The sequence below is a fragment of the Streptomyces sp. NPDC055749 genome, assembly GCF_053617235.1.
In genome coordinates this window covers 1-52,268 of the sequence record NZ_JBSHFH010000056.1, presented here as the reverse complement: position 1 = coordinate 52,268, position 52,268 = coordinate 1, and the positions used below count along the sequence as shown (strand labels likewise).

Genomic DNA, 52,268 nt, shown 5'->3' with positions numbered 1-52,268 from the left:
TTGTTGGACGCCGCGGTGGCGACCGGGTCCTGGGCCATGCCGTCGAAGCTGCCCGCACCGTCCTTCGGGACCGACGCACAGCCCGGACCGAACGGGCCCGAAGCCTGCGCGGCGCCGTCCGCACTGTCCTCCGCCGGGGTCTCCTTCTCGGCCGAGGGGGTCGACGCCTTGTCCTTGCTGCTGTCGCTCTCGCTGTCGCCCATGCCGCAGGCGGTCAGAGCCAGGGGCAGCGTGGCGGTGGCGACGACAAGGGCAAAGGTGCGACGCGAGCGGGTGCTGAACATGAAGAGATCTCCTCGAATGGAATACGGGCGCCGTCGAGCGGCGCTTCTCACGGACTGCATTCGTCACCGAGGCCGATACGGATTGGTCGCGGATCGATCGAGTTTCGGCGGGGCACAAAAACGGCGTGCGAACCCATCCGCGAGGCCGGTTGATACGAATCAACCGAAAGAGCGGGAACCACCGGAGAGCCACTGACGGTGGGCCCTCGCTCACCCGTATCGCTGGAAAGGCCGGGCATGGGCACCCATCACACCGAGCTCCACCCCGCCGGCTCCGGCCGCGGGAGCGGACGCATGAGCGACGAACACGTGCATGTCCTCACCGGCGCCTACGCCTTGAACGCCGTGACGGACGACGAGCGCGAGATGGTCGAGCGCCATGTGCGGGACTGCACGGCATGTGCCCAGGAGGTACGGGAGTTGACGGCGACCGTGGCCCGCCTGGGCGTGGCCGTCGCCGCCGTGCCCCCTCCCGAGATGAAGCACCGGGTCATCACCTGGATCCAGGTGGTGCGCCAGCTGCCCCCGCAGGTCGCGGCAGTTGAGGGCGTACGGGGGCGGTCCGCCTTCCGCGCCCGGCATCTGCCCCGGCTGGTGCTGGCCGCGTGCGTGGCGGCTGCCACGGCGTTCGGGGCGACGGCGGCCTGGCAGTCGCAGGAGGCGGAGAGGGCCGGGCAGCGCACACAGCAGGCCAGGCAGGAGAGCGCGGACATGACGCGCGTACTGGCGGCGTCGGACGCCAGGACCGTCACCGGCAGCGTCAAGGGAGGTGCGCGCGCCACGGTGGTTCTCTCCCGCGGCGAGCGAACGGCCGTCTTCCTGGCCTCCGGGCTGCCGGATCTGCCCGAGGGCAAGACGTACCAGCTGTGGTTCGACGACGGCGGCGGCGCGATGATCCCCGCCGGTCTCATCGGACACGACGGTGCTGTGGTGATGCAGGGAGACGCGGCCGGGGCCACCGGCGTGGGTGTCACGGTGGAACCCGCCGGCGGCTCGGCCCGGCCCACCACCACGGCCCTGGCGCTGATGACGCTCCCCGCCTGAGCGCTCGATCGCGTGGGCGGCGACCGCGGAGACAGGGCCGGGTGCGCTCGGTTGGACTAACCGCGTAACCGCGTGTCGCCATCTTTTGTGCACAGCCGGTGATCGAATCTCACCCCCTGTCACCTGTGGTTTTACGGTTCGGGGACCGCCGGGCCCGGCCGGTGGGCCAGGAAAACCGGCTCCGGTGCGGCCTTCCGCATGGTTGTCTGCGCTTGCGCATCCACTGAGTGGTGATGCGCACGACCGGCGAGGACCGCACGTCCTCGTCAAAGCCGCCCGGACACATTCCGATGTCCCGCTCGCTGGGTCGACCGATCGCCACCCCCCATGTGATGAACCCACCCTTTTTCCGTACCCGAGCGGGGCATGCCGGGCGGGTACGCAGCCGAGAGGACCAGCCTTGACATCCCGTTCCGCCACGTCCCGTAAGCGCCGCGCACTCGACCAGTCGCTCGCCGCCCTGGGGGCCGGAGCTCTCGCCACCGGCCTGACCGTACTGACACTCGCCCCCGGAACGAGTGCCGCGTCAAGTCACCGCGAAGCCCCACTCATCGCGGGCGATCCGCGGGCGGACAACACGGACGTGTACGCGTTCACCAGCCCCGACCGCAAGGACACGGTGACGCTGGTCGCCAACTGGATTCCCTTCGAGGAGCCGAACGGCGGTCCGAACTTCTACCCCTTCGCGGACGACGCCCGCTACCACATCAAGATCGACAACACGGGTGACGGGCGCGCCGATGTCACCTACACGTGGTACTTCAAGAACAAGATCCGCGACGCCGCCGACCAGTTCCTCTACAACACGGGACAGGTCACCTCGCTCACCGACCCGGATCTGAATTTCCGTCAGGTCTACGACCTGACTGTCACCGACTCGAACGGGAAGACCCGCACACTGCTGCGGGACGCCCCTGTCGCACCGTCGCGCACCGGTCAGGCGTCCATGCCGAACTACGGTGCTCTGCGCGCCCAGGCCGTACGCGACACCCCTCGCGGGACCAAGGCCTTCGCCGGACAGGCGGAGGACCCGTTCTTCGCCGACCTGCGGGTCTTCGACCTTCTCTACGGCGGGGACCTGAGCAAGCGCGGCCAGGACACCCTGGCGGGCTACAACGTCAACTCCGTGGCGCTCCAGGTCCCCAAGAAGCTCCTGGCCCTGCGCGGCAACCCCTCGCGCAATCCGGTCGTCGGCGTGTGGTCGACGACCGAGCGCCGCGGCGCCGACGTCACCGACAGCCGGGGGAAGACGAACTCCGGCTGGCGCCAGGTCTCCCGCCTCGGCAACCCCCTGGTCAATGAAGTCGTCGTGCCCCTGAAGTTCAAGGACGCCTTCAACTCGATCTCGCCGGACCAGGACCGCACCGTACAGCCGGTCGTCGACAAGGTGTACGACCCGATCCTGCCCAAGCTGATCCAGAAGGTGTACGGGATTCCGGCGCCGGCGACCCCCCGCGACGACCTCGCGGAGATCTACCTCACGGGCATCTGCAAGGCGTGCGGGCCCATCAAGGCAGACCTCAACGCCCACCGGCTCAACAAGGACGCACCCCTGCGGAACATCGTGCCGGCCGAGGAGCTGCGCCTGAACATGGCTGTACCGCCCACCGCCAAGCCGCAGCGGCTCGGCGTCCTCGCGGGTGACCTGGCGGGCTTCCCCAATGGCCGTCGCCTTGCGGACGACGTCATCGACATCTCCCTCCAGGCGGTCGAGGGCGCCGCGCAGACCGGGGTGCTCGTGCCCGCACTCGCCGCAGGCGACAAGGTCAACACCAACGAGGTGTCCTTCGGCGGCAAGTTCCCGTACCTCGCACTGCCGCACACCAAGAACGTCAACCGCGGCCCGCAGGGCAGCGGCGTACAGAAGTCGTCGCTGAACACCTCCCACGCCTCCATGCTCGGAGGAGCGGGAGCTCTCCTGCTCGGCCTGGGCGGGTACAGGCTGCGCCGCCGCCGCGCCACCGCCTGAGAATCTCGCCCGAACACACTTCAGGCCGCGCGCCTGACGCCGGGCGGGCCCAGCCCGCCCGGCGCCCGATCCGGCTGCCGCGCCGAGGAGGCACTGTGCCGCCCCCACCCACGCCCGCCGCGAACCGCTCCCCGCGCCCCGGCCGCCGCAGACGGCTGCGCAACACACTCGTCGTACTCGCCCTGGGAGCGGCCCTGTTCATCCTGGGAGCGGTAGGTGTTCTACCGCAGGACATGCAGGCCACCGACGGCGCCCCCGCCGGACCGGCCCGTGCCGATGGCGCGGTCCGCGAGCAGTCCGTCGAGGGACTCGCAGCACGACTGCGGCGGCTGCCCGGCGATCCGGCCGGCTGGGCCGCGCTCGGCACGGCCTACGTGCAGCAGGCCGGCGCGACCGCTGATGCCGGTCTGTACGCGCGAGCGGAGACCGCCCTGCGCAAGTCCCTCGAACTCCAGCCGGCCGACAACTTCCAGGCCGCAACCGGCATGGGAGCTCTCGCCGCGGCCCGCCACGACTTCACCACCGCCCTCGACTGGGCCACGAAGGCGACGAAAGCCAACCCGAGCAGCCCCGAGGCGCACGCCGTACTGGCCGACGCCTATACCCAACTGGGGCGGTACGAGGAGTCCTACCGTGCCGTCCAGCGCATGACCGACCTGCGGCCGGACGCGGCCTCGCTCGCCCGCGCCTCCTACACCTGGGAGCTTCGCGGCGACACCCGCCGCGCACGAGAGCTCATGGCCAGGTCGCTCCGGGCAGCCGCGGCGACACCGGACAAGTCCTTCGCCCGCACACACCTCTCCCTGCTGGCCCTGGAGTCGGGTGATCCCACCACGGCACTCCGGGAAGCGGAGTCGGGGCTCCGCGCCGCGCCCGGGGACCCGGCGCTTCTGGAGGCACGCGCCCGGGCGCACGCCGCGCTCGGCAACACCCGGCGCGCCGTCGACGACTACACCGCCGCCGTCGCCGCCGCGCCCCTTCCGCACCACCTCCTGGGTCTCGGCGAACTCCAGCAGTCCCTCGGCCGCGAGCAAGAGGCCGAAGAACAGTACGAGTTGCTGCGCGCCCAGGAGAGGATCGACGTGCAGGGCGGGGGTACGCCGGACGTGGACGTGATCCTCTTCGAGGCCGACCACGGCGATCCGGCGAAGGCTGCCGCGATGGGCGCGCGCCTGCTGCGCGGCAGGCCCTTCATCGCCGTCCACGACGCCTACGCCTGGGCCCTGCACCGCGCCGGACGTGACGCCGAAGCACTCGAACAGGCCGACCTGTCCCTGGCGCTGGGCACGCGCAGCGCCCTGTTCCACTACCACCGCGCGAGGATTCACCAAGCGCTCGGCGACACGGGCGCCGCCCGCCGGGACCTCGATCGCGCGCTGACCATCGACCCGCACTTCCATCCGCTGCATGCCCCCGACGCGCAGACCACGCTTCGCAGAATCGACGGCACCCGATGAACCAGTACCTCCGCCGCGCCGTGCCCGGAGCCGCGGCGACCTTGCTCCTCTGCGCGGCCGCGGTCGCCTCGGCACCCGCCGCCGCCGCCCATCCCCTGGGCAACTTCACCGTCAACCACTCCACCGGGCTGACGCTCCACCCCGGTCGCGTCGACGCCGTCGTGGTCGTGGACCGGGCCGAGATCGCCGCAGCCCAGGAGCGCACGCTCGTGGACCGGGACCACGACGGCACCGTCAGTAAGGGCGAGGCCGGGGCGTACGCGCGCGGCAGCTGCGCGACGCTCGCCGGTCAACTGCGCGTGACCGCGGAAGGCAGTCCGCTCTCCTGGAAGCACTCCGGCAGCACTCTGACGTACCACCCGGGCGAAGCCGGGCTGAAGACCAGCAGGCTGCAGTGCGGGCTGACCGCCGAGGCCGATCTGCGGCGCCCGACGGACATCGAGGTCAGGACGGCCTACGACAGCAGGCGAGTCGGCTGGCGCGAGGTGACCGCCCGAGCCGTGGGCATCGCCCTCACCGGCTCCGACGTGCCCACCAGCTCGACCACCGACCAGCTGCGCCGCTACCCCGATGACCCCCTGTCCGCCCCGCTGGACCAGCGGACGGCCTCCCTGCGTGTGGAGGCGGGCCCCGGCAGCGCGGCCTCGGCCGTACGGGACGCACTGCCCCGGTCCGGCCCGGTCGGCGAGGCGCTCGCGAAGGTCTCCGGCACCTTCGGATCGCTGGTCGGCACGCGTGAACTGACCGTTCCGATCGGTCTGTTGGCTCTCCTGCTCGCCGCGGTACTGGGCGCTTCCCACGCGGCGCTGCCCGGCCACGGCAAGACGATCATGGCCGCCTATCTGGCCGGACGCAGAGGTACCCCGAGGGACGCGGTGACCGTCGGCGCCACCGTCACCGTCACCCACACGGCAGGCGTCCTGGCCCTCGGCCTCATCCTGCCCCTGGCCACCCACCTGGCCGGGGAAACGGTCCTGACCTGGCTCGGCATGGCCAGCGGTCTCCTCGTCACGGCCATCGGCCTGTGGCTCCTGCGCTCCGCGCTGCTCAACCGGCCCGCTCATGGCCACCACCACGGCCATACGCATCATCACGGCCACGGGCACGGCCACCACGGGCATGACCACGATCATCACGACCACGACCATCATCACGGCGACGGCACCCGGCTTCCCGGACAGGACGGGCACGAGCAGGAAGGCGAGGGCTCCGTGGCCCTGCTGACCAAGGGGCACGATCACCCGCACTCCCCGCCGGAGCAGGGGCCATCGGCCGGCTCCCCCCAGCGGGCGACGCGTGGCGGCCTGATCGGCATGGGGATCGCCGGGGGACTGGTGCCAAGCCCTTCGGCGCTCGTCGTCCTGCTGGGAGCGGTCGCTCTGGGCCGCACCGCTTTCGGGGTGCTCCTCGTGATCGCGTACGGCCTCGGCATGGCAGGCACCCTCACCCTCGCCGGACTGATCCTCGTGCGCCTGCGGGACCGCATCGAGGCCGGCGCGCGTGCGGGGGCGATCACCCGGTGGGGACCGCTGAGGCGACTCGCACGTCTCGGCCCGGTCGCCACCTCGTCGCTCGTCCTGGTCGTCGGCGTCGGACTCACCGTCCGTGCCGCCGTCGCACCGTGGTGAGGACGTAAGCCCTTCGGGTGCGGTGTGTGCGCCATACGGCGCCGGGGGCAGGTCCCCGCCACCGATCCCTGGTGCAGTCCGAGGTGGACACCCGTGCCGATCGGTACGGGAGGAGAGACGGGAAGACGATGGGTACAGAGCACATCGACACCAGGCTGCTGAGGGAGCTGACCGAGCAGTCGCAGGACCTGAACAGCGACGCGCTACGGGTCACGAACGAGGCGCTGGCGGACTTCGCGGAGGCGGCGGAGCCGTCGGGGCGCCGCTGGTGGCGGCGCAGGAGCGCTGTGCTGGGAGCGGCGGGAGCGGCGACCCTGCTGGGCGCAGGCCGCGCCGCCGCCGCGACGAGCAACGACATCATGGCGCTGCAGACCGCCGCGTCGCTGGAGAACCTGGCGGTGAGCGTCTACCGGACGGCCGCCGGGCTGCCGTTCATCAAGAACGGCAACAAGACCGTGGTGGCGTTCATCAGCAAGACCACCCAACAGCACACCGCGCACGGCAAGGCGTTCAACGCGGCCGCGACGAAGGCCGGCGGCAAGGCCCAGAACGATCCGGACCCGAAGTACGCGGCCATCGTCAAGGAGCAGCTTCCGTCGCTCAAGACCCCGGCGGACGTGGTCGAACTGGCCATCACCCTGGAGGACGTCGCCGCACAGACGTACACCAAGAACATCGGACAGGTGCAGGACACGAACCTCCGGCGGCTGTTCGCGTCCGTCGCACCCGTGGAGGCCCAGCACCGGGCCACGCTGCTGGCCGTCCAGGCACTGCTGGCAGCGGACATGCCCGAACTGATCGCGATTCCCACGGATGTCGCCAAGCTCCCCGCCGCCGCGGGCAGCGTCGGCTTCCCGGACGCCTTCTACCCCACCGAGAAAGCATCGCCGGTCAGCGAAGGGGCCGTGAAATGAGCAGGGGCAAGGGCGGCTGGGAGCTGCCGATCAGCGAGGGTGAACTGTCCAGGCTGACAAGGGAGATGGACGAGGCCCACCGGGCGACGCTCCCCGTGATGGCCGCGTCGGCACGCGAGTTCGGCGAGGAGCTGTCCGACCTCGAGGACGCCGCGCCGGACCCCGGGCAGGTGCAGCGGGTCCACCTGGCACGGCGCCGTTTCCTGGCCGGGGCCGGTGCGTCGGCTGCGCTCCTCGCGCTGGCCGCGTGCGGTGGCAAGTCGGAGCTCAACGCGGCGGGGCCCAGCGCCAGCCCGTCGAAGTCGCCTTCGCCTTCCGGGTCCGGCGCGTACACCGGAGACCTGAAGGTCGTGGCTCTGGCGGCAGCTCTGGAGAACCAGGCCGTCGCTGCCTACGCGGCGGCGCTCAAGGCGGCCAAGGCGGGCACGCTCGGCACCGTACCGCCGGTGTTCGCCACGTTCGGCCAGACCGCGATGGAGCAGCACCAGGATCACGCCGACGCCTGGAACGCGATCCTGACCTCGGCGGGAAAACCCAAGATCACCGGAACGCCGCTGTCCAACCACGACGACGTCACCCGGGCACTGGGTCAGGTCAAGGACGTCCCCGGGGTGGCGAAGCTGGCCCTGCAACTGGAGGACCAGGCGACCGAGACGTATGTCTTCGCGACCTTCAACGTGAAGAGCGCGGGCGGGATCACCACCGCCGCGACCATCGCCCCGGTCGAAGCCATGCACTCGGCGATCCTGCATTTCGTGCTGGGCCAGTACCCGGTCCCGGACGACTTCATCAGTACGGACAAGGCGGTCAGCACCGATCTCCTGACCGTCTGAAGCCCGGCCCGGGTGCGGCTCGCCCCGCACCCGGGCCCGCACTTCCTCCGGCTCAGCTCATCGAGGGCATCTCGCCCTCGGTGGTGGTGACGTCGATGACCGAGAACGACGCTCCCTGCGGGTCGGACAGTGCCGCGAACCGCCCGAACGGGCTGCTCATCGGTCCGAACCGCAGCACCGCGCCGCGCTCCGTCGCCTTCGCGACCGCCGCGTCGCAGTCCGAGACGGTGAAGTACACGTTGACGTACGACGGCACCTCGGGCGGGAACTCGTCCGTCATCCTCATCCGGCCGAGGGCGGCGTCCTCGCCCACGTTGTAGACGGCGAAGTCGATCGCGTCGTCGTCCATCTTCTTCACGCTGTACGGGAAGAGCCGGGGGAAGAAGGTGTCCGACTTCTCCGGCTCCCGGGTGAAGACCTCGGCCCAGCAGTACGCACCGGGCACGGCCTGTGCCTCGAAGCCCTTGTGCGTGCCCGGCTGCCAGACGCCGAACACCGCCCCGCTCGGCTCGGCGGCCAGTGCCATCGTGCCGAAGTCGCCGACCTGCATCGGCTCCAGCAGGACCTGGCCGCCGCTGTCGCGGACCTTGCCCGCGGCGGCGGAGGCGTCCGACGTCGCGAGGTACAGACACCACGCGGCAGGGCTGTCCTGGCCGGGCATGGGCGGCGACACGGCGGCCACCGCCTTCCCGTCCGCGTACGCCTGTGTGTAGTTACCGAACTCGGGCGACGCCTCGCCGTAGGTCCAGCCCAGCACGTCGCCGTAGAAGCTCTTGGCCGCTTCGACGTCGGGGAACATGGCGTCCGCCCAGATCGGCGTGCCCTCAGGTGTTTCGGCCATGACACTGCTCTCTCTTCGCTCGATGATGCGTCCGGCGTGATGTGCCCGGCTTGATGTGTCCGGTTTTTCACGCTAACCAACCATTCATCACCGTGCGCGTCGGAGCGTTCAGCGACCCAGCGATCGCTTCATGATCTTTCCCAGTTCGTTGCGCGGGAGGGCATCCAGGTAGCGGACCGTACGCGGGCGCTTGTGCGGGGCCAGCAGGCCCGCGACATGGCCGGCCAGCTCGTCCGCCGAAGGCGGTGAACCGGGCTCGGCCGGCACCACCCAGGCGACGATCCGCTCACCGAGATCCGCGTCGGGCTCGCCGGTGACGGCGGCCTCGCGGACACCCGGGTGCTCCAGCAGGGCGTTCTCGATCTCGCCCGCGCCGATCTTGTAACCGCCGCTCTTGATCAGGTCGGTCGCCTTGCGGCCGACGATCCGTACGTACCCGTCGGCGTCGGCCGTGGCCATGTCTCCCGTACGGAACCAGCCGTCCTCGGTGAGGGCGGCGGCCGTCGCGTCCGGCCGGTTCAGATAGCCGGTGAAGAGGTTCGGGCCGCGCACCTGGATCTCGCCGATGGCTGCGGGGTCGTCGAGCACCGTGCCGTCCTCCTCGACCAGACGGAGCCCTACACCGCGCAGGGGCGGCCCGACGGTCCCGGGGCGGGGCTCGCCGTCGGCGCGTACACCCGTGTTCATCAGGGTCTCCGTCATCCCGTACCGCTCGATGACCCGGCGGCCGGTCGCCGCCGCGATCCGCTCGTGGTCGTGGACCGGCAGCGCCGCCGAGCCGGAGACCAGCAGCCGGGCGCCCGCGAGCGCCTTCGTGAGCGCGGGGGAGCCAGCCGGGTCACCGAGGGCCTCGGCCAGCCGGTGGTACATCGTCGGCACGCCGAAGAGCATCGTGCCCCCGGACAGCAGTTCCCCCGCCACGCCCTCGACCGAGAAGCGGCCGAGATGGCGCACCGAACCGCCCCGGCGCAGCGGCCCCAGCACGCCGAGGATCAGCCCGTGCACGTGGAACAGCGGCAGGGCATGTACGAGTACGTCGTCGCAGGTCCACTGCCAGGCGTCCTCCAGCGCGTCCAGCGAGGCGGCGATCGCGCGGCGGGGCAGGACCGCGCCCTTGGGCGGGCCCGTGGTGCCGGAGGTGTAGACGATCAGCGCGGGAGCCTCGGGGGAGGGCTCGGGGAAGACGGCGCCGGGGGAGGCGGCAGCCGTCGTACCGGTGTCCAGACGCCTCAGCCCGGCAAGCGCCGCCGGGAGTACGTCGGCCGCCCCGGCGAGCACCGCCGAAGGCGCGCTGTCGGCGAGGATGTGCGCCAGTTCGCGCTCGCCCGTGCTCGGGTTGAGCGGAACGGCAGGCACCCCGGCCCGCAGCGCCGCCACCACGGCGACGACGGTCCCGGCGGTCGGTGTGGCCCAGACGGCGACCCGTCCGGCGCCCGCGATGCGGGCCGCGAGCGCGTCAGCGGCGGCGGCCAACTGTGCGTACGTCAGGGAATGTTCGCCGAACCGGACGGCTTCCCGGGAAGCCGTGGGGCCGGACAGGTCCGCGAGTGCGGGCAGGAGAGGCGTCACCCCACGAGCGTAGCGAGGGTGTCAGCCGTCCCGTTGGATCGTCCGCATCCGCCCGTAGGCGTACACGCACCCGGCCAGTGCCAGATCGGACAGCAGCATGAAGCCGATCGAGTACGAGTCCTTGGCGCTGAAGATCGCGCCCATCACCAGGGGTGGTACGAAGCCGCCGAGACCGCCCATCGCACCGACGATGCCCGTCACACTGCCCACCTTGGGCTGCGGTGTCACCTGCGAGACCAGGGCGAAGACGCTGCCGCTCGCGGTGCCGAGACCGGCCGCCATGCAGAGCAGCGCGACGGTGCCGCCCGGCACCAGCGGCGGGTCGAATGCCTGGACGATCGCCATCAGCGCGGCGACCAGCAGGGCCACCGAGGTGACCATCGCCGGGTGGACGCGGTCCGACAGCCAGCCGCCGATCGGCCGGAAGACGACCGTGACCAGGGCGAACCCGGCCGCACGCGTGCCCGCGTCGGTCGGCGAGAGGTCGTACCAGGTCTTGAGGTACGTCGGCAGGTACACCCCGAAGGCGACGATGCCGCCGAACCCGATCGCGTACAGCGCCGAGAGCTCCCAGGTGACCCGCAGCTTCCCGGCCTCTCCCAGGCGGTGGGCCAGGGTGTCGGTCGGGACCTTCCGGCCGGGGCGGTCGTTGATCAGTACGGCGGCGAGGATGGCGTAGACGACAAGTGCGCCGCCGACCACGAGGAAGGGCAGGTCGTCGCCGTGTTTCGCCATACGTGGGGTGAAGTAGCCGGACAGTGCGACCCCGCCCATGCCCATGCCGAACACCCCCAGGGCGAAGCCCCGCTTGGCGGGCGGGAACCAGGAGTTGACCAGCGGGACCCCGATGGCGAACGTGGTGCCGCCGAGCCCCAGCAGAAAGCCGACCGCGAGCATCGCGCCGTAGGAGTCCCTCGCCGGGATCAGCAGCAGCACGGGGATGACGGTCAGCGCCGAGATCAGCGGGAACATCAGCCGGGCGCCGTACTTGTCGGTGAGCGCGCCCACCGGGATACGGCCCAGCGAGCCGACGAGCACCGGCACGGCGACCAGGAAGGACTGCTGGAAGGAGCTGAGCCCCAGTCTGTCCTTGTAGTCGCCCGACATCGGGGCGATGAGATTCCAGGCCCAGAAGGTCAGCGCGAAGCCGACGGTGGCCATCACGAGGTTGCGGTAGGGGGCGACGGATGCCTCCGCTGCTGGCGTGGGGGGCTGCTCGACGACGGTATGCACGGCACCAGTCAAGGGCGCGGGGGCGTCATGGGCCTGCCGGGATGCTCCATGCGGGGCATGATCAGAACGACAGGCCCCAGCCGCCCGCGGACCGGTGTCCGGGCTCCGCGCAGTCGCTTTGCCCCACTTGCTGCGACAATCGCAGTATGGACAGGCTCGACAGAGAAATCCTCTCCGTCCTCCAGGAGGATGCGCGGATCTCGTACCGAGACCTGGGCGTACGCGTCGGACTCAGCGCCAACGCCGCGGGCGACCGGGTACGCCGTATGCGCCGCGACGGGGTCATCCGAGGTTTCACCGTCATCGTCGACCCGGCCGCCGACACCCGTTCGGGCCTGGTCGTCTTCATCGATGTGTCCCTGCGCCTCGACACGACGAACGAGGAGTTCGAACGCTCGGTGCTCATGCTGCCCGGGATCACGGAGGTGGTGCACGTGACGGGCGGCCACGACTACCTCGTCCGGGCGACCGCGGCCGACCCGGGCGCCCTGGACACCCTGCTGCGCCGGCTGAAACGGGAGGCGGGCGTCGCCCACTCCAACACCCGCATCGCCCTCAGAGCGGCGCCTTCCAGATGACGGTCGGCGAGCGCGTACCGTCCGCCTCGCGACCGTCGTCGGCGACCACGAGCCGCACCGCCGCGCCACCGGCGGGCTGACGGACCGTCGCGTCCACCTCCACCTCGATGGCGGAGACCCCGGCCCGCCGGTGCGCCGCGGCCAGGGCGCCGCGCAGTACGGCGAGGAGATCCGTGCCCGCGGGCTCCCCGACGAGCGTGTCGACGGCCCCCATGAAGTGCACCGACGGCTGGAAGCCGAGCACGGCAGCCGCGCCTCCCGTCTCGCGCAGGACCCGGCCACGGAAGGTGGTGGGTGACTCGGCGGGCGGCTGCTGGAGGGCGAAGATCGCGGTCCTGACCTCCTGGATGGTGGAGTCCAGCTCGTCCACGGCCCTGCCGAGCAGTTCGTCGGTCTCCGGGGCGGTGGCCCGGCGGCGCGTCGACTCCAGCATCATCTCCGTCGCGAACAGCCGCTGGACGACCAGATCGTGCAGATCGCGGGCGATCCGGTCGCGGTCCTCGTAGACCGCGATCTGCTCCCTGTTGTGCTGGGCGTCCGCCAGGACCAGGGCCAGCGCGGCGTGCGAGGCGAACTGCGAGGCGAGCGTCCGCTCCACCGCCGAATACGGGTGCGCGCCATGTCCGCGGGGCAGGGCGAGGGTGCCGATGAGCCGGCCCCCGCTCTGCAGCGGCAGCATCATGCTGGGGCCGAACCGGGACCGTACCGGCGTCGTCATGCGGGGATCGGTCGCCGAGTCGTCGATGAAGACGGGTTCGCCGCCCAGGAGCTGGACCAGGACGGGGGAGCCGGGCTCGATCACCGTACCGACGATGCCGGCCGGGTCCTCGGGCGTGGAGGCCGTGACGATCTCCATCCCGCCCTCCGGGGTCGGCTGGAGAATCACCCCGGCCGAGGCCCCGGCCAGCACCCTCGCCTGCTCGGCGACGGTCATCAGGGCGTCCGGCGCGTCGGTGCGGGTCAGCAGCGCCGTGGTGACGGCGGCGGCGCCCGCGATCCAGCGCTCCCGCTGGCGGGCCGTCTCGTACAGCCGGGCGTTGCCGAGCGCGATGCCCGCCTGGGCGGCGAGAACCCTCAGCAGCCCCGTGTCCGTCCCGTCGAAGCCGCCGGAGCGCTTGTCGGCGAGATAGAGATTGCCGAACACCTCGTCGTTCACCCGGATCGGGACCCCGAGGAAGGAGTGGATCGGAGGATGGCCCGGCGGCACCCCGCAGGCGCGCGGATCAGTGCTCAGGTCGTCGCAGGCCAGCGGCTGCGGGTCGTCGACGAGCAGACCGATGACGCCGTGGTGGCCGTCCGGGAGCCGGCCGATGCGCCGCCGTTCCGCTTCGGTGAGGCCGGTCGTGTACAGCTCGGTGATGCGGTCGCGCCCGGGGTCCAGGACGCCGAGCGCCCCGTACCGCGCATCGGTCAGGGCGGTGGCGGTGTCCACGATCTGCTGGAGCGTGGCGTGCTGGTCGAGATCGGACCCGACGCCGAGCACCGCCTCCAGGAGTTCGGGCAGCCGGGGAGCCGCGGCCCGCCGCACACCGGCGCCCGCCGCCTCCTCGCCCTGCCCGGAGTTCCGCTTCGTGACCTGCTCCGTGTCCTGCTCGGTGTCCCGCCTCGCGTCCTGTGCCGTGCATTCCCGGGGCATGCGATCCCCTCCGGAGCCGCCGGCTGTCAGCCGGCGAGCGGGTCGAGGACCATCGGCTGGATCTTGCCGTCCAGCATCGCACCGAGACCGAGCACGGAGCACACGTCGGGCCGCTCGGCGATGTGCACGGGCATGCCCGTCGCGTCGCGCAGCATCTGGTCGAGGCCGGGCAGCAGCGCGCTGCCGCCGACCATCATGATGCCGCGGTCCGCGAGGTCGGCGACCAGATCGGGCGGGCAGTCGCGCAGCACCTTGCCGAGCCCGTCCAGCACCGCGGTGAGCGGGGTGTGGATGGCCTGCCGGACGGCGGCGGTGTCGACCTGCACCGAGCGGGCCAGACCGGTGGCCACGTCGCGGCCGTGGATCTCGGTCACGGCGGGGCCCTTGGCCGTCAGGCCGTTGCCGCTGAGCGCCAGTTGCAGGGGGCGCACCGACTGGCTCGGGAGCATCAGCTCGTGCTGCTGGCGCAGGTGCTGGATGATCGCGTGGTCGATGGCGTTGCCGCCGACCGGAATCCGTACGGCGGTCACGATCGACCCGAGCGAGAGCACCGCGATCTGGGTGGTGGCCGCCCCGCACACCATGATCATGGTGGCGGTCGGCTGCTCCACGGGGAGGCCGCAGCCGACGGCCGCCGCGATCAGGGTGTCCACCAGTTCGACCCGCCGGGCACCGAGCCCGACCAGGGTCTCGACGGCGGCGCGCTGGGCGAGCGGATCACTGTCGTGCGGGGTGCAGGCGGCGGCACGCAGCCGGGGCTTGCGGCGCAACTGGCGGCGGAGCTTCTCGCCGAGCAGATGACGCAGCATGCGCTGGGCCATCTCGATGTCGACGACGGTTCCGCCGGAGACCGGGCGGGCCACCCGGATGTACGCGGGCGTCCGGCCGGTCATCTGTTCGGCGAGCGCGCCGACGGCGATGAGGGAGCCGGTACGGGTGTTCACGGCGGCGACACTCGGCTCGTCGACGACGAGCCCCAGCCCCTTGACGTACACACGGGTCCTCGCGGCCCCGAGATCGACGGCGATGTGGCAACGGCGCAACTGCTCAAGACTGACGGTCACGGCAGGTTCTCCCGAGAACGCTGGGACGGGGCACCGGCGGCAGCCGGTTCTCCTTGCATCGTTGCCCCCGGGGCGGCGTCGCGCGCGCTGGGATGAGCCGTAGGGGGGTACGGAGCTGACGGGGTGCCAGGTCAGCCGGGCAGCAGCCGCTGGAACAGCCCCCAGGTGAACTCCGCGACGTGACGCCGTCCGCTGCCCGGATCGGTGATCGCCAGCGCCCACCGGGTCGGCGCGCTGCCCTCCATCGGCCTGGCCGGGGCGAAGGCCCTGGCCACCTCGTCCACGGTGCACGACCAGGGCCGCAGATCCTCGACGGTGCTCAGCTCGGGGCCGGCCTCTCCCGGGGCGCGGACCAGCCACTCGTTCCATACGGCTCCGCCCGGCGCCGCCATCACCTCGAACCGCAGAGCGGGCCAGAGCGGCACAGGCCAGAACAGCGCGTCGCACTCCAGATCACCGACCTTGCGGCGTACGGACATCTCGGGCTCGCCGAGCACGGAGCGGTAGCGGCGCAGTGTTCCCCGCCCCCGCGGCGCCCGCACCATGGCCTGCCAGCGACGGTTGGCCTCCCGCATTTCGGCGAGCGAGGCGCTCAGTTCCTGCCGGGCGTCCTCGACGAGCTCCGGCTGGTGATCGGCCATCCTGCGCAGCAGGACGAGCTGGAATTCGAGCGGCCCGAACGGGGCGGGAGCGGTCATGCCGCCCATCCTCGCGCGTGTGCCGCTTTATCGGAGCGGTGTCACACGTATCGGACCACCGCGCCGTGGAACGGTGTCTTCCACACACGATCCTCACCTGAGCGGCTTCCTCCGTTGATCTGCGCACGTCTACTCTGCGGGCGCCATGGATTACTGCCGACCGTGCCGAAGACACCTCAACGGCGCCCTGGCCTGCGCCGGATGCGGAACCCCCGCCGAGGCGCTCGGCCCCTACGCCTACCCCGCGCCTTCCGGCCATGAACCGGAACCGCCGGGCGACACCCGTGAGCCCCCCGTGGCCACGGGGCGCCGTCGGCGTGCCGCCGAGCCCGTACGCGACCGGAGGGCCGGGCGCGATGCGGGGGAGCGTGAGAGCCGTGCGGGGCGCGGCAGGCGTGGTCATCGGCGCAAGGGGCGCAAGGCGCTGGTCGCGGCGCTGGGGGTCCTGCTCGCGATCGGGGCGCTCGGCGTGACCCGGCTGGCGACCGCGCCGGAGGGCGACGACGGCGCCGCGGACTACGTACGCGAGTCCGTCACGACCGCAGAGCCCGCCCCGGAACCATCAGCGAGTGCCCGGCCCGAGGACCCCGGACCGGTGGAGAGCCCCACCGCACGCCCCGCGACCGCCGTCCGCACCACGGGCTCCGGCGACGGGCCCGGCACCGCGAAGCCCTCGGCCGAGGCGTCCACCGCCAAGCCCGGCGGCCCCGCCTCCCCGACCGCCCCCACGCCCTCCGGGTCCGCGTCGGCGACCTCGTCCCGCATCCCGGACGACACCGCGGGCTCGCCCGGCCCGTCGGATCCCGCCGACGACCCGACGCAGCCCGCACCGCAGGAGCCCCCGCCGCCCACCCCGGAGCCGACCGAGACGTGCGACTGGTTCCTGTGGTGGTGCACCTGAAGCGCCTAGGGCCTGTCCGCCCCGGCACCCAGCATCCGCCGCAGTAGGTCCCGCAGCACCGTCCGCTCGTCCTCCGACAGCTCGGCGAGCGGCTCACGCGCGAAGTCGAGCGCGTCGCGCAGCTGCCGCGCGGTGCCGATGCCCTTCTCGGTGGGGGCGGCGAGCTTCACCCGTCGGTCGGCCGGGTCGGGCCGCCGTTCCACGAGGCCGCGGGCCTCCAGCCGGTCGACGATGCCGGTGATGTTCGACGGTTCGCACCGCAGTGTCCGGGCGACCTTCCGCATGGGCATCGGCTCCAGGGAGAGCAGCCCGAGCACCCGGGCCTGCGCGCCGGTCAGCGAGTGCGCGGCGGCTGCCTGGTCGTACTCCTCGTGATAGCGCGCCACTACGGTGCCGATCAGCTCGACCACTTCGAGGGTCACTGGGTCTGTACGCGGGGTGGCCATGACACACAGGATACGCACTTGCTTGACAAGGTGAAATATTCAGGCGCATGGTTGTTTCACATCCTGAAGCATTTTCTGCTTCCCCCGGAAGGCATCTAGGAGACCCCGAGCCATGTCTGCAGCTCTCCCCACCTCCAGCCGCGAATGGCACCTCGTCGCCCGCCCGAACGGCTGGCCCGTGGCCGAGGACTTCGCACTGCGTGAGGCCCCCGTCAACGCCCCGGCCGAGGGCCGCCTCCTCGTCCGCAACCTGCACTTCTCGGTCGACCCCTACATGCGCGGCCGGATGAACGATGTGAAGTCGTACACCCCGCCCTTCAAGCTCGACCACCCCATGGAGGGCGGCGCGGTCGGCGAGGTCATCGCCTCCGACGCGGAGGGCTTCGCCGTCGGCGACCATGTCCTGCACGGTCTCGGCTGGCGTGAGTACGCCGACGTCCCGGCCAAGCACGCGGTCAAGGTCGATGCCTCCCTCGCCCCGCTCTCCGCCTACCTCGGTGTGCTCGGCATGACCGGGCTCACCGCCTACGCGGGCCTGTTCGAGGTCGCCTCCTTCAAGGCGGGCGACACCGTCTTCGTCTCCGGCGCGGCCGGCGCCGTCGGCAACCAGGTCGGCCAGATGGCGAAGATCAAGGGCGCCGCGCGGGTCATCGGCTCCGCGGGCTCCGACGAGAAGGTCAAGCTCCTCGTCGAGGAGTACGGCTTCGACGCCGCGTTCAACTACAAGAACGGCCCCGTGGCCAAGCAGCTGCGCGAGGCCGCCCCGGACGGTATCGACGTCTACTTCGACAACGTCGGCGGCGAGCACCTGGAAGCGGCGCTCTCCTCGTTCAACGTGCACGGCCGTGCCACCATCTGCGGAATGATCGCCCAGTACAACGCGACGGAGCCGACCCCGGGCCCCCGCAACCTCGCGCTGATCATCGGCAAGCGGCTGCGTCTCCAGGGCGTGCTCGTGGGCGACCACACCGCGCTCCAGCCGCAGTTCGTCCAGGATGTCGCGGGCTGGCTGGCCTCCGGTGAGCTGAAGTACCAGGAGACGGTCGTCGAGGGCATCGAGAACGGTTTCGAGGCGTTCCTCGGCCTGATGCGCGGCGAGAACACCGGCAAGATGATCGTCTCGCTGGTCTGACCGGCCCCGAGCCGCTTGCGGTCACCCGTTAGGCTCTCCGGCAGGCCGTCGCGATCCGTGGGCGCGAGTCGCGGCGCATCAGCAGGAGGAATCCTCAGCATGACCATTCAGAACATAGACGTTGCCTACACCGCGGTCGCCACTGCGGAGAACGGCCGTGACGGCCGCGTCTCCACCGACGACGGCAACCTCGACGTCGTAGTCAACCCGCCGAAGGCGATGGGCGGCAGCGGAGCGGGCACCAACCCGGAGCAGCTCTTCGCGGCCGGCTACAGCGCCTGCTTCCAGGGCGCCCTCGGTGTGGTCGCCCGGCAGGAGAAGGCGGACATCTCCGGCTCGACCGTGACGGCTTCGGTCGGTATCGGCAAGACCGAGGCGGGCGGCTTCGGCCTGGAGGTCGCGATCACCGCGTCCATCCCGAACGTCGACAGGGCCACGGCCCAGTCGCTGATCGAGAAGGCCCACCAGGTCTGCCCGTACTCGAGCGCGACCCGCGGCAACATCAAGGTCGAGCTGTCGGCCGCCTGACCCGTACGCCAGTCGAAGGGTCGCACCCCGTTCCCGGGTGCGGCCCTTCGATGTATCCGCGGATGTCTACGTGCCGACCTTGCGCTTGTTCCAGACGTCGAAGCCGACCGCGGCGAGCAGCACGAGACCCTTGATGACCTGCTGGTAGTCCGTGCCGATACCGACCAGGGACATCCCGTTGTTGAGGACGCCGAGGACCAGACCGCCGATCACGGCGCCCATCACCGTACCGACGCCGCCGCTCATCGACGCGCCGCCGATGAACGCCGCCGCGATCGCCTCCAGCTCGAAGTTGAGACCCGCCTGCGGGGTGCCGGCGTTGAGCCGGGCCGCGTAGACGCAGCCGGCGAGTGCCGCGAGGACGCCCATGTTGACGAAGACGAGGAAGGTGACCTTCTTGTCCCGTACGCCCGAGAGCATCGCCGCGGCCTTGTTGCCCCCGAGTGCGTAGACATGACGCCCGACGACCGCGTTGCGCATGACGTAACCGAGCCCCAGCAGTAGCGCGCACATGATCAGCATCACCACGGGCACCCCGTGGAAGCTCGCGAGCGTCAGGGTGAACGCCGCGACCGCCGCGGTCATCGCGACGCACTTCAGCGCCCACAGGCCGGTCGGGAGCACCTCCAGCTCGTACGCCAGCTGGCGCTTGCGGTCCCGCCATTCGCGCAGGAGCAGGAAGACGATCGTGGCCAGGCCGATCAGAAGCGTCGGGTTGTGGTACTGCGTGTAGGGGCCCATCTCCGGGATGAAGCCCTTGGCGATCTTCTGGAAGCCCTCCGGGAACGGCGACAGGGACTGACCGCCGAGCACGATCTGCGTCAGGCCGCGGAAGAGCAGCATCCCCGCCAGCGTCACGATGAACGACGGGATGCCCAGATACGCGATGAAGTAGCCCTGCCAGGCCCCGGCGACCGCGCCTATCAGCAGGCAGAGGACGAGCGCGAGGACCCACGGCATGTCGTGTTCGACCATCATCACCGCCGACATGGCGCCGACGAAGGCCACCAGGGAGCCGACGGACAGATCGATGTGACCGGCGATGATCACGATCATCATGCCGATGGCCAGGATGAGGATGTAGCCGTTCTGCTGGATCAGGTTGGAGACGTTGTTCGGCAGCAGCAGTGTGCCGTCGGTCCAGATCTGGAACAGCGCGACGATGAGGACGAGCGCGATGAGCATGCCGTACTGGCGCATGTTCGTCCGCACGCTCCGCGCGAGCACGTGCAGGGCGGGCTGTGTCACGGACGGCGAGCCGGCGTCCTTGGGCGGTGTGGTCGTGGTCGTCATGGCGGGCCTCAGCTTCTGTTCTCTGACGCCTGGCGCGTCATCAGGCGCATCAGGGCTTCCTGGGTGGCGTCGGCCCGGTCGACCTCACCGGTCAGCCGGCCTTCGGCCATCGTGTAGATCCGGTCGCACATGCCGAGGAGTTCGGGCAGCTCCGAGGAGATGAAGAGCACTGCCTTGCCGGCGGCCGCGAGCCGGTCGATGACGCCGTAGATCTCGGACTTCGCCCCGACGTCGATGCCCCGGGTGGGCTCGTCGAGGATCAGCACCTCGGGATCGGCGTGGATCCACTTGCTCAGCACGACCTTCTGCTGGTTGCCGCCGGATAGCCGGCCGACCTGCTCGAAGACCGTGGGCGCCTTGATGTTCATCGAGGCGCGGTAGCGCTCGGCGACCAGGCGCTCGTGGTGCTCGTCGACGATGCCGCGCTTCGCCATACCGGGCAGTGAGGCCAGCGAGACGTTGCGGTTGATGGTGTCGATGAGGTTCAGGCCGTACGTCTTGCGGTCCTCGGTGACGTACGCGATGCCCGCAGCGACCGCCTCAGGAACGGTCTTCGTACGGACCGCCGTGCCGTTCACCTCCACGTCCCCGGAGACGTAACTCCCGTACGACCGTCCGAACACCGACATGGCCAGTTCGGTACGGCCCGCGCCCATCAGGCCCGCGATCCCGACGATCTCGCCCCGGCGCACGGTCAGCGACACGCCGTCGACGACCTTGCGCTGGTGGTCGACGGGATGCCGGACGGTCCAGCCGCTCACCTTCAGTGCCGTACGCGGCTCGCCCTCGTACGCCGTCCGCTCGGGGAAGCGGTGATCGAGGTCGCGGCCGACCATGCCGCGGATGATGCGCTCCTCCGACAGCTCCGGCGCCGCTCGCGGACTTTCCCGCACTGTCAGCGTCTCGATGGTCCGGCCGTCGCGCAGGATCGTCACCGAGTCCGCGATCTCGCGGATCTCGCCCAGCTTGTGGGAGATGATGATGCTCGCGATGCCCTGATCGCGCAGTTCCCGGATGAGACCGAGGAGCTTCGCGCTGTCCTCGTCGTTGAGCGCGGCGGTCGGCTCGTCCAGGATGAGCAGCTTCACCTCCTTCGACAGGGCCTTGGCGATCTCCACCAGCTGCTGTCTGCCGACGCCGATGTCCGAGATCGGGGTCTGCGGCTTCTCCGGCAGACCGACCCGGGCGAGCAGCCGCGAGGCTTCGCGCAGGGTGGCGTTCCAGTCGACGAAGCCGCGCCTGCCCCGCCGTTCGTTGCCGAGGAAGATGTTCTCGGCGATCGACAGATGGGGGACGAGCGCCAGCTCCTGGTGGATGATCACGATGCCGTGCCGCTCACTGGCCCGGATGTCCTTGAACGCGACGGGTTCGCCCTCGAAGAGGATCTCGCCCTCGTAACTGCCGTGCGGATGAACCCCGCTGAGGACCTTCATCAGGGTGGACTTGCCCGCGCCGTTCTCGCCGCAGATCGCGTGGATCTCCCCGGCGCGGACGGTCAGACTCACCTCGGAGAGCGCCGTGACCCCGGGGAAGGTCTTGGTGATGGAGCGCATCTCCAGTGCGGGGCGCGTCACTTGAGCTGGCCCTGGGTGAAGTACCCCTCGTCGACGAGGAGCTGGGTGTTCGACTTGTCGATGGAGACGGGCTTCAGCAGGAAGGACGGCACGGTCTTCACGCCGTTGTCGTAGTCGGTCACATTGTTGACCTCGGGCTTCTTGCCTGTGAGGACCGCGTCGCCCATCTGTACGGCCTGCTTGGCGAGTTTGCGGGTGTCCTTGAAAACGGTCTGCGTCTGCTCGCCCGCGATGATCGACTTGATGGAGGCGAGCTCGGCGTCCTGCCCGGTGACGACCGGCAGGTCCTTGCCGCCGTATCCGGCGCTCTTCAGGGCCGAGATGATGCCGATGGAGATGCCGTCGTACGGCGAGAGGACCGCGTCGACCTGCTCGGTGCCGTAACTCCTGCTGATCAGGTCGTCCATCCGCTTCTGCGCGGTGCCGCCGTCCCAGCGCAGCGTGGTGGCCTGGTTCATCGCCGTCTGCTTGCTGCGGACCACGAGCTGCCCGGACTTCAGGTACGGGGTGAGCACCTTCATGGCGCCGTTCCAGAAGTACTTGGTGTTGTTGTCGTCGGGCGACCCTGCGAACAGCTCGATGTTGTACGTCTCGCCGGAACCCTTCTCCGGTTCCTCCAGCTCCAGCCGGTCCAGGATGTACTGACCCTGGAGCTCGCCGACCTTCTCGTTGTCGAAGGAGGCGTAGTAGTCGATGTACTTCGTGCCGGTGATGAGGCGGTCGTAGGAGATCACGGGGATGCCCGCGTCGTGCGCCTTCTGGAGTACGTCGGAGAGCGCGGAGCCGTCGATCGCGCCGACGACGAGCAGCCGGTGCCCCTTGGTGATCATGTTCTCCAGCTGGGCGACCTGGTTCTCCACCTTGTCGTCGCCGTACTGGAGGTCGGTCGTGTACCCGGCCTTCTTGAACTGCGAGGCCATGTTCTCGCCGTCGGCTATCCAGCGCTCCGAGGACTTGGTGGGCATGGCAAGGCCGATGGTGCCGCCCTTGCCGTCGTCGGCCCGGTAGCGACTTCCGCCTCTGGCCTCCTGGCCGCAGGCGCTCAGAACGAGCCCCAGGGTGACGGCGGTCGCGGCCACGGCGGCTCCGCGTACGCGCATGGTGATCAGCTCCTCTCTGTGGTTCCGGACGGATCTGTGGTTCCTGACGGATCTCAGCCGGTCGGAAAGCGGTCCAGCTCGCCCGGCAGCCGTGAGCCGAGCGGCGACATACCGCCGTCGGCGCCGTGCCGGGCGAGCAGGTCGAGTACGAGCCGGCCGCGGCGGACCCGCTCCCGCGCGGTGGCGAGCGCGAGGTCGCGCAGGTGGCGGCCGTAGGGGTAGATACCGGGCGTCATGCTGAGCCCGAACTTCAGATAGAGCGGGGCGCCGCGCCGGATCAGCTCGGCCGCCTCGTACATCCGGACGTACCCGCCGAGGTCGTCCGGCGCCTCCACGTACAGGTCCAGGGGTACGCGGCTGACCCGCCGGATCTCGGTGAAGTGGGCGAGCGTCAGATCGGACGGGACGTTGACCGAGTCGGCGCCGAGCCGCTCCTGCACCTGTACGGCGGCCGGGTTCACCGAGCCGATCAGCGCGGACACCTTGAGCGTGGTGCCGGCGGGCAGCAGTCCCTCGGCGCGCATCCGGTGCAGGGTCCACAGGACCCCTTCGTCGGCGATGAGCAGGCACGTCACACCCAGCTCGGTCGCCCGCACGGCATCCTCGACGCACCCGGCCAGTGCGTCGTGCCCCCGCGCCCGCAGGCCGGCGCCGCCGGAGTCGGTACGCGTGGACGCACCGGTGTCCCAGGTGCCGCGCGGTCCGGTGAACAGGCACAGCTCGATGCCGCGTTCGGCGCAGCCCGCCACCATCTCGGTGATCTCGGCATCGGTGAGCATCCAGACGCCGCTGCCCTGGCTGATCCGGTGAACGGGGACATCGTGCTCCGCGGACTCCTTCAGTACGACGGACAGCGCCTCCGGGCCTTCCACGGACGGGATCTCGGTGCGCCAGCTGCCGCCGTCGGGGAACGCGTGGGGCGAGGCGTCGGCGGGGGAGAGGGCCGCCGCGCCGAGGCCGAGCGCGGTGAGCGCGGAGCCGCCGGGGCGGCGGAAGCCGCGGGGAGGGGCTGGGGCGTCGTTCACGACAGATCCTTCATGTTCGGTATTTCGGACAAGGTTCGAATCGCTGACTGTGTGCCGTTATGGAGACGGCGGCCGGGCGTCACGGACGCAGCAGCACCTTCCCGGTCTCCGGACCCCCGGCGCCCACGAGGGCCACGGCCTCCGCGAAGCGCTCCAGCGGGAACTCGTGGGTGATCAGCGGCGCCGGATCGAGGATCCCGGCGGTGAACGCCCGTACCGCGTACGACCAGGCCGCCGACGGCGCACCGAACACACTGCGCACGGTGAGCTGGCTCAGCGACAGATGCACCGGGTCGATCCCGACGGCCCCCGGAGTGAACATCCCGGTGAGCACCACACGCCCGCCGCGCCGCGCGAGCAGGCACGCGTCGGCGGCGGTGGTCGCGGCCCCCGCGGTCTCCACGACCAGGTCGTAGCGGCCCCGCAGCTCCTCGGCCCGCTTCGGGGTACGGATGTCACCCGCCCCGAAGTCCTTTGCCGGCGCGGCCCGTTCCTCACGCGGATCGATCACGGTCAGCTCCCCGGGCGACACCGCGGCCAGCAGCTGCACGGCGAGCAGCCCCAGCGTCCCGGCACCCACCACCGCGATCCGCTCACCCGGCTCGGGCGCCCCGGCCCGCACTGCGGCGGCGACCACGGCGGCCGGCTCCAGCAGGGCGGCGGCCCGCAGATCGGCGTCGTCGGCCAGCAGGTGCAACAGCCGGGCCGGGACCACCACATGGTCGGCGAAGGCGCCGGGCCGGGTGAACCCCGTCTCGTCGTACCCGGCCGTGCACAGCGAGGTCTCCCCGCAGCGGCACCGCTCGCACCGCCCGCAGGCCCGGAACCCCTCCGCGACCGTCCGCCGCCCGGCCAACGCCGTGTCGACACCCGGGCCCACCGCGTCGACGGTCCCGGACCACTCATGGCCCGGCACCACCGGATAGCGGACGTAGGCGGCGTCGCGATGACCGTCGTACACCTCGCGGTCGCTCATACAGATCCCGGCCGCCGCGACCCGCACCCTGACCTCGCCGGGCCCCGGCTCGGGAACGGGGCCTGTGCCGAGACGGTGCAGGCCCGGCCGCTCGACAGTCAACGAGCGTGACAGGAAGCTCACTTGGGCTGCCTCTTCTCCCAGCCGTCCGCCCACAGATCGAACCGTGCCTGCTGCTGCGGGAATTCGGCCGCGGCGTCCACATCGAGCTCCACGCCGAGGCCGGGGGCGTGCGACAGCTCGAAGCAGCCGGTGGCGGGGTCGACCTGTGGTGCGCCCTTCACGACCTTCTTGATGTCGGCGTCCGCGAAGTCGTTGAAGTGTTCGAGGATCTTGAAGTTGGGTGTGCAGCCCGCCAGTTGGAGACTGGCGGCGGTCAGCACCGAACCGCCCACATTGTGCGGGGCGATCAGCGTGTAGTGGGTCTCGGCGGTCGCGGCGAGCTTGCGCGCCTCCAGGATGCCGCCGATGTGGCCGACGTCCGGCTGGATGATGTCGGCGGCCTGCGACTCGAAGAGCTCACGGAACTCGATCCGGTCATGGATGCGCTCGCCGGTCGCGATCGGCAGGTCCACCTTCTCGGCGACCTTGCTCAGCGCCTTGAGGTTCTCCGGCGGCACCGGCTCCTCCAGCCACGCCGGCCGGAACGGTGCCATCTCACGGGCGATCCGCACCGCGGTCGACGGGCTGAACCGGCCGTGCATCTCCAGCATCAGCTCGGTGTCCGGGCCGATGGCGTCTCGCACGGCCTCGATCAGGGAGACCGAGTACCGGGTCTCCTCCTGGCCCAGCTCGAAGTGGCCCGTACCGAACGGGTCGATCTTCAGGGCCCGGTAGCCGCGCTCCACGACCGCCTGCGCGGCCTTGTGGTACGCCTCCGGGGTCCGCTCGGTGGTGTACCAGCCGTTCGCGTACGCCTTGACCCGGTCGGTGACCTTCCCGCCGAGCAGCTGCCAGACCGGGACGCCCAGCGCCTTGCCCTTGATGTCCCAGCACGCCATCTCGACGACCGCGATACCGGACATCACGATCTCCCCGGCCCGCCCGTAGTCGCCGTACTTCATGCGGCGTACGAGATCCTCCACCGCGAACGGATCGGACCCGGTGACGTGGTTCGCCGCCGCCTCGCGCAGATAGCCGACCAGCGCGTCCGTACGTCCGAGCATCCGGGTCTCCCCGACGCCGGTGAGGCCCTCGTCGGTGTGGACCTGGACATAGGTGAGGTTGCGCCACGGTGTGCCGACGACATGCGTGCTGATTCCGGTGATGCGCACGGAAGACGCCTCTCGGTTGTTCGATATTTCGTCACTCGTTCGAAATGCTGGCGTGACCGTAATGTGGGTCACCGGGGGTGTCAATGGTTCGCACAAGTACGCTGACCCGCATGAGTGATCTCGGGGTGGGCTTCGGTTATCTGATGAAGGGTCAGCGCTGGGCGGTCCGGCACGGCCGGTGGCTCGGATTCGGTCTGCTGCCCGGACTGGTCACCCTCGTCCTGTACGCGGGTGCGCTGATCGGACTCGGCTACGGCGCCGACGACTTCGTGGCCTGGGCGACCCCGTTCGCCGACGACTGGTCCTCGCCATGGCTGGGCCTGCTGCGCAACACCCTGGTCGCGCTGGTCTTCGTCTTCGGACTGTTCCTCGCCGTGATCACCTTCACCGCCGTGACGCTCCTCGTCGGCCAGCCCTTCTACGAGTCGCTCTCCGAGGAGGTCGACCGCAGCGAGGGCGGCGCGGTCCCCGAGTCCGGGCTGCCGCTCTGGCGCGAACTGTGGCTCTCCGCCCGCGACTCCGTCCGCATCCTGCTGCGCGTCGCGCTGTTCGGGGTGGTGCTCTTCGCCCTCGGATTCATCCCGGTCGTCGGGCAGACCGTGATCCCCGCGATCGGCTTCTGCGTCTCGGGATTCTTCCTCGCCCAGGAGCTGACCTCGGTCGCCCTCCAGCGCCGGGGCATGGTCCTGGCCGACCGGCTGACCCTGCTGCGCGGCCGGCGCCTGCTGGTCCTCGGCTTCGGCGTCCCGCTCACGCTCTCCTTCCTCGTCCCGTTCGTCGCGGTGTTCCTGATGCCGGGCGCCGTCGCCGGAGCCACGCTGCTGGTCCGCGATCTGCTGGGCGCTCCCGGCGCTCCCGGCGCTCCCGGGCGCGACGACGACAACACCGCACCGTCCACGCACAGCCTCGACAAGCGCTGAGAGAGAGTCCGTACCCATGACCGAGATATTCGCCGTCGCCGTCATCACCGTGCTCGCCGTCATCAGCCCGGGCGCGGACTTCGCGATGGTCGTGCGCAACAGCTATCTGTACGGCCGTACGACCGGCCTCCTCGCCGCCACCGGAGTCGCGGCGGGTGTCCTCGTCCACGTCACGTACACCATGCTCGGCGTCGGCCTGCTGATCGCGTCCTCGACCGCGCTGTTCACGGCGATCAAGCTGGCCGGAGCGGCCTACCTGGTCTACATCGGGGTACGGACGTTCTTCGCCCGCAACGACCTCTCCGTCGACCTGGCGTCGAAGCCCGAGCTCAGCCCGTTCGGCGCGCTGCGCACCGGCTTCCTCACGAACGCGCTGAACCCCAAGACCACGCTCTTCGTCGTCTCGACGTTCACCCAGGTCGTCGGCCCGGAGACGGCCCTGTGGCAGCAGGCGGGCTACGGACTCTTCATGTCCGTGGCGCACTTCGGCTGGTTCGGTCTGGTGGCCCTCTTCTTCTCCCACTCGCACCTGCGCACCGCGATGCTGCGCTGGCAGAAGGCCCTCAACCGGACCATCGGTTCGGTGCTCGTGGGCCTCGGCGTCACCCTGGGTCTGGCTCGCTGACGCCTTCCCGGGCCCGCAGCAGCCGCAGGAAGTCCTGGAACGCCGCGGGCATGTCCACCGCGTCCGGGTCCAGCAGCCACTGGTACTGCAAACCGTCCATCACCGCCACGAGCAGCGTGGCGGCCCGCTCCGGCGTCAGCCCGCCCGGCAGTTCCTCGCCGAGCTCGGCCCGGAGCGACGCCGCCATGCTCGTACGGACCTGTGTGTAGCGCCGGGTGAAGAACTCCCGCGCCGGATGCTCCTCCGCCACGCTCTCGCCGAGCAGTGCCGAGAACGTCCGGACGATGTCGGGGCGCATCGCGTTGTACTCCACGAGCGAGCCCAGCAGTTCGAGCGGCCACGGGCCCTCACTGCGGCTGCCACCACCGCCGGTGTCCCACCGGTCGCGGTCCTCCAGCACGGCGACGAGCAGGGCCTCCTTGGTCGGGTAGTAGTGCAGGAGCCCCTGCTGGCTGAGGCCCACCCGCTCGGCCACCGCGCTCAGCGTGGCCCCGCGGTAGCCGCGCTCGGCGATGACTTCGAGGGTGGCGCGGAGGATGTCCGCCCGCCGTTCCTCGCTCCTGGCCCGTACCATCGCCGGCCCCTTCCGTGCGCATCGGCCCCCGTCAGCAGGACCGTACGGCATCCGGAGGGCACATCCATCCGTCAGATAACGAAATAATAACCAAACCTACCGCTCTACCTGTACCGACGTCACTATGGAGACCTTCGCAGTAATTCGACGAGGAGGTACGGCCGTGGCGGACGCGTCCACACCCAGCACGCCCGAGGCGGCCCGCGGGGCCGCAGTGGAAGCGGCGCTCGCCGCACTCGGCCTCGACGACAAGGCACGGCTCCTGGCCGGCCAGGACATGTGGTCCCTGCCCGCGCTGCCCGCGATCGGACTCCGGTCGCTCGTCATGTCCGACGGCCCGATCGGCGTCCGAGGCGTCCGCTGGTCCGCCGACGACCCCTCCGTCGCCCTGCCGTCGCCCACCGCACTCGCCGCGACCTGGGACCCCGCACTCGCCCGCCGGGCCGGCAGGCTCCTCGCCCAGGAGGCCCGCCGCAAGGGCGTCCACGTCCTGCTGGCGCCCACCGTCAATCTGCACAGGTCCCCGCTCGGCGGCCGTCACTTCGAGGCGTACAGCGAGGACCCGTACCTCACGGGCGAGATCGGCACCGGCTATGTGCGCGGCGTCCAGGACGGCGGAGTCGGCACCACCGTCAAGCACTTCGTGGCCAACGACGCCGAGACGGACCGCTTCACCGTCGACAACATCGTCGCCCCGCGCCCCCTGCGCGAGCTCTACCTCGCCCCGTTCGAGCGGATCGTCAAGAACGCCCACCCCTGGGGCATCATGGCCGCCTACAACCAGGTCAACGGCTCCACCATGACCGAGCACCGCTACCTCCAGAACGCGGTGCTGCGCGGCGAGTGGGGCTTCGACGGCTTCATCGTCTCCGACTGGCTGGCCGCCCGCTCCACCGTCGGCGCCATCACCGGCGGCCTCGACGTCGCCATGCCGGGACCCAGGACGGTGTACGGCGACGCGCTCGCCGCCGCCGTCAGGGCCGGGCACGTCGACGAGACGGTCGTCGACAGCGCCGTACGCAACGTCCTTCTGCTCGCCGCCCGCGTCGGCATCCTCGACGGCGCCCCGCCCGTCGTCGACCCGGCCGACCACCCCACGGGCATCGACGGCGAGGCACTGGCCCGCGAGATCGCCCGCCGCTCCTTCGTCCTCGTACGCAACGAGGGCGCCGCGCTCCCCATCCACCCCGGAGCCGTCCGCAAGGTCGCGCTCATCGGCGCCCTGGCCCGCGACGCCCGGGTACTCGGCGGCGGATCGGCCCAGGTCTTCCCCGACCACATCGTCTCCCCGCTGGCCGGCCTGACCGCCGCACTCCCGGAGGGCGTGGTCGACTACCGCGTCGGCGCCGATCCGAACGACGAACTCGCCCCCGCCGAGCAGGGCTTCGAGCTGAAGGCCGTCTGCTACGACCGGTCCGGCACCGTCCTCGGCACGGCCCCGCTGCACAGCGGCGCCGTCCAGTGGGTCGGCACCGACGTACCGGACGGCGTCACCCTCGACGCGCTCCACAGTGTCGAGGTGACCGGCACCTTCGTCCCGCGCGAGACCGGCGAGCACATCTTCGGTACCCGCGGCACGGGCGCCCTCACCCTGAAGGTCGCGGGCGAAACCCTGTACGACGACGTGCACCGGGTCACCGGCTCCACCGACCCGGGCGAGGCGTTCTTCGGCAACCCCGTCGAGCGCGCCCGGATCACGCTCACCGAAGGCGTCCCCGTCGACGTCTCCCTCCGCCAGGTGCCCGACACCCTCGGCGCCGACTCGCCGATCCCCGGCGTCTCTTTCTCCTTCGTCCACCTCGGTCCGCGCCGTGACCCCGCCGAACTGATCGCCGAAGCCGTCGAGGCGGCCCGCGCCGCCGACACCGCCGTCGTGGTCGTGGGCACCACCGAACACGTCGAGTCCGAAGGCTTCGACCGTACGGATCTGGCGCTCCCCGGCCACCAGGACGACCTGGTGAGGGCGGTCGCCGCCGCCAACCCGAGGACCGTCGTGGTCGTCAACTCCGGCTCCCCGGTGGAGCTTCCGTGGCGGGACGAGGTCGCCGCCGTACTGCTCGGCTGGTTCCCCGGCCAGGAGGCGGGGCACGCACTCGCCGACGTTCTGCTGGGCGTGGACGGCGCCGAACCGGGCGGCCGGCTCCCCACCACCTGGCCCGCCGCCCTCGCCGACGTCCCGGTCGCGGGCACCACCCCCACCGGCGGCGAACTCCACTACGACGAGGGCGTCTTCATCGGCTACCGGGCCTGGGAGAAGGCCGGCACGACGCCCGCCTACCCCTTCGGCCACGGCCTCGGCTACACCACCTGGACCTACGAATCCCTCGACGCCACCGCCGAGTCCGCGACCGTCCGCCTCCGCAACACCGGCCCGCGCCCCGGCGCAGAGACCGTCCAGCTCTACCTGGCACCGGAGTTGGAGACGCAGACGGAGACCATCGGACGGGCCGCCCGCCAACTGGCCGGTTTCGCCCGCGTCGAGGCGGCTCCGGGCGAGACCGTCGAGGTCACTGTCCCGCTGGACCGGCGGGCGTACGAGATCTGGGACGAGACCACCGACGGCTGGCGGCTGATCCACGGCACATACCAGGCACAGGCGGCCCGTTCCGTGTCCGACATCCGGCTGACCACCCCGGTGGAGATCAAGGACTAGACGAGGGCTCCCCGGCCCGGATCAGCGCACCGAGAACCCGTACACGGTCGTGGACGCGTACTCCTCGCCGGGCCGCAGGACCGTGCTCGGGAACTCGGGCCGGTTCGGCGAGTCCGGGAAGTGCTGGGTCTCCAGCGCGATGCCCGCGCACGGTCCGAACGGCTGCCCGTCGAAGTGGTCGGCGGTGTACAGCTGCATGCCCGGCTCCGTCGTACGGACCGTCAGGACCCGCCCCGACCCCGGCGCGTACAGCTCGGCCGCGACCCCGTCGTCCGTGGACCCGTCGAGCACGTAGTTGTGGTCGTACCCCGCGCCCACCGCCCGCGGCTCCCGGAAGTCGAAACGGGTCCCCTCCACCGCGGCGAACTCGCCCGTCGGCAGCGAGGCTCCGTCCACCGGGGTGATCCGCCCGGCGGCGATCCGCAGCTCGTGCCCGAGCGCGCTCGTCCCGTCCGCAGCGGCCAGGTTCCAGTACGTGTGGTTCGTCAGGTTCACCACCGTGGGCGCGTCCGTCGTCGCCCGGTACTCGATCCGCAGCGCCCCGCCCGCGTCCAGGCCGTACGTCACCGAGACCGCGAGCCGCCCCGGGAAGCCCTCCTCGCCGTCCTCGGCGACCAGGGAGAGGCACACGCCGTCCGTGACCTCCCGCGCCTCCCACACCCGCTTGTCGAAGCCGCGCGCCCCGCCGTGCACATGGTTGCGGCCCTCGTTCGGCGTCACCTGACGGGCCGTGCCGTCGAGCACGAAGCGGGCGCCCGCGATCCGGTTCGCGTACCGCCCGACCAGGGCCCCGAAATAGGGCCCGGAGAACTTCTCGTACGCCGCGAGGTCCGGCAGTCCCAGTGCCACAGGACCCCGTACGCCGTCCCGGTCGGGCACCTCGACCGACTGCACGATGCCGCCGTACGTCAGTACGCGCACCCGCGTGCCGCCCCGCTCCAGAGTCCAGCGCCGCAGGGGCGTGCCGTCGGCGAGAGCGGAGTAGTCCTCCGCGAAAATGTCCGTACGCGTCGTCATGATCAAAAATCCTACGCGGGCGGCTTGTCGGCCGTGACGTTGCGGTAAGCGATTTCTGCCAGCCTGGCCTGCCCGTTGCGGCCCGGATGGAACCAGTCCCACTGGCTGAGCTGCTCCCCGGTGAACCGGTAGTCGAAGACCGCCCCGCCGTCGTACCGGCACCGCGTGTCCTTCGCGCAGACCTCCTCCAGGACCCGGTTGTACGCGATCACCCGCTGCTGCACGGTGTCCCGCCGCGCGACGGCCGCAGCGTCCATGTTGTCCGCGTCGCCCAGCATCGACCGGCAGATCCCGAGCTTCCAGATCTGCTTGCCCAGCTCGTTGGTCCGGCCCGTCGACCAGAGACGCTTCAGATCGGGCACGCTCGACACGTACACCTGCGCCTTCGGCGCGGTGGCACGCAGCTGCCGCATCGACGCCTCGAACGAGACCCGGAAGTCCGCCACCGGCGTCATGATCCGTGGTGAGTCCCGGCACGCGTCATTGGCGCCGATCATCACCGTCACCAGATCCGGCTTCTCCTTCGCAGCCAGCGCCATCTGCTCGGGCAGCTGCGCTATCCGGGCGCCGGAAACGGCGTGGTTCCAGCTGCGCGACGCCGCCTTCGTCGCCCCGAGCAGGCGCACCGCGAGGCTGCGCACCCCGCTGTCGGTACCGGTGGCCCAGGACACCTCCGGGCAGTCGGCCAGCACCGAGCAGGCGTCGAAGCCGCGTGTGATCGAGTCCCCGACGGCGGCGAGCGAGGCCGGTGTGCGGTCCCAGAGCGGGGCCGGTGCGGGGGAGGCCCGGCGCGGGCCGTCCGAAGCGCGGCCCTTCGGGCCTTCGGCACTGCCGGAACAGCCCGTGAGCGCGAGGCCCGCGGTCATCGAAACCGCCGCCAGCGCGGCAACAGCGGTACGCCTGCGACGGCGTGACGAATGCTCCGGCATTCCTGGTCCCCTCCGGTCGAAGCCCCTGGTTATGCCGCTGGCCATGCCTCCGGCAAACCCCTGCGGTGCAGGTGGCGGGCCCGCGCGCCCTGCCGGGTGAAAGCTGCGCGAATCATGGGCCCGGGACCGACGGTACGTCACACGCCCGGCCCCGGCGCACGGTAGCTTTTCCCCGTCGGCCCAGTGGAGCCTTGCTCACCCGCGTACATATGGGTGGCTCCGGTACGTTACATCTCGTCACATACTGTCCCTTTTCAGGAGATTCACTCCCGATGCTGTTTACTGATGACAACCTCGGGAGCCGGCCGGGAAGAGGCGGTACGGGCACGAGGCCGCTGGGCAAGGCGAACTTCGTCCCACACTGGAGGTCCCGGTGACGACACGTGGAGTTCTGTACGTTCACTCCGCACCGCGCGCGCTGTGCCCACACGTCGAATGGGCGGTGGCGGGTGTCCTCGGTGTGCGGGTCCAGCTGGACTGGATCAGACAGCCGGCCGCCCCCGGCACCTGGCGGTCCGAATTCTCCTGGCAGGCCCGCCCCGGCACCGCCTCCCAGCTCGCGTCGGCGCTCCGGGGCTGGGACATGCTGCGCTTCGAGGTGACGGCCGAGCCGTCGTCGACGGCCGAGGGCGAGCGCTACAGCTCCACCCCCGGACTGGGCATCTTCCACGCCGTGACCGGTATGCACGGCGACATCCTGATCCCCGAGGACCGGCTGCGCGCCGCGCTCGCGAGGTCCGTACGCGGTGAGACGGACCTGGAGGCGGAGATCGCCAAACTCCTGGGCAAGCCGTGGGACGACGAGCTGGAGTCCTTCCGCCACGCGGGCGAGGGCGCGCCGGTGCGGTGGCTGCACCAGGTGGTGTGAGCGGGGGTCGCGCCCGCGGCGGGCTGTTCCCCTACCCGCCCCTTCCCGTAACCGGGGCTCCGCCCCAGACCCCGCGCCTCAAACGCCGGACGGGCTGAAAGATCCAGCCCTGGACGGGCTGAAAATCCAGCGCGGCCGGGCCACTTCCTTTCTTGCCGGGCCACTTCCAGCCCCGCCGGCGTTTGAGGCGCGGGGTCTGGGGCGGAGCCCCAGGTTCGGGAAGGGGCGGGTAGGGGAAAGGCCCGCGCAGCGCGAGAAGCCCGCCTCCCCGGACCGGGGAAGCGGGCTTCTCACATGCCATACGTACGCGATCAGACCGAACGGAACGCCAGCACCACGTTGTGCCCACCGAACCCGAACGAGTTGTTGATCGCCGCGATCGGCCCCTCCGGCAGCGGCCGGGGCTCGTCGCGCACGACGTCCGCCTCCACCGCCTCGTCGAGGTTCTCGACGTTGATCGTCGGCGGCGCCACCCGGTTGTGCAGCGCGAGGACCGTCGCGACGGTCTCGATGCCGCCCGCGCCACCCAGCAGGTGACCGGTCATCGACTTCGTCGCGGAGATCGCGACATGGTCGAGGTCGTCGCCCAGGACCTTGCGCAGGGCCTTGATCTCGGCGATGTCACCCTGCGGGGTCGACGTCGCGTGCGCGTTGAGGTGCACGATCTCGGCCGGCTTGAGATCCGTCGAGTCGAGCAGGTTCTGCATCGCCGTGGCGATCCCGCGGCCCGTGGGCTCGGGCTGCGCGATGTGGTGCGAGTCCGCGGACAGACCCTGGCCCACCACCTCGCAGTAGACCCTGGCGCCGCGCGCGGCCGCGTGCTCCGCGGACTCCAGGACGACGACGCCCGCGCCCTCACCGAGGACGAAGCCGTCGCGGCCCGTGTCGTACGGACGCGAGGCCTTCTCGGGCTCGTCGTTGCTCTTGGACATCGCCATCATGTTGGCGAACGCCGCGATCGGCAGCGGGTGGATCGCCGCCTCGGTGCCACCGGCGATGACCACGTCGGCACGGCCGGTGCGGATCATCTCGACGGCGTACCCGATGGCCTCGGCACCCGACGCGCAGGCGGAGACCGGGGTGTGGACACCGGCCTGGGCGTTGACCTCCAGGCCGACGTTGGCCGCCGGGCCGTTGGGCATGAGCATGGGAACGGTGTGCGGGGAGACGCGGCGTACGCCCTTCTCCTTCAGCACGTCGTACTGGTCGAGCAGCGTGGTCACGCCACCGATACCGGAGGCGATGACCGAACCGAGCCGCTCGGGACGGATCTTGTCGTCCTCACCGGCCTTGCCGGTGTAACCCGCGTCGGTCCACGCCTCACGGGCCGCGATCAGCGCGAACTGCGCCGAGCGGTCCAGCTTGCGGGCGAGCGGGCGGGGCAGGACATCGCCCGGGTCGACGGCCGCGAGAGCGGCGATCCGGACGGGCAGGTCCGCGAAGCGCTCGCCCTCGAGGGGCTTCACGCCGGAACGGCCGGCCATCAGACCTTCCCAGGTCGATGCGGTGTCGCCACCCAGCGGAGTGGTTGCGCCGATACCGGTGACGACCACGGTGCGATTGGTCGGGCTCACTGGAAAATCTTCTCCACGTGTAGAGGGTCGTGAATCAGCGGCGCCACCGCCGGGTGGCGACACACGAACCGGGCCTGGATCAGGCCTGGTTCTTCAGGATGTAGCCGGCGGCGTCGCCGACGGTCTTGAGGTTCTTGACGTCCTCGTCGGGGATCTTGACGTCGAAACGCTCTTCGGCGGCGACGACGACCTCGACCATGGACAGCGAGTCGACGTCCAGGTCGTCGGTGAAGGACTTGTCCAGCTGGACGTCCTCGACCGGGATACCGGCGATCTCGTTGACGATCTCGGCGAGACCGGTGACGATCTCTTCCTGAGTGGCGGCCATGTGGCGCTCCTTCGGTGGTTTCTTCAGGGTTCGGGCGTACGGACCGGAAGGTCCGGTGTGACTAGGGGAGGGTAACGACCGTTGCGGCGTAGACGAGACCCGCCCCGAAGCCGATGACGAGCGCGGTGTCGCCGCTCTTCGCCTGACCGGTCGCCAGGAGCCGCTCCATTGCGAGCGGGATCGAGGCGGCGGACGTGTTGCCGGTGGTCTCGACGTCACGGGCGACCGTGACGTGATCCGGCAGCTTCAGGGTCTTCACCATCGAGTCGATGATCCGCATGTTGGCCTGGTGCGGAATGAAGACATCCAGGTCGTCCGAGGTGATCCCGGCGGCCTCCAGCGCCTGCTGGGCGACCTTCGCCATCTCGAAGACGGCCCAGCGGAAGACCGCCTGGCCCTCCTGCGTGATGGCGGGGAACTTCTGCGGACGCTCGGTGTGGAATTCGTCCCACGGCACGGTCTGCTTGATCGTGTCGGACTTGTCGCCCTCGGAGCCCCAGACGGTCGGGCCCATGGCCGGTTCCTTCGAGGGGCCGACGACGACCGCGCCCGCGCCGTCGCCGAACAGGAAGGCCGTCGCGCGGTCCTCCAGGTCGGTGAGGTCGCTCAGCCGCTCGACGCCGATGACGAGTACGTACTCCGCCGAGCCCTCGACGATCATGCCCTTGGCGAGCGTCAGGCCGTAGCCGAAGCCCGCGCAGCCGGCGGAGATGTCGAAGGCGGCGGGCTTGCCCGCGCCGATCTTGTGGGCGATCTCGGTCGCGACGGCCGGGGTCTGCTTGAAGTGCGAGACGGTGGAGACGATCACTCCGCCGATCTGCTCGGGCGTGATCCCGGCGTCGGCGATGGCCTTGCCGGACGCCTCGACGGACATCGCGGCCACGGTCTCCTCCTCGGAGGCCCAGTGGCGGGTGGCGATACCGGAGCGTGAGCGGATCCACTCGTCGGACGAGTCGATCGTCTCGAGGATCACCTCGTTCGGCACGACACGGGTGGGGCGGTAGCCGCCGACACCCATGATGCGCGCGTACGGGGCGCCCTTGCTGGGCTTGATCTTCGACATGCTCTCGGGCTCCTTAGGCGCCTGCGTGCTCAAGCATGAGCGCGCGGGCCGCGTCGAGGTCGTCGGGGGTCTTCAGCGCCAGGGTCTTCACGCCGGGCAGCGCACGCTTGGCGAGACCGGTGAGGGTTCCGCCGGGGCAGACCTCGATCAGCGCCGTGACACCGAGCTGCTGGAACGTTTCCATGCACAGGTCCCAGCGGACGGGATTGGCGACCTGGCCGACGAGCCGCGTGATGATCTCGGTGCCGGTGGCGACCGCCTTGCCGTCGGCGTTCGACACGTACGTCACGGTCGGGTCGGCGACGGTCAGGTCCGCGGCGGCCACGCGCAGCTTCTCCACGGCCGGAGCCATGTGGTGCGTGTGGAACGCGCCTGCGACCTGGAGCGGTACGACACGGCGTACGCCTTCGGGCTTGTCCTCGACCAGCGCGGCGATCTGCGCGGCGGTGCCCGCGGCGACGATCTGCCCGCCGCCGTTGACGTTGGCCGGGGTCAGCCCCAGCCTCTCCAGGTGCGGGACCGTTACGGCGGGGTCGCCGCCGAGGAGCGCGGCCATGCCGGTCTCGGTGACCGCCGCGGCCTCGGCCATGCCGAGCCCGCGGGTACGTACGAGACGGAGCGCCGCCTCGTCGTCGATGACGCCGGCGAGGGCGGCGGCGGTGATCTCACCGACGCTGTGGCCCGCGACGACACCGGGCGAGGCGTCGAGTGCCGCCGACGACAGGAGACCCGCGGCGACGAGCAGCGGCTGGGCCACCGCCGTGTCACGGATCTCGTCCGCGTCGGCCTTCGTGCCGTAGTGGGCAAGGTCGAGCCCGATGGCGTCGGACCAGGCCGCGATGCGGTCGGCGGCACCGGGGAGGTCGAGCCAGGGAGTCAGGAAGCCGGGCGTCTGAGCGCCTTGGCCGGGAGCGACGAGTACGAGCACCCTCACACTCTCTCTTGTGGACGGCTCCCCACGCCCGTGGGGACAGGGACGAAGAACCGTCGGGGTAATTGTTGAAGTCCGACAAAAGTCTAGGACTGAGGATCTCCGGCGGCCAAGCGCCCCAGGATCAGGGCGATCCTCAGAGTGAACGCGGACCGTACGTCGGACGGCGACCAGCCGGTGACGTCGGTCACACGTCGTAGCCGGTAGCGCACGGTGTTGGGGTGCACGAACAGCATCCGGGCGGCCCCTTCGAGGCTGCTCGCCTGCTCCAGATACACACTCAGCGTCTCCAGGAGTGCGGAACCCGCCTCTTCGAGCGGTCTGTAGATCTCCTCCACCAGCTGGTCGCGCGCGGCGGGGTCTCCGGCCATGGCGCGCTCCGGAAGAAGATCGTCCGAGAGTACGGGACGCGGGGCGTCCTGCCAGGCGGAACACGCCTTGAGTCCCGCTGCCGCCGCCTGTGCGGACCTGGTGGCCGCCAGCAGGTCGGGCACCACGGGCCCGGCGACGACCGGACCGGCCGCATAGGGGCCGATCAGCGCCTTGGCGACCTGGAGGGGGTTGTCGCTGCCGCCCGCGATGACGACCAGACGGTTGCCGAGCACGCCGGTGAGGACCTGGAGCTTCGCGTGCCGGGCGGCCCGGCGGATCGCCTCGACCGTCAGCTCGCTGTCGCCGTCGGGCGCGGTGCCGAGCACCACACAGACATGTTCGGGCGAGCTCCAGCCGAGCGCGGCGGCCCGCGACACGGCGCCCTCGTCGGCCTCGCCGGAGAGCACCGCGTTGACCACCAGCGATTCCAGCCTGGCGTCCCAGGCGCCGCGCGCCTCGGCGGCCTGCGCGTACACCTGGGCGGTCGCGAAGGCGATCTCCCGGGCGTAGACGAGCAGTGCCTCACGCAGGACCGATTCGTCGCCGGGGGCGGCGACCTCCTCGATCGCGGTCTCCATGACCTCGATCGTCGTCCGCACCATCTCGACGGTCTGCCGCAGGGTGATCGCCCTGGTCAGCTCGCGCGGTGCCGTGCCGAACACATCGGTGGAGATGGCCTGCGGGGTCTCCGGATGCCGGAACCACTCGGTGAACGCGGCGATGCCCGCCTGGGCGACCAGGCCGATCCAGGACCGGTTCTCCGGTGGCATCGCCCGGTACCACGGCAGCGTCTCGTCCATGCGGGCGATCGCGTTCGCGGCCAGTCGGCCGGAGGCCTGCTCCAGCCGCTTCAGCGTCGCGGCATGCAGATGGGCTTTGTTCGCAGCGGGCTGCTCAGGATCGGGTCGGGGCACGGACACAAGACTGCCTTATCAGGGCCCCGGGACGGAGGGGCGGGGCGTACGGGAACACTGCAGTCACCGGCCCGGCCGGCTGAGCCCGTCCGGCACATGGGGGGCGGCGTCGCGGGGCTGGGCACGCGCATCTGCGGCGTTGTCGTCAATCACCAACTTCCCCGAGCTCTCGGCTTCGCTCGAGCAGGGGAGGCCCCATCGCGTTGCCTCAATCCTCCGCCTTGCAGCTGCACGCACCCAGCCCCGCTCCTTCTTCCACCCCCCATGTGCCGGACGGGCTAACGTGGGCACGTGATGGACGTACGCCGCTCCGGCGACCGCTTCCGTGGCGGGGACCAGGATCCGGGAACCTCCGCGGGCATCGAGTCGCTGCACGCCTTTTCCTTCGGGCGTTTCTACGACCCCGACAATCTGCGCTTCGGTCCGGTCCTGGCCTGCAACGAGGAGCGTCTCGCCCCCGGCGCGGGCTTCGACGAGCATCCGCACAGCCACACCGAGATCGTCACCTGGGTGGTCGAGGGCGAGCTGACCCACCGCGACTCGGCGGGCCACGCCACCGTCGTCAGGGCCGGAGACCTCCAGCACCTCAGTGCCGCGGCCGGGGTCCGCCACATCGAGCGCAACGACGGCGAGCACCCGCTGACGTTCCTTCAGATGTGGCTGGCGCCCCTGTCCCCGGGCGGCGAGCCCTCGTACACGATCGTCCCCGGCATCGCCGACTCCACCCCCTACGCCCTCCCCGCGGCCGGGGCGATGCTGCACGTCCGCAGGCTGGCCGAGGGGGAGCGCACGGCGGTGCCGGACGCGGTGGGGGTGTACGTGCACGTGGTGGACGGGGACGTGCGGATCGGCGGCGAGGAGCTGGGCCCCGGCGACTCCGTGCGCATCACGGGCTCGCAGGGGCTCGACGCGCTCGCCACGACGCCCGCGCAGCTGCTGCTCTGGGAGCTCGGCGCCGCGTGACGTGGTGGGCGTGCTGCCTTACCCCGCGAGTTCCGCCAGCACCGCGTCCGTGAACGTGGGCCACACCTCGGCAGCCCACGGCCCGAAGGCCCGGTCCGTCAGCGCCACGCAGGCCGCCCCCGCGACCGGGTCGATCCACAGGAACGTACCGGCCTGGCCGAAGTGCCCGAAGGTCGCCGGGGACGAGGAAGCGCCCGTCCAGTGCGGCGACTTGGAGTCGCGGATCTCGAAGCCGAGGCCCCAGTCGTTGGGGTTCTGGTGGCCGTAGCCCGGCAGCACACCCTTCAGGCCGGGGTGGACGACCGTCTGCGCGGCCAGCACCGTACGCGGGTCGAGCAGCCGCGGCGCCTGCACCTCCGCGGCGAACCGCGCCAGATCCTCGACGGTCGAGACGCCGTCCCGGGCGGGGGAGCCGTCCAGGGTGGTCGACGTCATGCCCAGCGGCTCCAGGACGGCCTGGCGCACGTACTCCGGGAACGGGATGTCGGTCGCCTTCGCGATGTGGTCGCCCAGCACCTCGAAGCCCGCGTTGGAGTAGAGCCGGCGGGTGCCGGGCGGGGCCGTCACGCGGTGCTCGTCGAAGGCGAGTCCGCTGGTGTGCGCGAGCAGGTGCCGGACGGTGGAGCCCTCGGGTCCGGCCGGTTCGTCGAGCTCGGCGGCCCCCTCCTCGTACGCCACGAGCGCCGCGTACGCCGCGATCGGCTTGGTGACGGAGGCGAGCGGGAAGCGGTGCGCGACCGGGCCGCGCGTACCGAGGACGGTGCCGTCCGCCCGTACGACGGCTGCTGCCGCGGTGGGGACGGGCCAGGTGTCGATCATCGCCAGACTCTGCATGCCCACGAGACTAAACCGAAACACACGCCCGAATCTGCTTGCTTGGAGTGCACTCCAAGGTTCTAGCGTGGAGGCCATGACGGTGATGGAAAGCACTTCCGCACGGACGGACGCCTGCGCATCGGCCCCGAGGGCGCATCCGCGTCCCGAGGGCCAGGACCGCTACACCATCAGCGAGGTCGTCGCCTTCACCGGGCTCACCGCGCACACCCTGCGCTGGTACGAGCGGATCGGACTCATGCCGCACGTCGACCGCTCGCACACCGGCCAGCGCCGGTTCTCCAACCGGGACCTGGACTGGCTGGCCTTCGTCGGCAAGCTCAGGCTGACCGGAATGCCGGTCGCCGACATGGTCCGGTACGCGGAACTGCTGCGCGAGGGCGAGCACACGTTCGAGGCGCGGCAGGAGCTGCTCGAAGCGACCCGCCGCGACGTACGGACGCGGATCGCGGAGCTCCAGGACACGCTCGCCGTACTCGACTTCAAGATCGATTTCTATGCGGGTGCCCGACGGGTGCCGGAGAGGCCCAGTGCCTGATGACTGACAACAAGATCGCCACCGTGCGGCTCGGCGGAGAAGGCCCGCAGGTCGGCGTCCAGGGGCTCGGCTGCATGGGCATGAGCGAGTTCTACGGGGACACCGATCAGGCCGCCGCCCGCGACACCCTCGAAGCGGCGCTGGAGGCGGGGGTCACCCTCTTCGACACCGCCGACGTCTACGGACGCGGCGCCAACGAGGAGTTCCTCGCACCCTTCGTCGGGGAGCACCGCGACGAGATCACGCTGGCGACGAAGTTCGCCATCGAGCGGACCGACGACCCGCACTACCGCGGTATCCGCAACGACCCCGCGTACGTGAGGCAGTCCGTCGAGGCCAGCCTGCGCAGGCTGAACACCGAGGTCATCGACCTGTACTACATGCACAGGCGCGACCCCGACGTGCCGCTGGCCGAGTCGGTCGGGGCCATGGCGGACCTGGTCCGGGAGGGCAAGGTCAAGCACCTCGGGCTGAGCGAGGTGACCGGCGCCGAGCTCCGCGAGGCGCACGCCGTGCACCCGATCGCCGCCCTCCAGTCGGAGTGGTCGCTGTTCAGCCGCGACGTGGAACGCAGCGCGGTCGGCGCCGCTGCCGAGCTCGGGGTGACGCTCGTGCCGTACTCGCCGCTCGGCCGCGGCTTCCTGACCGGGGCGTTCGCGGACGCCGGCAAGGAGCTGGCGGACGGCGACTTCCGGAAGTTCCAGCCGCGCTTCACCGGCGAGAACGCGAAGACGAACGCGGCCCTCCTGGAACCCGTACACAAGATCGCGGTTGCGCACGGGGCGTCGGCCGCCCAGGTCGCCCTCGCGTGGGTGCAGCAGCGGGCGCAGGTGCACGGGCTGACCGTGGTGCCGATTCCGGGGACCCGTAAGCGGAGCCGTCTGCTGGAGAACGCCGGGGCGACGCGGCTGACACTGACGGGGGAGGAACTGGCTCTGCTGGAGCCGATCGCGGGGCAGGTGGCGGGGCATCGCTACCTGGACATGAGCAGCACGTCCGCGGCACGCGAGTAGGGGGCACAGCCGGGGCCGGGGCCCCGGCCCTCCCCGCCCTCACGCCAGCCGCAGCGCGAAGACCGCGAACCCCGCCGCGAGCGCGCCCGCCGCCACCCGGCGGGCGTGCGAGGCGCCGGTTCCCGACTGCCACGGCGCCTCGAACCGCCGTGCGTACCGCGCGATCAGCACCAGCAGCCCCGCGAACACCGGCATCCAAGCCAGCCGGGCCAGAATCCAGCCGATCGTGTCCGGACCTGTCGTCAGCCCCGGCAGCGCACCGGCGAACGAGGCCGGGACGGCCGCGGCCAGCATCGCCGTCTGGTGCCAGCACAGGATCGTCATCGCGGAGAGGTTGATGACGACGACCGGCGCCCACACCATCGGCCTGCGCAGCAGCCCGGCGATCCGCCCCCGCAGCAGGATCGCCGCCCCGCTCTGCGCCGCCGCCAGCGCGAGCACCAGCAGGGACGGCGGGTGCGAGTTGGTGCGCGCCTCGCCCGGTACGCCGACCATCGAGGCCGGGTAGTGGAAGGCGAACAGCAGCACGGCGAACAGAACGCCCCCGCCGACGAGCAGCAGCCGGGCGCCGCGCTTCCCGATCCGGCCCTCGCCCCAGGACACCCCGAGCTGGTACGCGAAGAGCCAGCCCGGCAGGATGTTCAGCAGACTCAGCCAGGACGGCATGGCCTCCCCGTACGGCCCGTAGCGCAGGAAGTCGACCACGGCGACCGAGGCGAGCAGGGGCGCGGCAGCCCAGCCGCCCAGCTTCCTCGCCAGGCGCACGCAGTACGGGGTGAGGGCCGTGACCACGGTGTACACCCCGACGAACCAGAGCGGCTGGATCACCAGCGTCGACGCCGTGTGCAGGGTGTCGCCCGGCACGCCGAGCGCGTACAGCACGGGGAGCATCACCGCCCAGACGGCCGTCACCCCGAGCACCGGCCTGCCGAGACGGACCATCCGGCCGCGCAGCCAGTCGCCGGTCGTGGACTTCCTGCGACGGTACGAGAGCACGGAGGCGTACCCGCCCACCAGGAAGAAGATGCCGAGCATCTGGAGCACCCAGCTGACAGGGGCGAAGAATCCGAACGCGGCGAGCGGGCTCGCGTTGTGCAGGGCGCCCCCGCTGTCCAGCGTGAAGCCGCCCAGGAGCCAGTGCCCGGCCGGGACGGCGAGCAGGGCCAGGGCGCGCAGGCCGTCGATCGCGCGGTCGCGGTGGGCGGGGGTCCGGGCGTCGATCCGCGCCGCGAGCTGCCTGACGCTCATCGGGCCACTCCCTCGGCGATGGCGGCGAAGGAGCGGAGCGAGTCCGTCCCGGGCGCGAAGTAGCCGGTGTGTCCCTCGGCGTCCTTCGTGGGTACGGGGCGGGCGCCGAACGACGGATCGGTGGGGTCGGTGCCGTGTCCCAGACCGGCGACCTCGACGTTCGGTACGTCGTCGATCCAGTCCGTGGCGTCCTTGGCCGCCCAGACCCGGGCCCCGGTGCGCAGCTCGCCGACGTTGTCGGCGCGCATCCCGGGTGAGCCGACGGCGACCAGATCGGTGGCCCGGAGCCGGGGCGCCGCCAGGCCGCACACCACGGAGCCGTAGCTGTGGCAGAACACGGCCGGTGCGGGCAGGGAGTCGGCGGCGAGTCCGTCGGCGAGACGGGTCAGCCGCGCGGCTCCGGCCTCGGCGAGCCTGCCGCTCGCGGCGTCGATGCCCACGCCGACGGGGGTGGTGTAGCCGGCCCAGGCGATCACCGCGCTGCCAGTACCGGTCTCGGCGTACAGAGACTTCGCCATGCCCGAGGGGGTGCCGTACACATCATGCGTACGGTCGAAGGTCCCCGCGTCGATGTCGGAACCCGGCACCGTCACGGACACCCGTAGCGCCGACCGCAAGTCACCGAAGACCTCGGCCACTTGGCCGCGGCCCCTGGGATCGAAGGCGAGGATCTGCCGGCCGGGCCCCTGGAGGTGGGTGTACCGGGGATCGTGACCGGCCTTCAGCGCAAGGGCGTTGGCCCGGTAGCGCAGCTCCAGGGGAGCCCCGTCGAGGTTGCCGACCACCAGCGGATGCCGGGTCACCAGCGTCTGCTGCTCGGCGGCGGTCAACTCCCGGAAGAACCGCCCGACTTCGGCGGGCGTCGCCCGCGCCGGATCGGGCAACTCCCGTCCCAGGACGCCGTCCGCACTCCAAGAGGCGCTCCCGGGCGGTGGCCCGGTCAGTGCCTGCTGGGCATCCCCCGAGACCCAGCCCGCGCTTCCGGCCACCACGGTGGTCGCCAGTGCGACCGCGACCAGGGTTCTCGCGTAACGGCGCATCTCGCCCTCCCTCTCCGGCTGCACGCCGTCCGGCGTGACGGAGAGGAAGGTAGGAAGAGGGTGGGTGTGGGGGCGTCACACCAGGGAGCCAACTGCGAGGTGATACCGGGGTAGGGGGTGTACGGGGGGCAGGCCCTACCCTCCCGGGGCCACCAGCCCCGACTCGTACGCGAAGATCACGGCCTGCGCCCGGTCCCGCAGATCCAGCTTGGCCAGCACCCGCCCGATATGCGTCTTCACCGTCTGCTCGGCCAGCACCAGCCGTTCCGCGATCTCCTGGTTGGACAGACCCCTGGCGATCAGCTCCAGTACCTCGGTCTCACGCGGGGTCAGTCCGTTCAGCCGCAGCGCGGCACCGCTCCGGGCGGCGCCCGACGGCCGCTGGGCGGCGAAGTCCGCGATCAGCCGCCGGGTCACCGACGGGGCCAGCAGCGCGTCGCCCGCGGCCACCACCCGAACCGCCGCGATCAGGTCGGCGGGCGGCGCGTCCTTCAGCAGGAAGCCGGATGCTCCGGCGCGCAGCGCCTCGTACACGTAGTCGTCCACGTCGAAGGTCGTGAGCATCAGCACCTTCGGCCGGTGGATCACGCCCACGGGCGGGTTCAGCAGCTCGCGGGCCGCCGCGAGCCCGTCCATCTCGGGCATCCGCACATCCATCAGCACCACGTCCGGATGCTGCCGGCGGCTGACCTCGACGGCCCGACGTCCGTCCGGCGCCTCGCCCACCACATCGATGTCGCTCTGCGCCGCCAGCAGCGCCGCGAACCCCGCGCGCACCATGGCCTGGTCGTCGACGATGATCACGCGGATGGTCAAGAGTCCTCCGAGGTCGGGGCCGCGTTCAGAGGGAGCCGTGCGGCCACCCTGAACCCGCCGTCCGGCAGCGGACCGGTGTCCAGCGTGCCGCCGGTCAACCGTACGCGCTCGCGCATGCCGACCAGCCCGTGTCCCGTCCCGCTCGTCTCCAGCGGCGAACCGGCGCGCTCGGCCCGGTCGTTGACGACCACCACTGTCAGATGACCGTCCCCCGAGGTGACCGACACCCGGGTCCGCGCACCCGGCGCGTGCCGGACCACGTTCGCCAGAGCCTCCTGCACGATGCGGTACGCCGAGAGCTCCACCGCCTGCGGTACGTCCCCGCGCCCTGCCGCCTCCACCACCTCCGTGGCCAGCGACAGTTCGGCGGGCAGCCCCGCCCGTACCGTCGCCTCCACCAGCGCCTGCACCCGGCCGAGCCCGGGCTGCGGAGCACGCTCGCCCTCCGTACCGTCGCTGCGCAGCACCGAGAGCAGCCGCCGCATCTCGGTCAGCGACTCCCGGGCGCTCGCCGCGATGGCGCCGAACTCCTCGCGCGCCTCGTCGGACAGCCCGCTGATCCGGTACGGCGCGGAGTCTGCCTGCACAGTGATCACCGACATGTGGTGGGCGACCACGTCGTGCAGTTCGCGGGCGATCCGGGTCCGTTCCTCCAGGAGCGTGCGCTGCGCCCGCTCGGCCTCGCTGATGGTCTCCTGCTCGGCGAGCCGGCGCCGGGCCTCGCCCCGTTCCCGTACAGCCGCCCCGATCACCAGCACCACCGCGCCGAGGATGAACAGGAGCAGCGCGCTGCCGTTGCTGCGCGCGGGCTCGACCGTATGCAGGATCAGCCCCGCCGCACCCGTCGCCAGCCAGACGCAGACCACGGTCCTGCGGGTCTCGCGCAGGCCCAGCGCCAGCAGGACGAAGAGGTAGCCGACGATGACCGGCGGGGTCCACGGCCAGATGTCGTACTTCTCGACCGGTTCCGCCAGCAGGACCAGGGCGCCCACGATGTCGGCGGGGAAGATGATCCACCAGGCCTGCAGGGGGCGGTGCGCCAGCATCAGCAGCGGCGCCGCCTGTGCGACGGCGAGCGCGCCGGCCACCCCGCCTGCCACCCCGTACTGCGAGGTCAGGACGTTGATCGTGACGGGGATGAAGGTGGCCGCCAAGGCGACGACGACAGCGTACGGAAGCAGCCGCTGCCACAGTTTCGGGGCGTCGGCGAAGAGCGGGGTGGGCGGATGGGACGCGTGGGACAGCCCGTGGGCGAGCTCGCGCAGATTGCGGCGGGCGGCGCTCAGCAGGCCGTCGGCGGGCGGCGGCCCGGCGGGTGAAGGCGAAGGTGAAGTGGACATGGCCCGCTCACCCTAGGGCCTCTCGTTTGGATCATGCCGGGCTCGCGGGGTCTGGCACGCGCATCTGCGGCGTTGTCGTCAATCACCAACTTCCCCGAGCTCTCGGCTTCGCTCGAGCAGGGGAGACCCCATCGCGTTGCCTCAATCCTCCGCCTTGCAGCTGCACGCACCAGACCCCGCTCCCTGATCCGGCCTGATCCAAACGAAAGGCCCTAGGCACCTGACCCGCCGGACCACGTCATACCGGAGTATCGACCCGCTACAGCTCCGCGAGCAGCTGCGCCTTCTTCGCGCCGTACTCGTCGTCGGTGACCAGGCCGGCCTGGTGCAGTTCCCCCAGGTGCCTGATCCGCTCGGCGATGTCCGCCGGATCGCGCCGCACGGCGCCGACCAGGGCGGCGGGCGCCGTCGCGGGGGACGGCTGACGGCGGCGTACGGATTCCAGTACGGCGGCGGCGAACGGCAGCGACTCGTGCACCGGGCCGTATCCCAGACCGAAGACGACCGCCGCCGGGTCCTGGTCCGCCTGTGCGGGGCGGGCTGCCGGCTGCTGGAGGCCCTGTGCCCCGTCCGCCGGGCCCGCAGGCCCTGCGTCCGCCGCCGTACGCGGCACGAGCCGCAGATAGCCGTCGAAGGCCTCCGGCGAGCGCCACTCGACGCCGCTCAGCTCCCCGACCGGGAACGTCTGGTCGCCCGCCTTCCACTTGGCGCTGGACGCACCGGTCCAGAACCACCGGAAGGAGATCCGGTCGCCGTCGAAGCTCGCCCGGCCGTCGTACGCCTTGAAGTTCATCGGCGCCTCGGGAGCCGCGACCATGAAACGGTCGGCGGGCCGTGCGGCGTCCGGCCCGAGGAGGGCGCGCAGCTCGTCCGCGTAGTACTCGGCGAGCGTCTCGCGTTCGGCGGGAAGCACCAGCCGGTACGGATCGCAGCCGTCCTTCAGCTGTCCGGCCGCAGCCTCCAGCAGTGGATCGGCACCGGGTCTCGGCACCACGCGCAGGACCACCGTGCCCCGCTTGCCCGGGTTCAGCGTCACCGAAGACAACGCCGCGTGCGGGACGCGACGTTCACGCAGACTCTGGAAGAGCTTCGGCGTGCGGATACCCCGTTCGAAGCGGATGAGCACGGAGTCGGTGTCGAACTCCCAGGTGGCATGAATTCCGGCCAGCACATCACCCATGTGCCTCATCGTATGCGGCACCGGCCTCCACGTCCCCCCTCGGAGTGAGCCGCAATTCGGCCCGTATCACTGCGCTCTACGCGCGTCAGGTGTTCCGCTCGCCGGAAATCCCGCTGTGGCAGGCGCCGTCGCCGCTCGCGCAGCTGATCGAGTCGTAGGCGCCCACGCCGATTGCCGCGAAGTTGCTGAGGCTCTCCGTGCCCGGCTCGAAATAGCCGCTGTGCCCGATCGCGCCCCGTGCCGACATGAGCCGCGCACCGAACTTCGGGTCGACCGGGTCGGCGCCGTGGCCGATGCCCCCGACCGCCAGGTACGGCACGTCCTGGATCCAGTCGTCGCGGTCCCGCGTCGCCCACACCCTGGCTCCGGTGTCGAGCTGCTCCGCCCGCTGCACCCGCATGCCCGGGCTGCCCGCGACCGCGATGTCCGTCACCCGTGACGGCAGCTTGTCGGCCGCGACCCCGCACAGCACGGAGCCGTAGCTGTGGCAGAACAGCGAGACGCGCGAGGCGCCGGGCAACACGTCGACCAGGGCGTTCAGCCGCACCGCCCCGGCCTTGGCGAGCCTGCCGAGCGCCGCGTCCACGCCGATGCCGGCGGGGGAGGTGTAGTCGGCCCAGGCGATGACCGCGGTACGGGTACCGGGGCGGGCGGCGCGTTCCGCCGCGTACAGGGACTGGGCCATACCGACGGGGGCCGAGTACTTGCGGCCGGAGCGTTCCAGCGTCAGCAGATTGGTGTCGACACCCGGGACCACGACCGAGACCCGGCTCGCCGTGTCCAGATCGCCGAAGACCTCGGCGGCGTGCCCCTTCCCCGAAGGGTCGAAGGCCAGGAAGTGGCGGTCCTTCGCGAGCATCGAGCCCAAGCGGTCCATCCTGCGCGCCGCCTCGTTGCGGCCGCCGGGCGAGAGCCTCGTGTCGTGCATCCGCAGCTGCTCCGCCGCCTTCGCCTGCTTCAGTGCCTGACGGTTGGCCTGGTAGCGCAGAGTGACCGGGGCGCCGTTCAGATTCCCCACGACGAGCGGGTACCTGCGGGCGAGCGTCGTCTGCTGCCGGTCGGTCAGTGTCGCGAAGAAGTGGGCCAGCCGGTAGGGCGGCGAACCGATGTCCGGCAGTGCGTGACCGGCTATCCGTCCCTGCGCCCAGGAGGCCAGCGCGACCTCGCGTGGCTCGTCGGAGCGTTGCTGACGCACGGCGGTCCACCCGGTGGTCGCCAGCATCACGAACACCACCGCGACGGCGAGCAGCGCGCGCCATGCGGTGAGCGTGGGGGAGGAGTCGAAGGAAGTCACTGCGCCACACACTAGGAGACGAGCACCGGAGCCCGTGACGGGGGTGACACACATCACCTGACAGTGAGGAATTCGAGCGCCGTTCCTCACGCTGCGTGTGCGCCCCGCGTACGCTCCGGTGCGCCGAACGGCCGGTCGGCCGGGGATGCGGGTACGCGGGCCGGATGTGTGTGAGGTCCGCCATGCCGAGGCCCTGAGATGTGCGGCACACGCTGCGGGGGAACTGTCCCGGGACCTCCGCCGGGAACCGCCTAGGATCTGCGCCAGTTCCCGGCGAGCGTCGGGCCGAGGTAGTCCAGGTACTCCTCGGTCACGGCCCGCATCGACTCCACGCTGATGTCGTGCCCGTGCCCCCACTGCTGCCCGGCCACCCGCATCACCCCGGAGAACGCGGCGACGGCGATCCGCGGGCGCGGATCGGACTCCAGGTCGAGGCCCTCGCGCCGGGCGATCAGCCCGGCGATCTCCTCCTCAAGGGCCACGCCGCGGCGCATGTGGGCGGCGAGCAGGGACGGGGTCGACTCGATCATCCGGTACGTCCGCATGTGGAGTTCGACCGGGATGAGCGCCTCGATGGCCTCGCCGATGCTGTCCCAGGAGCACAGGACGGCCGCTCGCATCGCCTCGAAAGGGGTTTCCGCGGCGGGACGTTGACGCAGCTCCGCGAAGAAGCGGGACTCGACCATCGTCTGTACGGCGAAGGCGGCCTCCTCCTTGTTCGCGAAGTAGCGGAAGAAGGTGCGCTGGGAGACCTCGACGGCTTCGGCGATCTCGTCGACGGTCGTCCGCTCGTACCCCTGGGTGGTGAAGAGCTCCAGGGCGGCGTGCAGGAGGGCGTCACGGGTGCGTCGTTTCCTGCGTTCACGCAGTCCGGCCGGGAGTTCGGCTTTCTGCCCTTCTGGCACGTATCGCTCTCTTTCTGACGTTTCGACCGGCTCGGGTCACCTGTGAGCTACGTGACAGTTACCGAGTTGTGAATTGGTTTGTCAACTGTCAGTGGCTGACACTAATCTCCAGCGCATGACTAGTCAGACCACCGTTGAGAAGGCGTCGCGGGAGCCGGCAGAGACTGTTCCCCCAGCGCCGGCCAAGGGGCTTCGCGGCCACCCCTGGCTGACGCTGTTCGCCGTCGCCATCGGCGTGATGATGGTCGCGCTCGACGGCACGATCGTCGCGATCGCCAATCCCGCCATCCAGAAGGATCTCGGTGCCTCGCTGGCCCAGGTCCAGTGGATCACCAATGGCTACCTGCTCGCACTCGCCGTCGCGCTGATCACCGCGGGCAAGCTCGGTGACCGCTTCGGCCACCGCCAGACGTTCCTGATAGGCATCGCCGGTTTCGCCCTGGCGTCCGGTGCGATCGGTCTCTCCAGCGAGATCGGCCTGGTCATCGTCTTCCGGGTCCTTCAGGGTCTCTTCGGCGCGCTGCTCATGCCGGCGGCGCTCGGTCTCCTGCGGGCCACCTTCCCCGCCGAGAAGCTGAACATGGCCATCGGCATCTGGGGCATGGTCATCGGTGCGTCCACCGCCGGCGGCCCCATCGTCGGCGGCCTGCTGGTCGAGCACGTCAGCTGGCAGTCTGTCTTCTTCATCAACGTGCCGGTCGGCGTCCTCGCGCTCGCCTTCGGCCTGGTGATCCTCAAGGACCACCGTGCGGCCAACGCGCCGCGGTCCTTCGACATCCTGGGAATCCTGCTGCTCTCGGGCGCGATGTTCTCCCTCATCTGGGGGATCATCAAGGCCGGTGAGTCCTGGGGCTGGACCGATGGCAGGACCATCGGATTCCTCGGACTCGCGCTCCTCCTCTTCCTGGCCTTCGGCTTCTGGGAGACCAAGGTCAAGGAGCCGCTCGTCCCGCTGGGGATGTTCCGCTCCGTCCCGCTGACCGCGGGCACCGTCCTGATGGTGCTGATGGCCTTCGCCTTCATGGGCGGCCTGTTCTTCGTGACGTTCTTCCTCCAGGGCGTCCACGGCATGAGCCCGGTCGACAGCGGTCTGCACCTGCTGCCGCTCACCGCCATGATGATCGTCTCCTCGCCCGTCGCGGGCGTACTGATCACCAAGTTCGGCCCGCGCGTGCCGCTGGTCGGCGGCATGGTGTGCACGGCCGTGGCCATGTTCGGCATGACGACCCTCAGCGAGAGCACCGGAACCTTCGGCATGTCGCTCTGGTTCGCGCTGCTCGGCTGCGGGCTCGCACCGGTCATGGTGGGCGCCACCGAGGTCATCGTCGGCAACGCGCCGATGGAGCTCTCGGGTGTGGCCGGCGGCCTCCAGCAGGCCGCCATGCAGGTCGGTGGAGCCCTGGGCACCGCCGTCCTCGGTGCGGTCATGTCGGCCAAGGTCAGCGCGGAGTTCGCGGGCAACTGGAAGGACGCGGGCCTGCCGGGCCCGGCAGACCCCAAGCTCGAAGAGGCGGCGGAGTTCGGCATCGTCCCGGTCGAGGAGCTGGCCAAGGCTCCCGGTATGACCCCGGACGTGATCGACGGCATCGGCGGGGTCATCCACGACACGTTCATGTCGGGGATGGGCCTCGCCTTCACCGTCGCGGGTGTCGTGGCCGTGGTCGCCGCCCTGGTTGCCACCCTCACCAAGCGCGGCGAGAACGCCGAAGCGGGCGCGGGAGCCGGACACATCTAGGTTCTGTCCGCGAAGAAACCGGTCGCCGGACGGGCTCGCCGCCCGTCCGGCGATTTCTTTATGCCGGGTTCTCTGTGCCAGGCATCGGAAACACCTATCCGGGTGATGCCGCCCGGGAGCTATTCCCCGGGCGCTGCCCCGCAGGTCAGGGTGCGGACAACTTGATCCGCACGACCACGGGGAACGATCCACCATGCGTACGACAGTCATTGCCGCCGCCCTGGCAGCCACCGCACTCATTCCCACGGCCGGCGTCCACGCCGCGGCACCCGTCCGGCTCGGCACCTGCGACGCCGGGCAGCTCTGCCTATGGAAGAAACCGGACTTCACCGGCGCCCGGCAGGTCCACGAGCTGTCCACGGTCGACGTCGACAGCTGCGTACCCCTGCCCGCCGGAACCAGGGCCCAGGCGCTCGCCAACCGCACCGGGCGCCACGTCACCACCTACCAGTCGGCGGAGTGCGCCGAGACCGGTGAGTTCGAGACCTACCCGGGCGGCGGCACCTGGGTGCCCAGGTCCTCGTACCAGGTCAGGGCCTTCAAGATCTGGGAGCACTGACCCACAGAGACGGGGAAGGGGCGGCGCGACCCTACGGT

At 70.9% G+C, this 52,268-nt stretch carries 48 protein-coding genes and 1 pseudogene; 19 read left to right on the top strand and 30 right to left on the bottom strand.

Annotated features, from left to right (window positions below; translation table 11 throughout):
• A pseudogene (locus ACWGO0_RS30940) lies at positions 1 to 284 on the bottom strand (fasciclin domain-containing protein); the annotation flags it as partial.
• A 294-nt stretch (positions 285 to 578) separates the two neighbouring features.
• Here ACWGO0_RS30940 and ACWGO0_RS30935 point away from each other — a divergent pair.
• The 6 genes from ACWGO0_RS30935 (at position 579) to ACWGO0_RS30910 (ending at position 8,129) form a co-directional block, all read left to right on the top strand.
• Complete coding sequence (locus tag ACWGO0_RS30935; protein ID WP_453542421.1) at positions 579 to 1,328, top strand: anti-sigma factor; 750 nt, start codon at positions 579 to 581, stop codon at positions 1,326 to 1,328.
• 400 nt (positions 1,329 to 1,728) lie between these two features.
• On the top strand, positions 1,729 to 3,297 hold the full coding sequence (locus ACWGO0_RS30930; protein WP_453542418.1) for a DUF4331 domain-containing protein: 1,569 nt from the start codon (positions 1,729 to 1,731) through the stop codon (positions 3,295 to 3,297).
• Positions 3,298 to 3,392: 95 nt separating this feature from the next.
• On the top strand, positions 3,393 to 4,754 hold the full coding sequence (locus tag ACWGO0_RS30925; protein WP_453542415.1) for a tetratricopeptide repeat protein: 1,362 nt from the start codon (positions 3,393 to 3,395) through the stop codon (positions 4,752 to 4,754).
• Entirely contained in the window at positions 4,751 to 6,382 is a 1,632-nt protein-coding gene (locus tag ACWGO0_RS30920) for a nickel/cobalt transporter (protein ID WP_453542412.1), read from the top strand. Before ACWGO0_RS30925 ends, ACWGO0_RS30920 begins: the two co-directional genes overlap by 4 nt.
• 128 nt (positions 6,383 to 6,510) lie before the next feature.
• The gene (locus tag ACWGO0_RS30915; RefSeq protein WP_453542409.1) at positions 6,511 to 7,296 is read left to right on the top strand and encodes a ferritin-like domain-containing protein; all 786 of its coding nucleotides are present in this window, start codon (positions 6,511 to 6,513) and stop codon (positions 7,294 to 7,296) included.
• Positions 7,293 to 8,129, top strand: a complete 837-nt coding sequence (locus tag ACWGO0_RS30910; protein ID WP_453542406.1) for a ferritin-like domain-containing protein — start codon at positions 7,293 to 7,295, stop codon at positions 8,127 to 8,129. Before ACWGO0_RS30915 ends, ACWGO0_RS30910 begins: the two co-directional genes overlap by 4 nt.
• 52 nt (positions 8,130 to 8,181) lie before the next feature.
• On the opposite strand, the gene ACWGO0_RS30905 is transcribed toward ACWGO0_RS30910, so the two are convergent.
• From ACWGO0_RS30905 to ACWGO0_RS30895, 3 genes are all read right to left on the bottom strand, one after another.
• Positions 8,182 to 8,970: a VOC family protein gene (locus ACWGO0_RS30905; RefSeq protein ID WP_453542403.1), complete on the bottom strand. Its 789-nt coding sequence runs from the start codon at positions 8,968 to 8,970 to the stop codon at positions 8,182 to 8,184.
• A 108-nt stretch (positions 8,971 to 9,078) separates the two neighbouring features.
• Positions 9,079 to 10,539: an acyl-CoA synthetase gene (locus tag ACWGO0_RS30900; RefSeq protein WP_453542400.1), complete on the bottom strand. Its 1,461-nt coding sequence runs from the start codon at positions 10,537 to 10,539 to the stop codon at positions 9,079 to 9,081.
• Between the two features lie 21 nt (positions 10,540 to 10,560).
• A complete protein-coding gene (locus ACWGO0_RS30895; RefSeq protein ID WP_453542427.1) occupies positions 10,561 to 11,700 on the bottom strand; it encodes a nitrate/nitrite transporter in 1,140 nt (379 codons plus the stop codon).
• Positions 11,701 to 11,918: 218 nt separating this feature from the next.
• Here ACWGO0_RS30895 and ACWGO0_RS30890 point away from each other — a divergent pair, with 218 nt between their 5' ends.
• Positions 11,919 to 12,350, top strand: coding sequence for an Lrp/AsnC family transcriptional regulator (locus tag ACWGO0_RS30890; RefSeq protein ID WP_453542397.1), 432 nt, complete (start codon positions 11,919 to 11,921; stop codon positions 12,348 to 12,350).
• On the opposite strand, the gene ACWGO0_RS30885 is transcribed toward ACWGO0_RS30890, so the two are convergent.
• From ACWGO0_RS30885 to ACWGO0_RS30875, 3 genes are all read right to left on the bottom strand, one after another.
• A complete protein-coding gene (locus ACWGO0_RS30885) occupies positions 12,328 to 13,986 on the bottom strand; it encodes a GAF domain-containing sensor histidine kinase (protein WP_453542394.1) in 1,659 nt (552 codons plus the stop codon). The genes ACWGO0_RS30890 and ACWGO0_RS30885 overlap by 23 nt on opposite strands.
• A gap of 26 nt (positions 13,987 to 14,012) precedes the next feature.
• Positions 14,013 to 15,050 carry a rod shape-determining protein gene (locus tag ACWGO0_RS30880; RefSeq protein ID WP_453542391.1) on the bottom strand — a complete coding sequence of 346 codons (1,038 nt, stop codon included), beginning with the start codon at positions 15,048 to 15,050 and terminating at the stop codon, positions 14,013 to 14,015.
• Between the two features lie 131 nt (positions 15,051 to 15,181).
• On the bottom strand, positions 15,182 to 15,748 hold the full coding sequence (locus tag ACWGO0_RS30875; RefSeq protein ID WP_453542388.1) for a hypothetical protein: 567 nt from the start codon (positions 15,746 to 15,748) through the stop codon (positions 15,182 to 15,184).
• Between the two features lie 145 nt (positions 15,749 to 15,893).
• Between ACWGO0_RS30875 and ACWGO0_RS30870 the strand changes: the two genes are divergently transcribed.
• A complete protein-coding gene (locus ACWGO0_RS30870; protein WP_453542386.1) occupies positions 15,894 to 16,649 on the top strand; it encodes an SCO2400 family protein in 756 nt (251 codons plus the stop codon).
• Between the two features lie 5 nt (positions 16,650 to 16,654).
• On the opposite strand, the gene ACWGO0_RS30865 is transcribed toward ACWGO0_RS30870, so the two are convergent.
• A complete protein-coding gene (locus tag ACWGO0_RS30865; protein ID WP_453542383.1) occupies positions 16,655 to 17,095 on the bottom strand; it encodes a MarR family winged helix-turn-helix transcriptional regulator in 441 nt (146 codons plus the stop codon).
• Between the two features lie 112 nt (positions 17,096 to 17,207).
• On the opposite strand from ACWGO0_RS30865, the gene ACWGO0_RS30860 reads away from it, so the two are divergent.
• Both ACWGO0_RS30860 and ACWGO0_RS30855 read left to right on the top strand, forming a co-directional pair.
• Entirely contained in the window at positions 17,208 to 18,227 is a 1,020-nt protein-coding gene (locus ACWGO0_RS30860) for an NADP-dependent oxidoreductase (protein WP_453542380.1), read from the top strand.
• A gap of 99 nt (positions 18,228 to 18,326) precedes the next feature.
• Positions 18,327 to 18,755, top strand: a complete 429-nt coding sequence (locus tag ACWGO0_RS30855) for an organic hydroperoxide resistance protein (protein ID WP_453542377.1) — start codon at positions 18,327 to 18,329, stop codon at positions 18,753 to 18,755.
• Positions 18,756 to 18,821: 66 nt separating this feature from the next.
• Here the strand turns inward: ACWGO0_RS30855 and mmsB are convergent, their stop codons facing one another.
• The 6 genes from mmsB to ACWGO0_RS30825 form a co-directional block, all read right to left on the bottom strand.
• Complete coding sequence (gene mmsB, locus ACWGO0_RS30850; protein WP_453542374.1) at positions 18,822 to 20,048, bottom strand: multiple monosaccharide ABC transporter permease; 1,227 nt, start codon at positions 20,046 to 20,048, stop codon at positions 18,822 to 18,824.
• Positions 20,049 to 20,056: 8 nt separating this feature from the next.
• Complete coding sequence (gene mmsA / locus ACWGO0_RS30845; RefSeq protein ID WP_453542371.1) at positions 20,057 to 21,622, bottom strand: multiple monosaccharide ABC transporter ATP-binding protein; 1,566 nt, start codon at positions 21,620 to 21,622, stop codon at positions 20,057 to 20,059.
• A complete protein-coding gene (gene chvE / locus ACWGO0_RS30840) occupies positions 21,619 to 22,722 on the bottom strand; it encodes a multiple monosaccharide ABC transporter substrate-binding protein (RefSeq protein ID WP_453542368.1) in 1,104 nt (367 codons plus the stop codon). Before chvE ends, mmsA begins: the two co-directional genes overlap by 4 nt.
• A gap of 53 nt (positions 22,723 to 22,775) precedes the next feature.
• The gene (locus ACWGO0_RS30835; RefSeq protein ID WP_453542365.1) at positions 22,776 to 23,747 is read right to left on the bottom strand and encodes a hypothetical protein; all 972 of its coding nucleotides are present in this window, start codon (positions 23,745 to 23,747) and stop codon (positions 22,776 to 22,778) included.
• A 79-nt stretch (positions 23,748 to 23,826) separates the two neighbouring features.
• Positions 23,827 to 24,846: a zinc-dependent alcohol dehydrogenase gene (locus ACWGO0_RS30830; protein ID WP_453542362.1), complete on the bottom strand. Its 1,020-nt coding sequence runs from the start codon at positions 24,844 to 24,846 to the stop codon at positions 23,827 to 23,829.
• Entirely contained in the window at positions 24,843 to 25,997 is a 1,155-nt protein-coding gene (locus ACWGO0_RS30825; protein WP_453542359.1) for a mandelate racemase/muconate lactonizing enzyme family protein, read from the bottom strand. The genes ACWGO0_RS30830 and ACWGO0_RS30825 overlap by 4 nt, the downstream gene beginning before the upstream one ends.
• A gap of 110 nt (positions 25,998 to 26,107) precedes the next feature.
• Here ACWGO0_RS30825 and ACWGO0_RS30820 point away from each other — a divergent pair, with 110 nt between their 5' ends.
• Together ACWGO0_RS30820 and ACWGO0_RS30815 are read left to right on the top strand one after the other, a co-directional pair.
• On the top strand, positions 26,108 to 26,917 hold the full coding sequence (locus tag ACWGO0_RS30820) for an EI24 domain-containing protein (RefSeq protein WP_453542356.1): 810 nt from the start codon (positions 26,108 to 26,110) through the stop codon (positions 26,915 to 26,917).
• Between the two features lie 16 nt (positions 26,918 to 26,933).
• Positions 26,934 to 27,542: a LysE family transporter gene (locus ACWGO0_RS30815; protein WP_453542354.1), complete on the top strand. Its 609-nt coding sequence runs from the start codon at positions 26,934 to 26,936 to the stop codon at positions 27,540 to 27,542.
• On the opposite strand, the gene ACWGO0_RS30810 is transcribed toward ACWGO0_RS30815, so the two are convergent.
• Complete coding sequence (locus ACWGO0_RS30810; RefSeq protein ID WP_453542351.1) at positions 27,520 to 28,116, bottom strand: TetR/AcrR family transcriptional regulator; 597 nt, start codon at positions 28,114 to 28,116, stop codon at positions 27,520 to 27,522. The two genes, ACWGO0_RS30815 and ACWGO0_RS30810, sit on opposite strands and share 23 nt — an antisense overlap.
• A 124-nt stretch (positions 28,117 to 28,240) precedes the next feature.
• On the opposite strand from ACWGO0_RS30810, the gene ACWGO0_RS30805 reads away from it, so the two are divergent.
• Positions 28,241 to 30,769, top strand: a complete 2,529-nt coding sequence (locus tag ACWGO0_RS30805; RefSeq protein ID WP_453542348.1) for a glycoside hydrolase family 3 protein — start codon at positions 28,241 to 28,243, stop codon at positions 30,767 to 30,769.
• A gap of 21 nt (positions 30,770 to 30,790) precedes the next feature.
• Here the strand turns inward: ACWGO0_RS30805 and ACWGO0_RS30800 are convergent, their stop codons facing one another.
• Together ACWGO0_RS30800 and ACWGO0_RS30795 are read right to left on the bottom strand one after the other, a co-directional pair.
• Positions 30,791 to 31,786 (bottom strand): aldose epimerase family protein, encoded by a 996-nt coding sequence (locus ACWGO0_RS30800; protein WP_453542345.1) that lies wholly within the window; start codon positions 31,784 to 31,786, stop codon positions 30,791 to 30,793.
• Positions 31,787 to 31,797: 11 nt separating this feature from the next.
• Positions 31,798 to 32,715: an SGNH/GDSL hydrolase family protein gene (locus tag ACWGO0_RS30795; protein ID WP_453542342.1), complete on the bottom strand. Its 918-nt coding sequence runs from the start codon at positions 32,713 to 32,715 to the stop codon at positions 31,798 to 31,800.
• A gap of 373 nt (positions 32,716 to 33,088) precedes the next feature.
• Here ACWGO0_RS30795 and ACWGO0_RS30790 point away from each other — a divergent pair, with 373 nt between their 5' ends.
• Positions 33,089 to 33,583: a DUF3145 domain-containing protein gene (locus tag ACWGO0_RS30790; RefSeq protein ID WP_453542339.1), complete on the top strand. Its 495-nt coding sequence runs from the start codon at positions 33,089 to 33,091 to the stop codon at positions 33,581 to 33,583.
• A 311-nt stretch (positions 33,584 to 33,894) separates the two neighbouring features.
• Here ACWGO0_RS30790 and fabF read toward each other — a convergent pair whose 3' ends face one another.
• The 5 genes from fabF to ACWGO0_RS30765 form a co-directional block, all read right to left on the bottom strand.
• The gene (gene fabF, locus ACWGO0_RS30785; protein WP_453542336.1) at positions 33,895 to 35,157 is read right to left on the bottom strand and encodes a beta-ketoacyl-ACP synthase II; all 1,263 of its coding nucleotides are present in this window, start codon (positions 35,155 to 35,157) and stop codon (positions 33,895 to 33,897) included.
• 79 nt (positions 35,158 to 35,236) lie between these two features.
• Positions 35,237 to 35,485, bottom strand: coding sequence for an acyl carrier protein (locus tag ACWGO0_RS30780; protein ID WP_453542333.1), 249 nt, complete (start codon positions 35,483 to 35,485; stop codon positions 35,237 to 35,239).
• Between the two features lie 61 nt (positions 35,486 to 35,546).
• A complete protein-coding gene (locus tag ACWGO0_RS30775; RefSeq protein WP_453542330.1) occupies positions 35,547 to 36,548 on the bottom strand; it encodes a beta-ketoacyl-ACP synthase 3 in 1,002 nt (333 codons plus the stop codon).
• Positions 36,549 to 36,561: 13 nt separating this feature from the next.
• Positions 36,562 to 37,476 carry an ACP S-malonyltransferase gene (locus ACWGO0_RS30770; protein ID WP_453542327.1) on the bottom strand — a complete coding sequence of 305 codons (915 nt, stop codon included), beginning with the start codon at positions 37,474 to 37,476 and terminating at the stop codon, positions 36,562 to 36,564.
• 89 nt (positions 37,477 to 37,565) lie between these two features.
• The gene (locus ACWGO0_RS30765) at positions 37,566 to 38,765 is read right to left on the bottom strand and encodes a PucR family transcriptional regulator (RefSeq protein WP_453542324.1); all 1,200 of its coding nucleotides are present in this window, start codon (positions 38,763 to 38,765) and stop codon (positions 37,566 to 37,568) included.
• Between the two features lie 294 nt (positions 38,766 to 39,059).
• Here ACWGO0_RS30765 and ACWGO0_RS30760 point away from each other — a divergent pair, with 294 nt between their 5' ends.
• A complete protein-coding gene (locus ACWGO0_RS30760; RefSeq protein ID WP_453542424.1) occupies positions 39,060 to 39,728 on the top strand; it encodes a pirin family protein in 669 nt (222 codons plus the stop codon).
• A gap of 18 nt (positions 39,729 to 39,746) precedes the next feature.
• On the opposite strand, the gene ACWGO0_RS30755 is transcribed toward ACWGO0_RS30760, so the two are convergent.
• Positions 39,747 to 40,562 (bottom strand): serine hydrolase domain-containing protein, encoded by an 816-nt coding sequence (locus tag ACWGO0_RS30755; protein WP_453542322.1) that lies wholly within the window; start codon positions 40,560 to 40,562, stop codon positions 39,747 to 39,749.
• 76 nt (positions 40,563 to 40,638) lie between these two features.
• On the opposite strand from ACWGO0_RS30755, the gene ACWGO0_RS30750 reads away from it, so the two are divergent.
• Positions 40,639 to 41,100, top strand: coding sequence for a MerR family transcriptional regulator (locus tag ACWGO0_RS30750; RefSeq protein WP_453542319.1), 462 nt, complete (start codon positions 40,639 to 40,641; stop codon positions 41,098 to 41,100).
• The gene (locus tag ACWGO0_RS30745; protein ID WP_453542316.1) at positions 41,100 to 42,113 is read left to right on the top strand and encodes an aldo/keto reductase; all 1,014 of its coding nucleotides are present in this window, start codon (positions 41,100 to 41,102) and stop codon (positions 42,111 to 42,113) included. Before ACWGO0_RS30750 ends, ACWGO0_RS30745 begins: the two co-directional genes overlap by 1 nt.
• A 39-nt stretch (positions 42,114 to 42,152) precedes the next feature.
• On the opposite strand, the gene ACWGO0_RS30740 is transcribed toward ACWGO0_RS30745, so the two are convergent.
• From ACWGO0_RS30740 to ACWGO0_RS30710, 7 genes are all read right to left on the bottom strand, one after another.
• Positions 42,153 to 43,361 (bottom strand): acyltransferase family protein, encoded by a 1,209-nt coding sequence (locus tag ACWGO0_RS30740; protein WP_453542313.1) that lies wholly within the window; start codon positions 43,359 to 43,361, stop codon positions 42,153 to 42,155.
• Complete coding sequence (locus ACWGO0_RS30735) at positions 43,358 to 44,401, bottom strand: alpha/beta hydrolase (RefSeq protein ID WP_453542311.1); 1,044 nt, start codon at positions 44,399 to 44,401, stop codon at positions 43,358 to 43,360. Before ACWGO0_RS30735 ends, ACWGO0_RS30740 begins: the two co-directional genes overlap by 4 nt.
• A gap of 135 nt (positions 44,402 to 44,536) precedes the next feature.
• Positions 44,537 to 45,217, bottom strand: coding sequence for a response regulator (locus ACWGO0_RS30730; protein WP_453542308.1), 681 nt, complete (start codon positions 45,215 to 45,217; stop codon positions 44,537 to 44,539).
• Complete coding sequence (locus ACWGO0_RS30725; protein ID WP_453542305.1) at positions 45,214 to 46,557, bottom strand: sensor histidine kinase; 1,344 nt, start codon at positions 46,555 to 46,557, stop codon at positions 45,214 to 45,216. The genes ACWGO0_RS30730 and ACWGO0_RS30725 overlap by 4 nt, the downstream gene beginning before the upstream one ends.
• Positions 46,558 to 46,816: 259 nt before the next feature.
• Positions 46,817 to 47,737 (bottom strand): DUF4429 domain-containing protein, encoded by a 921-nt coding sequence (locus ACWGO0_RS30720; protein WP_453542302.1) that lies wholly within the window; start codon positions 47,735 to 47,737, stop codon positions 46,817 to 46,819.
• A gap of 85 nt (positions 47,738 to 47,822) precedes the next feature.
• A complete protein-coding gene (locus ACWGO0_RS30715; protein ID WP_453542299.1) occupies positions 47,823 to 49,031 on the bottom strand; it encodes an alpha/beta hydrolase in 1,209 nt (402 codons plus the stop codon).
• A gap of 251 nt (positions 49,032 to 49,282) precedes the next feature.
• Positions 49,283 to 49,936 carry a TetR family transcriptional regulator gene (locus tag ACWGO0_RS30710; RefSeq protein ID WP_453542296.1) on the bottom strand — a complete coding sequence of 218 codons (654 nt, stop codon included), beginning with the start codon at positions 49,934 to 49,936 and terminating at the stop codon, positions 49,283 to 49,285.
• Positions 49,937 to 50,051: 115 nt separating this feature from the next.
• Between ACWGO0_RS30710 and ACWGO0_RS30705 the strand changes: the two genes are divergently transcribed.
• The gene (locus ACWGO0_RS30705; protein ID WP_453542293.1) at positions 50,052 to 51,671 is read left to right on the top strand and encodes an MFS transporter; all 1,620 of its coding nucleotides are present in this window, start codon (positions 50,052 to 50,054) and stop codon (positions 51,669 to 51,671) included.
• A 193-nt stretch (positions 51,672 to 51,864) separates the two neighbouring features.
• On the top strand, positions 51,865 to 52,230 hold the full coding sequence (locus tag ACWGO0_RS30700; RefSeq protein ID WP_453542290.1) for a peptidase inhibitor family I36 protein: 366 nt from the start codon (positions 51,865 to 51,867) through the stop codon (positions 52,228 to 52,230).
• Positions 52,231 to 52,268 lie beyond the last annotated feature (38 nt).

Coding starts and splice junctions, on each gene's coding strand:
- ACWGO0_RS30795 (WP_453542342.1), bottom strand. CDS start 32,715: ATGCCGGAGCATTCGTCACGCCGTCGCAGGCGTACCGCTGTTGCCGCG.
- ACWGO0_RS30895 (WP_453542427.1), bottom strand. CDS start 11,700: ATGGCCACCGTCGGCTTCGCGCTGACCTTCTGGGCCTGGAATCTCATC.
- chvE (WP_453542368.1), bottom strand. CDS start 22,722: ATGCGCGTACGCGGAGCCGCCGTGGCCGCGACCGCCGTCACCCTGGGG.
- ACWGO0_RS30875 (WP_453542388.1), bottom strand. CDS start 15,748: ATGACCGCTCCCGCCCCGTTCGGGCCGCTCGAATTCCAGCTCGTCCTG.
- ACWGO0_RS30780 (WP_453542333.1), bottom strand. CDS start 35,485: ATGGCCGCCACTCAGGAAGAGATCGTCACCGGTCTCGCCGAGATCGTC.
- ACWGO0_RS30805 (WP_453542348.1), top strand. CDS start 28,241: ATGGAGACCTTCGCAGTAATTCGACGAGGAGGTACGGCCGTGGCGGAC.
- ACWGO0_RS30700 (WP_453542290.1), top strand. CDS start 51,865: ATGCGTACGACAGTCATTGCCGCCGCCCTGGCAGCCACCGCACTCATT.
- ACWGO0_RS30810 (WP_453542351.1), bottom strand. CDS start 28,116: ATGGTACGGGCCAGGAGCGAGGAACGGCGGGCGGACATCCTCCGCGCC.
- ACWGO0_RS30915 (WP_453542409.1), top strand. CDS start 6,511: ATGGGTACAGAGCACATCGACACCAGGCTGCTGAGGGAGCTGACCGAG.
- ACWGO0_RS30705 (WP_453542293.1), top strand. CDS start 50,052: ATGACTAGTCAGACCACCGTTGAGAAGGCGTCGCGGGAGCCGGCAGAG.
- ACWGO0_RS30885 (WP_453542394.1), bottom strand. CDS start 13,986: ATGCCCCGGGAATGCACGGCACAGGACGCGAGGCGGGACACCGAGCAG.
- ACWGO0_RS30855 (WP_453542377.1), top strand. CDS start 18,327: ATGACCATTCAGAACATAGACGTTGCCTACACCGCGGTCGCCACTGCG.
- ACWGO0_RS30800 (WP_453542345.1), bottom strand. CDS start 31,786: ATGACGACGCGTACGGACATTTTCGCGGAGGACTACTCCGCTCTCGCC.
- ACWGO0_RS30865 (WP_453542383.1), bottom strand. CDS start 17,095: ATGGCCACCCCGCGTACAGACCCAGTGACCCTCGAAGTGGTCGAGCTG.
- ACWGO0_RS30815 (WP_453542354.1), top strand. CDS start 26,934: ATGACCGAGATATTCGCCGTCGCCGTCATCACCGTGCTCGCCGTCATC.
- ACWGO0_RS30905 (WP_453542403.1), bottom strand. CDS start 8,970: ATGGCCGAAACACCTGAGGGCACGCCGATCTGGGCGGACGCCATGTTC.
- ACWGO0_RS30725 (WP_453542305.1), bottom strand. CDS start 46,557: ATGTCCACTTCACCTTCGCCTTCACCCGCCGGGCCGCCGCCCGCCGAC.
- ACWGO0_RS30720 (WP_453542302.1), bottom strand. CDS start 47,737: ATGGGTGATGTGCTGGCCGGAATTCATGCCACCTGGGAGTTCGACACC.
- ACWGO0_RS30755 (WP_453542322.1), bottom strand. CDS start 40,562: ATGCAGAGTCTGGCGATGATCGACACCTGGCCCGTCCCCACCGCGGCA.
- ACWGO0_RS30920 (WP_453542412.1), top strand. CDS start 4,751: ATGAACCAGTACCTCCGCCGCGCCGTGCCCGGAGCCGCGGCGACCTTG.
- mmsB (WP_453542374.1), bottom strand. CDS start 20,048: ATGACGACCACGACCACACCGCCCAAGGACGCCGGCTCGCCGTCCGTG.
- ACWGO0_RS30775 (WP_453542330.1), bottom strand. CDS start 36,548: ATGTCGAAGATCAAGCCCAGCAAGGGCGCCCCGTACGCGCGCATCATG.
- ACWGO0_RS30760 (WP_453542424.1), top strand. CDS start 39,060: ATGGACGTACGCCGCTCCGGCGACCGCTTCCGTGGCGGGGACCAGGAT.
- ACWGO0_RS30870 (WP_453542386.1), top strand. CDS start 15,894: ATGGATTACTGCCGACCGTGCCGAAGACACCTCAACGGCGCCCTGGCC.
- ACWGO0_RS30860 (WP_453542380.1), top strand. CDS start 17,208: ATGTCTGCAGCTCTCCCCACCTCCAGCCGCGAATGGCACCTCGTCGCC.
- ACWGO0_RS30935 (WP_453542421.1), top strand. CDS start 579: ATGAGCGACGAACACGTGCATGTCCTCACCGGCGCCTACGCCTTGAAC.
- ACWGO0_RS30740 (WP_453542313.1), bottom strand. CDS start 43,361: ATGAGCGTCAGGCAGCTCGCGGCGCGGATCGACGCCCGGACCCCCGCC.
- ACWGO0_RS30820 (WP_453542356.1), top strand. CDS start 26,108: ATGAGTGATCTCGGGGTGGGCTTCGGTTATCTGATGAAGGGTCAGCGC.
- ACWGO0_RS30750 (WP_453542319.1), top strand. CDS start 40,639: ATGACGGTGATGGAAAGCACTTCCGCACGGACGGACGCCTGCGCATCG.
- ACWGO0_RS30735 (WP_453542311.1), bottom strand. CDS start 44,401: ATGCGCCGTTACGCGAGAACCCTGGTCGCGGTCGCACTGGCGACCACC.
- ACWGO0_RS30910 (WP_453542406.1), top strand. CDS start 7,293: ATGAGCAGGGGCAAGGGCGGCTGGGAGCTGCCGATCAGCGAGGGTGAA.
- ACWGO0_RS30890 (WP_453542397.1), top strand. CDS start 11,919: ATGGACAGGCTCGACAGAGAAATCCTCTCCGTCCTCCAGGAGGATGCG.
- ACWGO0_RS30745 (WP_453542316.1), top strand. CDS start 41,100: ATGACTGACAACAAGATCGCCACCGTGCGGCTCGGCGGAGAAGGCCCG.